Source organism: Streptomyces hirsutus, assembly GCF_001418415.1.
GTDB lineage: Bacteria > Actinomycetota > Actinomycetes > Streptomycetales > Streptomycetaceae > Streptomyces > Streptomyces hirsutus.
Window position 1 is genome coordinate 1 of record NZ_LIQT01000051.1, and the last position, 44582, is coordinate 44582.

At 67.3% G+C, this 44582-nt stretch carries 43 protein-coding genes; 24 read left to right on the forward strand and 19 right to left on the reverse strand.

The features are described from left to right. The 3 genes from AOK11_RS04460 to AOK11_RS04470 form a co-directional block, all read right to left on the reverse strand. The coding region (locus AOK11_RS04460; RefSeq protein WP_055592310.1) for an MFS transporter at positions 1-959 on the reverse strand (959 nt) is incomplete at its 3' end. Positions 960-1056: 97 nt separating this feature from the next. Continuing rightward, positions 1057-2139 carry an inositol-3-phosphate synthase gene (locus AOK11_RS04465; protein ID WP_055592311.1) on the reverse strand — a complete coding sequence of 361 codons (1083 nt, stop codon included), beginning with the start codon at positions 2137-2139 and terminating at the stop codon, positions 1057-1059. Between the two features lie 43 nt (positions 2140-2182). Continuing rightward, positions 2183-2866: a PadR family transcriptional regulator gene (locus tag AOK11_RS04470; protein ID WP_055592312.1), complete on the reverse strand. Its 684-nt coding sequence runs from the start codon at positions 2864-2866 to the stop codon at positions 2183-2185. 397 nt (positions 2867-3263) lie between these two features. On the opposite strand from AOK11_RS04470, the gene AOK11_RS04475 reads away from it, so the two are divergent. Both AOK11_RS04475 and AOK11_RS04480 read left to right on the forward strand, forming a co-directional pair. Then, positions 3264-5957, forward strand: coding sequence for a transglycosylase domain-containing protein (locus tag AOK11_RS04475; RefSeq protein WP_167353760.1), 2694 nt, complete (start codon positions 3264-3266; stop codon positions 5955-5957). A 98-nt stretch (positions 5958-6055) separates the two neighbouring features. Next, entirely contained in the window at positions 6056-7564 is a 1509-nt protein-coding gene (locus tag AOK11_RS04480; RefSeq protein WP_055592313.1) for a glycosyltransferase family 87 protein, read from the forward strand. Positions 7565-7753: 189 nt separating this feature from the next. Here AOK11_RS04480 and AOK11_RS04485 read toward each other — a convergent pair whose 3' ends face one another. The 3 genes from AOK11_RS04485 to AOK11_RS04495 all read right to left on the reverse strand — a co-directional run bounded on the left by AOK11_RS04485 (position 7754) and on the right by AOK11_RS04495 (position 10476). After that, a complete protein-coding gene (locus tag AOK11_RS04485) occupies positions 7754-8785 on the reverse strand; it encodes an alanine racemase (protein ID WP_055592314.1) in 1032 nt (343 codons plus the stop codon). A 91-nt stretch (positions 8786-8876) separates the two neighbouring features. Beyond that, positions 8877-9998 (reverse strand): peptidoglycan bridge formation glycyltransferase FemX, encoded by a 1122-nt coding sequence (femX, locus tag AOK11_RS04490; protein ID WP_055592315.1) that lies wholly within the window; start codon positions 9996-9998, stop codon positions 8877-8879. Between the two features lie 163 nt (positions 9999-10161). Beyond that, positions 10162-10476: a hypothetical protein gene (locus AOK11_RS04495; RefSeq protein WP_055592316.1), complete on the reverse strand. Its 315-nt coding sequence runs from the start codon at positions 10474-10476 to the stop codon at positions 10162-10164. A gap of 317 nt (positions 10477-10793) precedes the next feature. Between AOK11_RS04495 and rpsF the strand changes: the two genes are divergently transcribed. The 4 genes from rpsF (at position 10794) to rplI (ending at position 12499) form a co-directional block, all read left to right on the forward strand. After that, positions 10794-11084, forward strand: a complete 291-nt coding sequence (gene rpsF / locus AOK11_RS04500; RefSeq protein ID WP_055571119.1) for a 30S ribosomal protein S6 — start codon at positions 10794-10796, stop codon at positions 11082-11084. Between the two features lie 77 nt (positions 11085-11161). Continuing rightward, positions 11162-11755, forward strand: a complete 594-nt coding sequence (locus AOK11_RS04505) for a single-stranded DNA-binding protein (protein ID WP_055592317.1) — start codon at positions 11162-11164, stop codon at positions 11753-11755. 42 nt (positions 11756-11797) lie between these two features. After that, on the forward strand, positions 11798-12034 hold the full coding sequence (gene rpsR, locus AOK11_RS04510; protein ID WP_003949403.1) for a 30S ribosomal protein S18: 237 nt from the start codon (positions 11798-11800) through the stop codon (positions 12032-12034). Positions 12035-12052: 18 nt separating this feature from the next. Continuing rightward, a complete protein-coding gene (gene rplI, locus AOK11_RS04515; RefSeq protein WP_055592318.1) occupies positions 12053-12499 on the forward strand; it encodes a 50S ribosomal protein L9 in 447 nt (148 codons plus the stop codon). 93 nt (positions 12500-12592) lie between these two features. Here rplI and AOK11_RS04520 read toward each other — a convergent pair whose 3' ends face one another. Next, on the reverse strand, positions 12593-13930 hold the full coding sequence (locus AOK11_RS04520; RefSeq protein ID WP_055592346.1) for an MATE family efflux transporter: 1338 nt from the start codon (positions 13928-13930) through the stop codon (positions 12593-12595). A 457-nt stretch (positions 13931-14387) separates the two neighbouring features. Between AOK11_RS04520 and dnaB the strand changes: the two genes are divergently transcribed. The 5 genes from dnaB to AOK11_RS04545 all read left to right on the forward strand — a co-directional run bounded on the left by dnaB (position 14388) and on the right by AOK11_RS04545 (position 22687). Then, positions 14388-15866: a replicative DNA helicase gene (dnaB, locus tag AOK11_RS04525; protein WP_055592319.1), complete on the forward strand. Its 1479-nt coding sequence runs from the start codon at positions 14388-14390 to the stop codon at positions 15864-15866. Between the two features lie 311 nt (positions 15867-16177). Continuing rightward, the gene (locus tag AOK11_RS04530) at positions 16178-16807 is read left to right on the forward strand and encodes a TnsA-like heteromeric transposase endonuclease subunit (protein ID WP_055592347.1); all 630 of its coding nucleotides are present in this window, start codon (positions 16178-16180) and stop codon (positions 16805-16807) included. After that, positions 16804-18933, forward strand: coding sequence for a helix-turn-helix domain-containing protein (locus AOK11_RS04535; RefSeq protein ID WP_055592320.1), 2130 nt, complete (start codon positions 16804-16806; stop codon positions 18931-18933). Before AOK11_RS04530 ends, AOK11_RS04535 begins: the two co-directional genes overlap by 4 nt. Beyond that, entirely contained in the window at positions 18930-20048 is a 1119-nt protein-coding gene (locus AOK11_RS04540) for an ATP-binding protein (protein ID WP_055592321.1), read from the forward strand. The genes AOK11_RS04535 and AOK11_RS04540 overlap by 4 nt, the downstream gene beginning before the upstream one ends. Further along, entirely contained in the window at positions 20045-22687 is a 2643-nt protein-coding gene (locus tag AOK11_RS04545; RefSeq protein ID WP_055592322.1) for a TniQ family protein, read from the forward strand. The genes AOK11_RS04540 and AOK11_RS04545 overlap by 4 nt, the downstream gene beginning before the upstream one ends. A 14-nt stretch (positions 22688-22701) precedes the next feature. Here the strand turns inward: AOK11_RS04545 and AOK11_RS04550 are convergent, their stop codons facing one another. Beyond that, the gene (locus tag AOK11_RS04550; RefSeq protein WP_055592323.1) at positions 22702-23175 is read right to left on the reverse strand and encodes a hypothetical protein; all 474 of its coding nucleotides are present in this window, start codon (positions 23173-23175) and stop codon (positions 22702-22704) included. Between the two features lie 144 nt (positions 23176-23319). Here AOK11_RS04550 and AOK11_RS39140 point away from each other — a divergent pair, with 144 nt between their 5' ends. Together AOK11_RS39140 and AOK11_RS04555 are read left to right on the forward strand one after the other, a co-directional pair. Next, the gene (locus tag AOK11_RS39140) at positions 23320-23655 is read left to right on the forward strand and encodes a hypothetical protein (protein ID WP_079034632.1); all 336 of its coding nucleotides are present in this window, start codon (positions 23320-23322) and stop codon (positions 23653-23655) included. Positions 23656-23713: 58 nt separating this feature from the next. Next, a complete protein-coding gene (locus AOK11_RS04555; protein WP_055592348.1) occupies positions 23714-24016 on the forward strand; it encodes a hypothetical protein in 303 nt (100 codons plus the stop codon). A 229-nt stretch (positions 24017-24245) separates the two neighbouring features. On the opposite strand, the gene AOK11_RS04560 is transcribed toward AOK11_RS04555, so the two are convergent. Continuing rightward, on the reverse strand, positions 24246-24644 hold the full coding sequence (locus AOK11_RS04560; protein ID WP_055592324.1) for a hypothetical protein: 399 nt from the start codon (positions 24642-24644) through the stop codon (positions 24246-24248). Positions 24645-24969: 325 nt separating this feature from the next. Continuing rightward, positions 24970-26211, reverse strand: coding sequence for a hypothetical protein (locus AOK11_RS04565; protein ID WP_055592325.1), 1242 nt, complete (start codon positions 26209-26211; stop codon positions 24970-24972). 283 nt (positions 26212-26494) lie between these two features. Here AOK11_RS04565 and AOK11_RS04570 point away from each other — a divergent pair, with 283 nt between their 5' ends. The 3 genes from AOK11_RS04570 to AOK11_RS04580 all read left to right on the forward strand — a co-directional run bounded on the left by AOK11_RS04570 (position 26495) and on the right by AOK11_RS04580 (position 29578). After that, positions 26495-27091, forward strand: coding sequence for a hypothetical protein (locus tag AOK11_RS04570; RefSeq protein WP_055592326.1), 597 nt, complete (start codon positions 26495-26497; stop codon positions 27089-27091). Between the two features lie 248 nt (positions 27092-27339). Continuing rightward, positions 27340-28110 (forward strand): methyltransferase domain-containing protein, encoded by a 771-nt coding sequence (locus AOK11_RS04575; protein WP_055592327.1) that lies wholly within the window; start codon positions 27340-27342, stop codon positions 28108-28110. Positions 28111-28201: 91 nt separating this feature from the next. Next, on the forward strand, positions 28202-29578 hold the full coding sequence (locus tag AOK11_RS04580; RefSeq protein ID WP_055592328.1) for a serine hydrolase domain-containing protein: 1377 nt from the start codon (positions 28202-28204) through the stop codon (positions 29576-29578). Between the two features lie 94 nt (positions 29579-29672). Here AOK11_RS04580 and AOK11_RS04585 read toward each other — a convergent pair whose 3' ends face one another. Together AOK11_RS04585 and AOK11_RS04590 are read right to left on the reverse strand one after the other, a co-directional pair. Then, positions 29673-30125: a GNAT family N-acetyltransferase gene (locus tag AOK11_RS04585; protein ID WP_055592329.1), complete on the reverse strand. Its 453-nt coding sequence runs from the start codon at positions 30123-30125 to the stop codon at positions 29673-29675. A 38-nt stretch (positions 30126-30163) separates the two neighbouring features. Beyond that, entirely contained in the window at positions 30164-30628 is a 465-nt protein-coding gene (locus AOK11_RS04590) for a MarR family winged helix-turn-helix transcriptional regulator (RefSeq protein ID WP_055592330.1), read from the reverse strand. A 143-nt stretch (positions 30629-30771) separates the two neighbouring features. Here AOK11_RS04590 and AOK11_RS04595 point away from each other — a divergent pair, with 143 nt between their 5' ends. Then, on the forward strand, positions 30772-31980 hold the full coding sequence (locus AOK11_RS04595) for an MFS transporter (protein ID WP_055592331.1): 1209 nt from the start codon (positions 30772-30774) through the stop codon (positions 31978-31980). 166 nt (positions 31981-32146) lie between these two features. Next, positions 32147-32587, forward strand: coding sequence for a GlcG/HbpS family heme-binding protein (locus AOK11_RS04600; protein WP_055592332.1), 441 nt, complete (start codon positions 32147-32149; stop codon positions 32585-32587). A gap of 57 nt (positions 32588-32644) precedes the next feature. On the opposite strand, the gene AOK11_RS04605 is transcribed toward AOK11_RS04600, so the two are convergent. The 6 genes from AOK11_RS04605 to AOK11_RS04630 all read right to left on the reverse strand — a co-directional run bounded on the left by AOK11_RS04605 (position 32645) and on the right by AOK11_RS04630 (position 37424). After that, entirely contained in the window at positions 32645-33517 is an 873-nt protein-coding gene (locus tag AOK11_RS04605; protein ID WP_055592333.1) for a GNAT family N-acetyltransferase, read from the reverse strand. Between the two features lie 151 nt (positions 33518-33668). Then, positions 33669-34151 carry an NUDIX domain-containing protein gene (locus tag AOK11_RS04610; RefSeq protein WP_055592334.1) on the reverse strand — a complete coding sequence of 161 codons (483 nt, stop codon included), beginning with the start codon at positions 34149-34151 and terminating at the stop codon, positions 33669-33671. A 101-nt stretch (positions 34152-34252) separates the two neighbouring features. Further along, positions 34253-35155 carry a LysR family transcriptional regulator gene (locus tag AOK11_RS04615; protein ID WP_055592335.1) on the reverse strand — a complete coding sequence of 301 codons (903 nt, stop codon included), beginning with the start codon at positions 35153-35155 and terminating at the stop codon, positions 34253-34255. 225 nt (positions 35156-35380) lie between these two features. Then, a complete protein-coding gene (locus AOK11_RS04620; protein ID WP_055592336.1) occupies positions 35381-36553 on the reverse strand; it encodes a cystathionine gamma-lyase in 1173 nt (390 codons plus the stop codon). After that, a complete protein-coding gene (locus AOK11_RS04625; protein ID WP_055592337.1) occupies positions 36550-37041 on the reverse strand; it encodes a low molecular weight protein-tyrosine-phosphatase in 492 nt (163 codons plus the stop codon). Before AOK11_RS04625 ends, AOK11_RS04620 begins: the two co-directional genes overlap by 4 nt. 5 nt (positions 37042-37046) lie before the next feature. After that, positions 37047-37424 carry a phage holin family protein gene (locus AOK11_RS04630; protein ID WP_055592338.1) on the reverse strand — a complete coding sequence of 126 codons (378 nt, stop codon included), beginning with the start codon at positions 37422-37424 and terminating at the stop codon, positions 37047-37049. A gap of 59 nt (positions 37425-37483) precedes the next feature. Here AOK11_RS04630 and AOK11_RS04635 point away from each other — a divergent pair, with 59 nt between their 5' ends. The 4 genes from AOK11_RS04635 (at position 37484) to AOK11_RS04650 (ending at position 39725) form a co-directional block, all read left to right on the forward strand. After that, complete coding sequence (locus AOK11_RS04635; protein WP_055592339.1) at positions 37484-37801, forward strand: cupin domain-containing protein; 318 nt, start codon at positions 37484-37486, stop codon at positions 37799-37801. 150 nt (positions 37802-37951) lie between these two features. After that, the gene (locus tag AOK11_RS04640; RefSeq protein WP_055592340.1) at positions 37952-38164 is read left to right on the forward strand and encodes a DUF5326 family protein; all 213 of its coding nucleotides are present in this window, start codon (positions 37952-37954) and stop codon (positions 38162-38164) included. A 302-nt stretch (positions 38165-38466) separates the two neighbouring features. After that, positions 38467-39192 (forward strand): helix-turn-helix domain-containing protein, encoded by a 726-nt coding sequence (locus AOK11_RS04645; RefSeq protein ID WP_063793414.1) that lies wholly within the window; start codon positions 38467-38469, stop codon positions 39190-39192. A 98-nt stretch (positions 39193-39290) separates the two neighbouring features. Further along, positions 39291-39725: an SsgA family sporulation/cell division regulator gene (locus tag AOK11_RS04650; protein ID WP_055592341.1), complete on the forward strand. Its 435-nt coding sequence runs from the start codon at positions 39291-39293 to the stop codon at positions 39723-39725. 215 nt (positions 39726-39940) lie between these two features. Here the strand turns inward: AOK11_RS04650 and AOK11_RS04655 are convergent, their stop codons facing one another. Next, positions 39941-41476, reverse strand: a complete 1536-nt coding sequence (locus AOK11_RS04655; protein ID WP_079034633.1) for a YibE/F family protein — start codon at positions 41474-41476, stop codon at positions 39941-39943. A 561-nt stretch (positions 41477-42037) separates the two neighbouring features. Here AOK11_RS04655 and thiC point away from each other — a divergent pair. Together thiC and AOK11_RS04670 are read left to right on the forward strand one after the other, a co-directional pair. After that, the gene (thiC, locus tag AOK11_RS04665) at positions 42038-43852 is read left to right on the forward strand and encodes a phosphomethylpyrimidine synthase ThiC (RefSeq protein ID WP_055592344.1); all 1815 of its coding nucleotides are present in this window, start codon (positions 42038-42040) and stop codon (positions 43850-43852) included. Positions 43853-43941: 89 nt separating this feature from the next. Beyond that, the coding region (locus tag AOK11_RS04670) for a TerD family protein (protein ID WP_240497218.1) at positions 43942-44582 on the forward strand (641 nt) is incomplete at its 3' end.

A 44582-nucleotide genomic window follows, 5' to 3' on the forward strand; every position in this document is an offset into this window, starting at 1 on the left:
AGGACCGCGGCGGCCGCCGCGCACAGCATGATCCAGCGGCCGGGCCCGAAGCGCCCCGCGGCCCAGGGGGTCACGACGGCAGCAACGAAGAAACCGGCGCCGGACACACCCAATGCCAGGCCCAGGAGGGCGAGCCCTTCCTCCGTCGTGTCGGTCAGGGCGTACCGGCACAGCATCAGCAGCATGACGAGCATGGCGCCGTAGCAGAACCTCATCAGGGACATCGCGGCGAGCGCCCATGCGGCTTCCCTGCGCGAGGGCGCTGCCAGGTGGCGCAGGCCTGCCAGCAGGTCGTGAGCGGTGCCGGTGAGCGCCGTGGCCAGCCCCGGCCGCACCAGTGCCCGGTCGGGGCCCAGCAGTTCCTTCGCGATGCGCAGCGATGCCAGAGCCGCGCACAGGTACAGCGCCGCACCCACGAGCACCACGACCGCATCGGAGTCGGAGACGACCAGGCGTACGAGGAAGGCGAGTCCGCCGCCCGCGGTCGCGGCGAGCGTTCCGGCGGTCGGGGAGAGGGAATTGGCGACGACCAGCCGTTCGGAGTCCACCACGCGCGGCAGCGCGGCGGAGAGGCCGGCGAGGACGAAGCGGTTGACGGCGGTCACGCACAGGGCGGAAGCGAAGAGCAGCCAGTCCGGGACCTGGCCGAGGATCAGGACGGCGGTCACCGAGGCCATCAGCGCGCGCAGCAGGTTGCCGTACAGGAAGACCTGGCGGCGGCGCCAGCGGTCGAGCAGGGCCCCGGCGAAGGGGCCGACCAGGGAGTAGGGGAGCAGCAGGACCGCCATCGCGGAGGCGATCGCCGCGGCCGACGTCTGCTTCTCCGGGGAGAAGACCACGTAGGAGGCGAGTGCGACCTGGAAGACGCCGTCGGCGCCCTGGGAGAGCAGCCGGACGGCGAGCAGGCGTCTGAAGCCCTGAAAACGCAGCAGGACGCGCAGGTCACGGACGACGGCCATGGGGCACAGCCTCACACACGGGGAGGGTCCCCGGGACATACGCCCCGGGGACCCTCGATCACCCGCACGTCAGGTCCTCATCCGCAGGAGGCGGGTCCTAGCGCTCGATCTCACCCGCGATGAACTTCTCGACGTTCACCCGGGCCTCGTCGTCGAAGTACTGCACCGGCGGGGACTTCATGAAGTAAGAGGAGGCCGACAGGATGGGGCCGCCGATGCCGCGGTCCATGGCGATCTTCGCGGCACGCAGGGCGTCGATGATGACACCGGCGGAGTTCGGGGAGTCCCAGACCTCGAGCTTGTACTCCAGGCTCAGCGGGACGTCACCGAACGCGCGGCCCTCGAGGCGCACGTAGGCCCACTTGCGGTCGTCCAGCCACGGGACGTAGTCGGACGGGCCGATGTGGACGTTCTTCTCGCCGAGGTCCCGGTCGGGGATCTGGGAGGTGACGGCCTGCGTCTTGGAGATCTTCTTGGACTCCAGGCGCTCCCGCTCGAGCATGTTCTTGAAGTCCATGTTGCCGCCGACGTTCAGCTGCATCGTGCGGTCCAGGACGACACCGCGGTCCTCGAACAGCTTCGCCATGACGCGGTGCGTGATGGTGGCGCCGACCTGGGACTTGATGTCGTCACCGACGATCGGCACACCGGCCTCGGTGAACTTGTCCGCCCACTCCTTGGTGCCGGCGATGAACACCGGGAGGGCGTTGACGAAGGCGACCTTGGCGTCGATGGCGCACTGGGCGTAGAACTTCGCCGCGTCCTCGGAACCGACGGGCAGGTAGCAGACCAGGACGTCGACCTGCTTGTCCTTGAGGACCTGGACGACGTCGACCGGCTCCTCGGCGGACTCCTCGATGGTGGCCCGGTAGTACATGCCGAGACCGTCGAGGGTGTGGCCGCGCTGGACCGTCACACCGGTGCTGGGGACGTCGCAGATCTTGATGGTGTTGTTCTCGGAGGCGCCGATGGCGTCAGCGAGGTCGAGGCCGACCTTCTTGGCGTCCACGTCGAAAGCGGCGACGAACTCGACGTCGCGGACGTGGTAATCGCCGAACTGGACGTGCATCAGGCCCGGCACCTTGGACGCCGCGTCGGCGTCCTTGTAGTACTCGACGCCCTGCACCAGTGACGCGGCGCAGTTGCCCACGCCGACGACGGCTACGCGAACCGAACCCATTCCGGTTGCTCCCTGTGTGTACGAGTGAGGCCCTGAGCGGGACTCACGTGGCGGTGTCGTCGGGCGAACCGGGCCGGGGGTCGTCCCCGGGCCGGGGCAGGTCGCCCGACGTTCCAGATGTGGTGTCCTGTCGAGGGTTCGCCCCGGAGGCGGGACCCTTCAGGTCCCGTCCGGCCCGCTCGCTCTCGATGAGCTCGTTCAGCCAGCGCACTTCCCGCTCCACGGACTCCATCCCGTGGCGCTGGAGCTCGAGCGTGTAGTCGTCGAGACGCTCCCGGGTCCGGGTCAGCGAAGCGCGCATTTTTTCCAGGCGCTCCTCCAGCCGGCTGCGGCGGCCTTCCAGTACACGCATGCGTACGTCGCGTGATGTCTGTCCGAAGAAGGCGAACCGCGCGGCGAAGGTCTCGTCCTCGTACGCGTCGGGGCCCGTCTGGGAGAGCAGCTGTTCGAAGTGCTCCTTGCCGTCGGCCGTCAACCTGTAGACGATCTTGGCGCGGCGGCCCGTGAGCGGAGCGGCGAGGGCGTCCTCGGTGGTGTTTCCCGGTTCCTCGATCAACCAGCCGTTGGCGACCAGCGTCTTGAGGCAGGGGTAGAGCGTTCCGTAGCTGAAGGCACGGAACACACCCAGTGACGTATTGAGTCGTTTGCGCAGCTCATAGCCGTGCATCGGGGACTCGCGGAGCAGGCCGAGGACGGCGAACTCGAGGATCCCGGAACGCCGGCTCATCGTCGCCTCCTCTCTGCCGCGGTCGTGCCGTGACGGTCTCTCGGGTGGCTCAGCGCCATCTTTATGCCGAGCTGATGTATCGACTCGATACATCACGACGATAGAACGGCCTCGCGGCTGGGACAAGAGGGGGTGGGGTGAACGGGGTCACATCATCGATTCAATGCGAGCAAGTTGCCTGATTTGGGCTGAACTTCTGTGCTCGGCAGGTTTTGGTGGTGCGTAGTCTGTGCGCCATGCACAACACCGGGAACCGAGTTACGCGTGGGGGCGTCCTCGTCCCTGGTGCAGTACGGGATGAATGCGGAGACCACCGCATCCGTACTTCGGGGGGACCGGAAACCAGTTGCCGTTTCCAGGCGCGCGAGAATGCGCCTGCCCGAGGAGTAGTCGTTCGATGAGCGAGCACCGTCGCAAACCGCAGCAGCCGCAGGGAGGCGGACGTGCCGCGGCCCGACGCGGCCAGTCCGGCTCGTCCTCCGGCCGCCGCGCGGCACCGCGAGGCGCCACCGGGTCTCCGTCCGATTCCTATGGGTCGGACTCCCGCGACTCGGGTGGTGAGGACCATACCCATGGAAGCCGCGCCGAAGCACGACGCGCGGCACAGAGAGGCGGGGGCCGCCGGGCCGGTTCCACCGGGCCCGGCCGGGGGCGGTCGGCGCCTCCCGGCAAGAAGCGGATCATCGATTATCCGCGCCACGACAAGTACGGCTGGCGTCGTTGGATGCCCTCCTGGAAGTTCGTCACCGGGCTGTGCATCGCGTTCTTCGGCAGCATGGTGGCCGCCGCGGGGATCGGGTACGCGATGGTGAGCGTGCCGAACATCGCCAAGACGGCCGAAGCGCAGAACAATGTCTACTACTGGGCCGACGACACGCAGATGGTCGCGACGGGTGGTGAGCGCAACCGCCAGATCGTCAATCTCGAACAGATCCCCAAGGCGATGCAGAACGCGGTCATCTACCAGGAGAACAAGACCTTCTACGAGGACAACGGCATCGACCCCAGGGGCATCGCCCGCGCCATGCTCAACATGGCCACGGGCGGCGAAACGCAGGGCGGATCCACGATCACCCAGCAGTATGTCAAGAACGCCATGCTGGACGACCAGTCGCAGACGCTCTCCCGCAAGTTCAAGGAGATGTTCGTCTCGATCAAGGTGGGCACCACCGTTGACAAGGACGAGATCCTCAAGGGCTACCTGAACTCCGCGTACTACGGGCGTGGGGCCTACGGGATCCAGGCCGCCGCCCGCGCGTACTTCGACAAGGAGGCAATCAAGCTCAACGAGGGCGAGTGCGCCTTCCTGTCGGCGGTCCTCAAGGGCGCCACCTACTACGACCCTGCCGGTGCGACTTCCATCGACCCGGACGCCACTCCCGAGGCGAACAAGAAACGCGCCCTGACCCAGATGCAGGACACCCTGGACAAGATGGTCGAGTACGACCGTCTGGATCCCGCGGTCAGGGCCAAGTACAACAAACTGCCCAAGGTGCAGAACCCCCGGTCGAACACCGCGCTGAGCGGGCAGATCGGTTACCTCGTGGACCTCGCCAAGGCGTACATCGTCAACAACAGCGACGACACCGGTATCACCGCCAGGCAGCTGGAACAGGGCGGCTACTCGATCTACACGACCTTCGACAAGAAGAAGGTCGAGGAGCTCGAGAAGGCGGTCAAGAAGGTCTACAAGAAGAACATCAAGCCCGAGGAGCGCCCGGATACGGACACCCACGTCCAGTTCGGCGGAGCCTCGGTGGCTCCTGCGACCGGTGCGATCGAGGCCATCTACGGCGGCACCGACGCGACCAAGCACTTCACCAACAACGCCGACGCGACCGGTGCCCAGGTCGGCTCGACGTTCAAGCCGTACGTGCTGGCGGCCGCCATGCAGTGGGGCGTCAGGGACCCCGACGGGGACCGGGTACAGGCCCAGGACGAGCGTACGAAGGTCTCCGAGAAGAGCCTGTACAGCGGTAAGAACAAGCTCAAGATCAAGGAATACGACGGGTCGATCTGGCAGAACGAGAAGGGTGAGCAGTGGGAGCAGGTCAACGACGGCGACGAGACCCTCGGCACCGCGCCCGACTACAAGATCGATCTTCGTGAGGCGATGCGGCTCTCGGTGAACTCCGCCTTCGTCCAGCTCGGCGTGGATGTCGGTCTGGACAAGGTGGAGAGCGCCGCGGTGGAGTCGGGGATCCTGAAGAACAGCCTCGCCGGAGCGAACTACCCGTCGTTCTCCCTCGGTACCTCCAGCCCCAGCGCGATCCGTATGGCGGGCTCGTACGCCACCTTCGCGGCCAGCGGCGACCAGCGCGATCCGTTCTCGGTCAAGAAGGTGACGAGCAAGGACGGCACGGTCTACACCCACAGGACCAAGACCAAGCAGGCGTTCACCGCCAAGGTCGCCGACAACGTCACGGACGTCCTGAAGACCGTCGTCGAGGAAGGAACCGGCACCAACGCCCAGCTCGAGGGCCGCGAGGTGGCCGGCAAGACCGGTACCACGGACGGCAACAAGTCCGCCTGGTTCGTCGGCTACACCCCGCAGCTGTCCACCGCGATCAGCATGTTCCGGTACCCCGACGACGAGACCATCAAGAACCGCCAGTTCCTGGAGATGTACGGAACAGGTGACCAGGAGTCGATCCACGGCGCCTCGTTCCCGTCCGAGATCTGGGCGGACTACATGGAGGAGGCGCTGAAGGGCCAGAAGTCGGTGCCCTTCCCGACGCCGGAGCCCATTGGCGAGATCATCAACGACACTCCGTCGCCGACCGCGACTCCCTCCCCCACCGAGACCGAGGAGGAGACTCCGTCGGCGTCTCCGACCACTTCGGAGCCGGAGCCGGAGCCCAGCCGCCCCACGCCGTCCGAGACCGCCACCTGCAGGGTCTTCGACTTCAACTGTGAGGACGAGGACGACACGGGCGGTACAGGGCCAGGAGGCTCGGACGCCGGTGGCACGGACGGCGGGGTGACCAGTTCGCCGTCGGCTTCGGAGTCGGAAGAGGAAGGCGCCAACCGGGGCAACAGCAACGGCAACGGAGGCGGTAATGGCGGTCTCTTCGGAGGCCCGGCCGGATAACCGCACTTTCGCCCGACTTGGGTGTTTCACGTGAAACATGGGCCGCCGTACCCTCGGGTGCGGCGGCCCTCGCCATAGGCCCCGGCGCGTACGGCAGGATGTGCGGCATGCCCAGTGGAGAATCGACGCGAGCGAGCGTCCACGAGCCGGAGCTGGTGGAGCCGACCCGGGAGGACAAGGTCGCCAAGGCCGGCAGTGAGCTGATCGGCGGTCCGCTCGGGCGGCGTGCCCTGCTGGGGACGTCCTGGTGGACCCCGGTCCGGGTGATCGCGCTCGTGGCGATCGGTATGTTCACCCTGGGCCTGGTCCAGAAGGCTCCCTGTTACAACGGCGCGTGGTTTTTCGGCGCCGGCTCCCAGTACACCCACGCGTGCTACTCGGACATCCCGCACCTCTACCAGGGGCGGGGCTTCGCCGACGGCCTCGTACCGTACTTCGACCAGCTCCCCGGCGACATGCAGTACCTCGAGTACCCGGTGCTGACCGGTGTGTTCATGGAGGTCGCGTCCTGGCTCACCCCCGGCAGCGGGAGCATCCAGGACCAGGAACAGTGGTACTGGATGGTCAATGCCGGGATGCTCATGGTGTGCGCGGCCGTCATCGCCGTCTGCGTGACCCGTACGCACGCCCGGCGGCCCTGGGACGGCCTGCTGGTCGCCCTGGCGCCGGCCTTCGCCCTGACCGCGACCATCAACTGGGACCTGCTGGCGGTCGCGCTGACGGCCGCCGCGATGCTCATGTGGTCGCGCAGCCGGCCTCTGGCCTTCGGAGTCCTCCTGGGGCTGGCCACGGCCGCCAAGCTCTACCCCGTGCTCCTCCTGGGGCCGTTGCTGGTGCTGTGCTGGCGTGCCGGACGGTGGCGGGAGTTCGGGAAGGCCCTGGGCGGTGCCGTCGTCGCCTGGGCCGTGGTGAACGGGCCGGTGATGTTCTTCGCCTTCGACGGCTGGTCGAAGTTCTACACGTTCAGCCAGGAGCGGGGCGTCGACTTCGGGTCCTTCTGGCTGATCATCGCTCAGAACTCGTCCGACCCGCTCAGTACCGAGACCGTCAACACCCTTGCCACGCTGCTGATGCTGCTCTGCTGCGTGGGCGTCGCCGCGCTGGCCCTCACGGCTTCCCGCAGGCCGCGCTTCGCGCAGCTCGCCTTCCTGGTCGTCGCCGCGTTCATCCTCACCAACAAGGTCTACTCGCCCCAGTACGTCCTGTGGCTGGTGCCCCTTGCCGCCCTGGCCCGGCCGAAGTGGCGGGACTTCCTGATCTGGCAGGCCTGCGAGGTGGCCTACTTCCTCGGCATCTGGATGTACCTCGCGTACACGACCAGCGGAGACGCCCACAAGGGACTGCCCGCCGACGGCTACCACTGGGCCATCGCTCTGCACCTGCTCGGGACGCTCTACCTGTGCGTCATGATCGTGTGCGACATCCTGATGCCGGACCGGGACCCGGTGAGGCGGTCCGGTGGCGACGACCCGTCGGGCGGGGTGTTGAACGGAGCGGAGGACGCTTTCGTGTTCGGTCCTGCCGCTCGGCCCGCCCGGGGCGCCGTGCACTTCGACGGACCGCAGGTCGAGTGGGACAAGGCCGACGCCCCGGGCGGTTCGCTCTGAGCGAACGGCTGGTGGCCGGTCCGATGACAGCTCACACCGGATGCTGGTGAAGGCACGAGGGAAGGGCCGCGCACGGGAGTCCCGTGCGCGGCCCTTCCCGTTGCCTGGCGCCTGCTCAGGCGCCGCTTCTGTCCCCTCCGCAGGCTCTGTCTCCCCCGCCTGCTCCGTCCGCTCCGCGCCTCGTGCCGCTCAGCGGTCGAGGATCCGGTCGAACTGCGTGGTGGTGTGCCGCAGGTGGGCCACCAGCTCCTCACCGACCTGCGGTTCCGGCGCGTCCGAGGGCACGAACAGGATCGACACCTGCATGTGCGGCGGTTCGGCGAACCAGCGCTGCTTGCCGGCCCAGACGAACGGAGAGAGGTTCCTGTTCACCGTGGCCAGTCCGGCGCGGGCGACGCCCTTGGCACGCGGCATGACGCCGTGCAGAGCCTTGGGAGCCTCCAGACCCACCCCGTGCGACGTGCCCCCCGCCACGACCACCAGGAAGCCGTCGGACGCGGCCTTCTGCTGTCGGTAGCCGAACCTCTCGCCCTTGGCTATGCGCGTGACGTCCAGGACGGCACCGCGGTATTCGGTGGCCTCGTGGTCCCCCAGCCACAGCCGCGTGCCGATCCGGGCGCGGAACCGCGTCTGCGGGAACTGCTGCTGCAGCCGGGCGAGTTCCTCGGCCTTGAGGTGGCTGACGAACATGGTGTGCAGGGGGAGGCGGGCTGCTCGGAGTCGGTCCATCCAGCCGATGACCTCCTCGACGGCGTCCGAGCCGTCGGTGCGGTCCAGGGGCAGATGGATGGCGAAACCCTCGAGCCGGACGTTCTCTATGGCGGAGTGCAGCTGGGGCAGATCCTGCTCGCTGACCCCGTGCCGCTTCATCGAGGACATCACCTCGATGACCACCCGGGCGCCGACCAGGCCGTACACGCCGTCGACCGACGAAACCGAGCGGATGACCCGGTCGGGCAGCGGGACGGGCTCCTCGCCGCGCCGGTACGGCGTCAGTACGAGCAGATCGCCGCCGAACCAGTCCTTGATCCGGGCAGCCTCGTACGTCGTGCCGACGGCGAGGACGTCCGAGCCCAGCCGGGTGGCCTCCTCGGCCAGCCGCCCGTGTCCGAAGCCGTAGCCGTTGCCCTTGCAGACCGGGACGAGTCCCGGGAACTGCTGCTGCACGTGCTTGTGATGCGCCCGCCAGCGCGCGGTGTCGACGTAAAGCGTGAGCGCCATGGCCGGACCTGGAACCTTTCTCGTGGCTGCGGTGTGGGGAAGGAGTGAGAGCTGTGGGAACCGGTGGAGCGAGCTGTGCGCGGAGCCGGTGTCAGCGGCGCGACATGTACATGTCGAGCGCCTTGTGGAGCAGCTTGTTCAGCGGGAAGTCCCACTCGCCGAGGTACTCGGCTGCCTGGCCGCCCGTGCCCACCTTGAACTGGATCAGGCCGAAGAGGTGGTCGGTCTCGTCCAGCGAGTCCGAGATGCCGCGCAGGTCGTAGACGGTGGCACCGAGTGCGTAGGCGTCGCGCAGCATCCGCCACTGCATCGCGTTCGAGGGCCGGACCTCACGGCCGATGTTGTCGGACGCGCCGTAGGAGTACCAGACGTGACCGCCGACGATCAGCATCGTCGCCGCCGACAGATTGACGCCGTTGTGCCGGGCGAAGTACAGCCGCATGCGGTTGGGGTCCTCGGTGTTGAGGGCGGTCCACATGCGCTGGAAGTACGACAGCGGGCGCGGCCGGAAGTGGTCGCGCGCGGCGGTGATCTCGTACAGCCGCTGCCACTCCTCCAGGTCGTTGTAACCGCCCTGGACGACCTCGACACCGGCCTTCTCGGCCTTCTTGATGTTGCGGCGCCACAGCTGGTTGAAGTTCTTGTGGACCTCTTCCAGGGAGCGGTTCGCCAGCGGCACCTGGTAGACGTAGCGGGGCTGTACGTCGCCGAAACCGGCCCCGCCGTCCTCGCCCTGCTGCCATCCCATACGGCGCAGCTTGTCGGCGACCTCGAAGGCGCGGGGCTCGATGAAGTCGGCCTCCAGGTCGCGCAGACGCTTCACGTCCGGGTCCTGGATGCCCTTCTTGATGGTCGTCGCCTCCCAGCGCCGGATGATCACCGGGGGGCCCATCTTCACCGAGAACGCGCCCTGCTGCTTCAGGTGCGCGAGCATCGGCTCGATCCACTCCTGAAGGTTGGGCGCGAACCAGTTGATGACCGGGCCTTCGGGGAGGTAGGCCAGGTAGCGCTTGATCTTGGGAAGCTGCCGGTAGAGGACGAGGCCGGCGCCGACGATCTCACCGGTCGGGTCGTCGAACCATCCGAGGTTCTCCGCGCGCCATTCCGCTTTGACGTCCGACCAGGCTGGGACCTGCATGTGACTCGCCGACGGCAGGCTCTGGAGGTATGCCAGATGCTGCTCTCGGCTGATGGTCCTCAGGGTCAGGCTCATTCGGGGCGCTCCTCGGGCTGGTGTGTCCCCATGGGTTCAGGGGCTCCGGCTCTCGCGCGAAGCCTACTGCGCCGTGGGTGCGCCTCGGTTGGGCACAGGGGGCCTGCGCCCCGGCCCGTTACGGCCGGGGCGCTCCACGGTATGCGGGAGGAGGGGCCCGGAGTCAGTCGAAGAGCCCGCCGAACAGGCCGCCGTTCGCCATGCCGAGGAAGAAACCGATCGCCGAGGCGCCCAGCCCCAGGATCAGGCCGAAGCGCTCCCGTGTCGTCTCCGAGATCCACTGGCCGTACGCGCCGGTGAGGATGCCCACCAGGCCGGTCCAGGAGCTGAGCAGGTGCAGATGCTGGAACATCGCGGTGACAAGGGACGTGACCCCCAGCACCAGGGTTACCGCGAGCAGGGCGGCCTGGACTGGGTGGGGCTTGCCGTCCGTGGCGAAAAGGCCTCCGGCGGTATTGGGTCGCGTTGCCTGTGCCATGGGCACCTCCTGCGAAAGGCGGCGCATCGTAGCGCCGTACACACCCGATGTGTACAGACTGACGGGCTTCCGGACCGGATTTCAACCGGAAGCCGCTGTGCGGGTACTCTGTACCGTCTGCACCGGTGTCTGTTCGGACAGATCCAGTCACGTTCAGGACAGGGCCATGGGTCCGTCCCGGCCGGCCTGGAGAAACCGTCACCCGACCTCATTGTCAGTGGCGGCTGCTCTACTGACAGGCATCGTTGCGCAACGCATCACGACCCTCCTGCCACGGAACGACCGTGGCCGCTGAGTCCAAAGGAGGTGGGTTCCACATGCGTCACTACGAGGTGATGGTCATCCTCGACCCCGATCTCGAGGAGCGCGCTGTCTCCCCGCTGATCGAGAACTTCCTTTCTGTCGTCCGGGATGGCGGCGGAAAGGTCGAGAAGATCGATACCTGGGGGCGTCGTCGTCTCTCGTACGAGATCAAGAAGAAGCCCGAGGGCATCTACTCGGTCATCGATCTGCAGGCCGAGCCTGCGGTCGTCAAGGAGCTCGACCGCCAGATGAACCTGAACGAGTCGGTCCTCCGGACCAAGGTCCTCCGCCCCGAGAACCACTGAGCCCTTCCGCTCAGCTGGTCCCGGGATCCGAGTAGCAGTACAAGCAGCCAGCAGCAAACCCGCCGAGAGGTTCCCCCATGGCAGGCGAGACCGTCATCACGGTCGTCGGCAACCTTGTCGATGACCCCGAGCTGCGCTTCACCCCGTCCGGTGCGGCCGTCGCGAAGTTCCGTGTCGCGTCGACTCCCCGCACCTTCGACCGCCAGACGAACGAGTGGAAGGACGGCGAGAGCCTGTTCCTGACCTGCTCGGTCTGGCGCCAGGCGGCGGAGAACGTCGCCGAGTCGCTCCAGCGAGGCATGCGCGTCGTCGTGCAGGGCCGGCTGAAGCAGCGGTCCTACGAGGACCGTGAGGGCGTCAAGCGCACGGTCTACGAACTGGACGTCGAAGAAGTCGGCGCCAGTCTGCGCAACGCCACGGCCAAGGTCACCAAGACCACCGGCCGCGGTGGCCAGGGTGGTTACAGCGGTGGCGGCAACCAGGGTGGTGGCAGCTGGGGCGGAGGCTCCGGCGGCGGCCAGCAGGGTGGCGGCGCTCCGGCCGACGACCCCTGGGCATCCGGCGCTCCCGCCGGCGGCCAGCAGGGTGGCGGCGGCCAGAGCGGCGGCGGCTGGGGCGGAGGCTCCGGCAGCGGCGGTGGCGGCGGCTACTCGGACGAGCCCCCCTTCTAGGCGGGGCCGCACCACACTTCTTGATCACACAGGAGATACATCATGGCGAAGCCGCCTGTGCGCAAGCCGAAGAAGAAGGTCTGCGCATTCTGCAAGGACAAGGTCACGTACGTGGACTACAAGGACACGAACATGCTGCGGAAGTTCATTTCCGACCGCGGCAAGATCCGTGCCCGTCGCGTGACCGGTAACTGCACCCAGCACCAGCGCGACGTCGCCACGGCTGTCAAGAACAGCCGTGAGATGGCGCTGCTGCCCTACACCTCCACCGCGCGATAAGGGAAGGGTGACCGAATCATGAAGATCATCCTCACCCACGAGGTCTCCGGCCTCGGTGCCGCGGGCGACGTCGTCGACGTCAAGGACGGTTACGCTCGCAACTACCTGGTTCCGCGGAAGCTCGCGATCCGCTGGACCAAGGGTGGCGAGAAGGACGTCGAGCAGATTCGTCGCGCTCGCAAGATCCACGAGATCCAGACCATCGAGCAGGCCAACCAGGTGAAGGCCCAGCTCGAGGGCGTCAAGGTCCGCCTCGCGGTTCGCTCCGGCAACGCCGGTCGTCTCTTCGGTTCTGTCACGCCGGCCGACATCGCTTCCGCGATCAAGGCCGCCGGCGGTCCCCAGGTCGACAAGCGTCGCATCGAGCTCGGCGCGCCGATCAAGACCCTCGGCGCCCACGAGACGTTCGTGCGTCTGCACCCCGAGGTTGCCGCCAAGGTCGACCTCGAGGTTGTCTCGGAGTAAGTGCTGCTCGTTGTAGCAGTGGGATGGGGCCGCACCTTTCAGGTGCGGCCCCATCCCCGTTTCACGTGAAACGCGTGGCTTCACGCGAAACGGTCAGCGTGCGGCGCCGGTGACGAGCCAGCGGCCCGATCGGGTACGGAACCACAAGGTCAGCAGCCGAACGGTCATCATGAGCGTCATCGTCCCCCACAGCGCGGTGAGCCCACCTCCGAACGCCGGGACCAGCAGGGCGAACGGAGTGAAGACCGCCAGAGTGACCAGCATCGCCCACGCCAGGTACGGCCCGTCGCCCGCACCCATCAGTACCCCGTCCAGCACGAAGACGATGCCGGAGATCGGTTGGGACAGCGCGACGATCATCAGAGCCGGCAGTGCCGTGTCCGTGACCGTGGAATCGCTGGTGAACAGGGGCAGGAAGACCGGCCGGGCGAGCACCACGACCACGCCGAGGACGGCCCCGACCCCGAAACCCCACTCCACCATGCGGCGGCACACCTGGCGGGCCCCCTGGGCGTCTCCGGCTCCCAGGTAGCGGCCGATGATGGCCTGCCCGGCGATCGCGATGGCGTCCAGCGCGAAGGCGAGCAGGCTCCACAGGGAGAGGATGATCTGGTGAGCCGCGATGTCGGAATCGCCGAGTCGGGCGGCGACGGCGGTGGTGATCATCAGAATGGCTCTGAGCGAGAGGGTCCGTACCAGCAAGGGCACACCGGCCTGGGCAGAAGCTCTGATCCCCGCGAGGTCCGGGCGTAGTGAGGCGCCGTGTTTGCGCGCGCCCTTCAGTACCACGACCAGATAGACGGCAGCCATGCCCCACTGGGCGATGACCGTGCCCCAGGCGGAGCCCGCGATACCGAAACCGGCGCCGTAGACCAGCGCGACATTGAGAACGCCGTTGGCGGCGAAGCCGCCGACGGCGACGTAGAGAGGGGTCCTGGTGTCCTGCAGCCCGCGCAGGACACCGGTCGCGGCGAGCACGATCAGCATGGCTGGTATGCCGAGTGAGGAAATACGCAGATAGGTGATCGCGTAGGGGGACGCGGTGTCCGAGGCGCCGAACAGATCCACGAGGGCGGGTGCCGTGGGCAGCACCACGGCGACGACGCCGGCCCCGAGGAGCAGGGCGAGCCAGATTCCGTCCATGCCCTGGCGGATGGCTGAGGGGAGGTCGCCGGCACCGACTCGCCGGGCGACAGCGGCCGTGGTGGCGTAGGCGAGAAAGACGAAGACACTGACGGCGGTCATCAGGAGGGCCGAGGCGATGCCGAGTCCGGCGAGCTGTGCTGTGCCGAGATGACCGACGATGGCGCTGTCTGCCATGACGAAGAGGGGTTCGGCGACGAGGGCGCCGAATGCCGGTACGGCCAGCATGACGATCTCGCGGTCGTGCTGCCGTCGGACGGCTCGAGGGCGCGCGGGGGCCTGTGTCATGTGCACCAATCTAATCGTCCACAGGTAAGAGATGCAATGCTCCATAGACCCTTACGTCATGGCGCAGGGTGTGTGCTTGCATACAGCACTTGAGGGGATCTTGGCCGGAGAGGGAATTTTTTTGTTCTGCACAGGCGGTGGATGATGAAGTACCAGGTCAGGGCCCTTCTTGCGAGTCAACTCGGGTCTTGTTCACAGGCCTGTCCACCGGGTCGTGCACAGGTTTGGCGGACTTCTCCACAGCATTGGGCCGGTCGTCCACATGCCCTGTGGATAACCAGATTGGCTGACGGTGCAGACAGGCCTACGGTGGTCCGGCGCCCGCTCCGTCTGCCGGTTTCCAAAAAGTCATAAAACCGGCGCGCGACAACCGGAGTCGGGCGTCCTATTTGTCAGTGCCGTGCCGTAGAAAGAGGGCACGGCGAGGTCCGCTCGGCGGACGGGAGGAGGTGGCTCGGTGAGCATTTCCGAGCCCTTGGACGACCCGTGGGCCGACAGTGGACCCAGTGATCGTCTGCCAGCCTCCCGACGTCGTGAGGACGGAGGCCGAGGCCGTGACGAGCAGCACGACCGCGGCCGGGACTCCGGCGGATGGGACGGCACGGGCTCCACGTTCGAACGGGTGCCGCCGCAGGACCTCGAGGCCGAGCAGTCCGTTCTGGGCGGCATGCTGCTGTCCAAGGACGCCATCGCCGATGTCGTGGAGATCCTCAAGGGCCACGACTTCTACAAGCCGGCTCACGAAACCGTCTACACAGCCATTCTCGACATCTACGCGAAGGGCGAGCCGGCCGACCCCATCACGATCGCCGCGGAACTGACCAAGCGCGGTGAGATCAACAAGGTCGGCGGTGCCTCGTATCTGCACACCCTCGTCCAGACGGTGCCCACGGCGGCCAACGCGGCGTACTACGCGGAGATCGTGCACGAGCGCGCCGTGCTGCGCCGCCTGGTCGAGGCCGGTACCCGCATCACACAGATGGGGTACGCGGCCGACGACGACGTCGACGAGATCGTCAACCGGGCGCAGGCCGAGATCTACGCCGTCACGGAACAGCGCACCAGTGAGGACTACCTCCCGCTCGGCGACATCATGGAGGGCGCGCTCGACGAGATCGAGGCGATCGGCTCCCGCAGCGGCGAGATGACCGGTGTGCCCACGGGGTTCACGGACTTCGACTCGCTCACCAACGGGCTGCACCCCGGGCAGATGATCGTCATCGCCGCGCGTCCCGCGATGGGCAAGTCCACGCTCGCGCTGGACTTCGCCCGTGCCGCGTCCATCAAGCACAACCTGCCGAGTGTGGTCTTCTCGCTCGAGATGGGGCGCAACGAGATCGCGATGCGCCTGCTGTCCGCCGAGGCCCGGGTCGCCCTCCACCACATGCGGTCCGGCACGATGACCGACGAGGACTGGACCCGCCTGGCGCGCCGGATGCCGGACGTGTCGGCGGCCCCGCTCTACATCGACGACTCCCCGAACCTGTCGATGATGGAAATCCGTGCCAAGTGCCGTCGGCTGAAACAGCGCAACGACCTGCGGCTGGTCGTCATCGACTACCTCCAGTTGATGCAGTCCGGCGGTTCCAAGCGGGCGGAGAGCCGTCAGCAGGAGGTCTCGGACATGTCCCGTAACCTCAAGCTGCTCGCCAAGGAACTGGAGTTGCCGGTCATCGCGCTCTCCCAGCTCAACCGTGGCCCCGAGCAGCGCACCGACAAGAAGCCGATGGTCTCCGACCTGCGTGAGTCGGGTTCCATCGAGCAGGACGCCGACATGGTCATCCTGCTGCACCGTGAGGACGCGTACGAGAAGGAGTCCCCGCGCGCGGGCGAGGCCGACCTGATCGTGGCCAAGCACCGAAACGGCCCGACGGCGACCATCACGGTCGCCTTCCAGGGCCACTACTCCCGTTTCGTGGACATGGCGCAGACCTGACCGGTTCCCTTGTAGGGCCTCATTTTCCGTGTCGGAATCTCACGGTCGATGTCGGATGGATGTCGGATACGACATCGCTGTGAGACCGTCCAGGCTCTTGAGGCTGAATTCGCTCAAACGTGTGGACGTTCCAAGCTCTCTTGGTGAACGTACCGCCGTACGGCCCAGGCTGTCACCGACTGCTTGATCGCATCGAACCTGATGCTGCGGGAGTGGGGGTGCTTGTGCCAGTTGAGTCGGCAATGGTGTGTTTCCGTACATCGGGCCGGGAGTTCGAAGACGAGCCATGGGAGAGCGTCAGCAGCGCGACGTTGGCGACAGCGTCTCCATGGCGGACATTCCGGTGGTACGACGGCCAGAAGCACTACTCGGGCACCTACTGGTCGTCGACCATGTGTGACCACGTGATCTACGAGTCGCGGCTTGAACTTGCTCGACTGTTGTTTGACGACTTCGACCCATCCGTACGCCGCATCCTTGCCCAGCCCTTCCTGCTGAAAGCCGAGGTGGAAGGCAAGGTTCGCAAACACATCCCGGACTACCTGCTGATCAGCGAGGACGGTCCGGTCGTGGTCGACGTCAAGCCGAGGCACCGGGTGGCCAAGCCAGAGGTGGCGTTCACTTTCGACTGGACGCGGCGGTTGGTGGAGACACGCGGATGGCGATACGTCGTGTGGAGCGAACCTGCGCCTGCGGAACTCGAGAACCTTCGGTTCCTCGCCGGGTACCGACGTGACTGGCTTTTCGATGGTCTCCTGCTCGACGAACTTCGAGCGATGGGGCTGGATTGCCGGACACTTGGCGAACTCGATGACGCACTCACCGGACGGGAACCGGAGGAGGTCCGTGCTGGGGTCCTTCACCTTCTCTGGCGTGGTGAGCTGGTCACCGACTTGACTACCCCGCTCAGCGGTCATCACGTTCTGAAGGCTTCGAAGTGAGCTGGGCCGGAGTCCGCGTGGGGGTTGGTACACGGTTCCGCTATGACGGCGAGACCGTTGAGCTCGTCGAGCTGGCGATCACCGCGAACGGCAACGAGGCGGTACTGAAGAACGGCCGCGGGAAGCTGCTGAGACTGGCAGTGAAGGAGCTGCTGCTGTCTGATCGAGTTCGTGTGATCCCGGATGCTCCGGGACCGTCCGGTGACGACGACGAAGACGTCGCTGGCGTCGTGCTGAGCCAGCTGTCGAAAGCCGAGCAAGACGGACTACGAGTGCGGGCAGGCCATGTCCGGGAGGTCCTCACTGGTTACCGTTCGGGTGCTCCCGAGCTGGCAGCGGAAGGCGAGCCGAGGCCGGAATACTCGCCTGACCTCCCGCTCGGCGAGCGCTACGCGAGCAAGGCCGCTGAACTCGGCGTCACCGTTCGTACCGTCGAGCGCTGGGTTCGGGACTTCCGCCGTGGCGGCGAGGCGGGCTTGGCGGCTGCCGGGCGACCCGCACGTGGGCGGGCCACGAAACTGGATGACCGGTGGGTGGAGACAGCCACGGAGGTCATGGTCGAGCATGCCAAGGAGTCCAAGCCGTCCCGCACGCTGGTGATCGAGCGGACCCGAGCACGGGTGGTTGCACGGTTCGGTCCGGATGTCGTCCCGCAACCCAGCCGGGCTACTGCCTTCCGGCTGCTTGAGGAGTTGGAGGACCAGCACCCGCTCTTCCGACTGAGTGCGAAGCGGAACCGGGACATCGCTGGCCGGCCAAGTGAGCCTTATGGCAAGTTGCGGCCGACCAGGCCGGGCGAGTACCTCCTGATGGACTCCACCCGGCTGGACGTTTTCGCCTTCGACCCGTTCACGCTTCGATGGGTTCAGGCTGAGCTCAGCATCGGTATGGACTGGTACACCCGCTGCGTCACCGGCATCCGCCTCACCCCGGTGTCGACGAAGGCGGTGGACGTCAGCGCGGTGCTCTACCAGTCGTTCCGGCCCAGGCCGGCTGGGAAGGACTGGCCGCGCTACGCGGTTTGGCCCGAGCACGGCATCCCACGGACGGTCCTCGTGGATACGGCTGTCGCCGAAGGGGCTGGTGCAGCTGGCCCGATTCTGGTTCCGGAAACCCTGGTCATCGACCACGGAAAGCAGTACGACTCCGAGCATCTGACCAGCGTCTGCCGACGGATGGGTATCTCGATCCAGCCTGCGAGGCTACGGACGGGCCGCGACAAAGGGCCAGTCGAAAGATTCTTCCGCACCCTGCGCGAGGGCCTGCTTCAAGCATTGCCCGGCTATAAGGGGCCGGACGTCCATTCCCGGGGGGAGAACCCGGAGGACGACGCCTTCTTCTTCCTGCATGAGCTGGAGGCGATCATCCGTGAGTGGGTCGCGGCGGTCTACCACCATCGACCGCACACGAGTCTGGTCGACCCGGGTCTGCCAGGGCTGCGGATGTCCCCCGCCGCGATGTTCGAGCACGGCATGGCCCGGGCGGGTTACATCGAGGCCTCCAGAGACCCTGACCTCGCCTACGAATTCCTGAAGACCGAATGGCGCACGATCCAGCACTACGGAGTCGAGATCGGCCGTCGCCGCTACAGCGGCCCCGGCCTCAAAGGCCTCAGCGATGTCCGGAGTCCCTACAAGAGTCCGGTCGAGAACGGATGGCCCTTCCAGGTTGACCCCGACGACATCACCCGCATCTACGTCCGGGACCTGGACCGTCGCTGGCGCACCCTGACCTGGGAACATGCGCCCACGGCCGGTATGCCGCTGAGCGAGGATGCTCTCGCCTTCGCCCGGAAACTGGCTGCTGCGAAGTATCGCTTTCCTGACGACCGTCTTGCGGTCGCCGACCTATTGGAGCGCTGGAACCTCGGCCTGGGCACAACGCTGGCAGAGCGGCGGATGGCCCTGCGGCTATCGCGAGAGCAAGCGGCCATCGAACTGCCCGAGTCCGACGAGTCAGTCGTCTCGCTGCCCTCAGTCCGCAAAGCCCTGGGGGACAAAGAGGGCTCGTCCCACGAGGAGCCGGAGCAGATGGAGCCGGCCGAGACGGGTGATGACGACGAGGCCGACTTCGAAGTCCTCGTCGAAGAGGACGACTTCTACGCCGACGCATTGGAGGACGTGTGACTGACCCGCTCCCGCTGGGCCTGGGGAATCTGGCGTTGTCGCGGAAGGAGGACTTCAAGGAGTTCGCCAACGCTCCGCGTCGCGAACAGCCCAGGCTGCTGACGAGGACAGAGCTGAAAGCTCTGACCGCTGAGGCGAGAGCCGTCTACGACCGACTGCGGCGGGAGTGGCATGCCAACCTCGGGCCGATCAGGACGCAGCAACTGGCTGATCTTCACGAGGATTTGTGGGACATCGTCGACAGCAATCAGCAGGACGGTGACAAGGCCAAGGGCGCCGTGGCTGTCGACGCCTTTCCCGGCCTCGGGAAGACGACCTCGGTGCTGGCGTTCCTCCGTGAGTTCCACCACCGGGAGATCGCCGAGAACGGCGAGTTCACAGCGCAGGGACACGAACGGCTTCCGGTCTGCCGGGTCGGACTGACCGGCAACACCGGCATGAAGGACCTCAACCGTGCCATTCTGGAATTCTTCGGCCATGCTGGACGCAACCGCGGAACGGCCGCCCAGATGGGCCAGCGGGCCCTGGACTGCGTGTTGTCCTGCGAAGTGCGCGTCCTCGCACTCGACGATCTGCACTTCCTGAAGTGGCGCAACACCAGCGGCATCGAGGTCAGCAACCACCTGAAGTGGATCGCCAACGAGTTCCCCGTGACCTTGCTGATGATCGGCGTCGGACTCGCAGAGAAGGGCCTGTTCAGCGAAGGAACTACTTCCGGTGACACAGCCCTGGCCCAGACAGGCCGGCGCACGACTCGACTGGACATGCAGCCCTTCACCATCAAGAACGAGGCGGGCCGCCGAGAATGGAGGAAGATGCTTCTCGCCCTGGAGAAGCGAGTGGTCCTGGCCGACAAGTATCCCGGCATGCTTGCAGACGATCTTTCCGACTACCTCTTTGCCCGAAGCACCGGGCATATCGGCTCGCTGATGACACTGATCAACCGGGGCTGCCAAAGAGCCGTCCGCAGCGGCACCGAACGCCTCGACCGTGACCTGCTCGACCGAGTGAAGAACGACGAGGCATCCGAGAAGGCTCGCAGGGAGCTCGAAGCAGCCCTGGACAAGCGACGACTCACCAGCCGGCCCCGATCCAGCAACCGGAAAGCCGCGTGACGTCCGGCCTGCGGACTCTCCCGATCAGGGTCGCGCCGCTGCCAGGAGAAGCCCTGGACTCCTGGCTGGAGACCCTGGCCCACCGCAGCATGGTCAGCTTCCGCGAGATCCTGATCGCCTTGGGACTGCCCGGTCGGCGCGACGGCAACCTCCCTGACCTCACCCGCTACCTCGAGTCGGACCAGGCCGAGCAGGCCGCGGCCGTGAGCGGAGTCCCCGCTGACCGGTTGCATGCGATGACGTTGCGCCAGTACGACGGCCATGCGCTCGTACTGCACCCTCACCGCCGGACGGTGAACCGCATGCAGCTATGGGGCCGAAACGGCTCCCGTTACTGCCCCCGATGCCTTCACGAACACGACGGCCGCTGGCAGTTACGCTGGCGCCTCCCCTGGAGCTTCGCTTGCACTCGGCACCGGATCCTGCTGCCGCACGCCTGTCCCTCTTGCAACCAGCGCACCCGCCACGGCCGAGTCAGCATCTTCCGTGATCTTCCACCCCATCAGTGTCCTACGACGCTGAAACCGTCAGGGGCTCTCTGCCAGACGGACCTCACCCTGGCCCCCGCTGCCGCCCTTCGCGAAGACAGCCCAGAACTGGCGTCCCAGCGCTTGATCAACGACCTGCTGGACCGAGTCGAACAGGGACAAGCGCAGTCCCTCCCCGCACCCCGAATGATCTTCAACGACCTGCGTGCGCTGGCCTCCTGGGTCTTGCGCATCGCGGAACCCGACGACTTCCCGACACTCGATCCGCATGTCGAGCAGGCATGCCAGGCCTACGCCGGAGACGGTCAGTTTTCGCCTACCTCGGCGGCAGTGACCGCAGGCGGACTCACCCGCGCCGTCCACATCCTTCAACAGGGCTCCGACAAGACAAACATCGCCACGCTGCGGACCCTCCTCGAACGAGACGGCGAGCGACTGGACCTCATGCCGCTCGGTGACATCAACAAACGCTGGAGGGCACACTCCACTGCCCTGCAACAACTGATCTGGCAGGCCATGGACACACGCATGGCGAACGTGGACCGGCTCCGCTTCCGAAGCTGCACCACTCGCCCGCGCCCACCCCACAAGATGAATGAGACCCTGACCACCGCACGGGCCGGCCGAGTCCCACAGTTGCTCTGGCGCGGATGGACTGCCCGCTTCCTGCCCGCCGCCGGCGTCCGGAACATCGGCAACTTCCGCGCGGCCCTGGCCGTCGCACTCCTCCTCCCCGGAGCATCCAAACGTCACTTCGATCCCCTGATCAGCATGCTTGGTCATCAGGCGCAACTCGACGTCCACTACACGCTCGCCGAGCTTGCCCAGCAGGGCCACGACGGAGTCCTCACCGGGCTCTGCGAGATCGCCGACTACCTGGACACCCAGCCCGTCCCCATCGACTACGAACGTCGACGCGGGCTGACAGGTGAGGGCCTCTTGCCCGCTGATGACTGGGTTTCGATTTGCACACAGACCGGTGTCCACCCGGGACAGGAAGCGCGGCTGCTGTCTGTGCGCCGCTACCTCTATCAGCGCATCACCGGAAATGATCTCCGGCAGGCGCCAGCGTCGCTCCGGATCACGACCGCCGAGGAGACGGGAGGCGTCGCGGTAGTTCCCTTCCGGATCACCGCCGCCCTGCTGAGAGCTCTCGACGAGTACGGCGAGAACTACCTACGGGGTTTGGGCATCGACGAACCGCTGACCTGGGAGCCCCCAGCGGATCTTGCCGCAGGACTCTGCCTACCCGGCAGACCAGTGGACGTGACACGAGCACACCGTCTCATCTGCGCTGAGGGCCAAGCGCCCGCCGTCGCAGCGAAGGAGATGGGCGTCGCTCTGGAAAGCATCCGCCATTGCTTCGAGCAGCACCCACCCAGCAGCCCCTGGTCCTCCAAAAGCGGCGGCTCTTGGGTCGACCCCAGCAGGCCCATCGCTCGACGGTCCCGGCTTGCCGCAGCTCAGGCCCGCCAGCAAGCACATACCGTGCTGACCAACGAATTCCTGCGAAGCGAGTACCTCGACGCGCGGAAGACGGTCAGAGAGATCGCCTCAGAGACCCGTCTCCCCAAAAGACTCATCAGCGAGGTGCTGAATCAGTCCGGCCTCATCGCTAGCCGAGAGCCGTCGAGGAAGCCGATCGTCGATGAGCAGTGGCTCCGAGAGCAGTACGTCCGGCAGGCCCGGACCCTGGCCAGCATCGCCACCGAGCTGGACATGAGCCCAACGACCCTGACACGCCACCTCCGGGCCATGGGCATCGCACTCCGTCCACGCGGCGGACGCCGGGCCGTGAGCCGAACGGAACTCGAATCAGTACCGCCGCTGATCAGGCCGGCCCTCACAGATCGGCGCTGTTGGGGCCGCCTTCAGCGGTTTCGAGAAGCCATGGAGCATCGCACCCTCGCCGAGGCATCACGCCAGCTCGGCACCACTCGCTCGGTCCTTTACACCCAGTTTGCTGCCCTGGAAAGGGATTTGGGCGTCCAGCTCTACATCCGCCCCCGCCGGGGCGAATCACTCCGCCCCACCGAGGCCGGACAAGCCGTGATGGACGCGCTCACCGACAGCGAAGGCGCTCGACCAGGCGGCAACACCATCGAGACCGGCATTCCTCCCGCCTCCAGGGCAGAACCCATGACCAGCTGATCGTCGACGGACGGCTATCGAACAGGACCGCACTCATCGACCAGAACGGTCGGCTCTGACAGGAATACGTTCGGGTCGACGGGCCCATAGGCAACGTTGAACGTGTCGAGCCAGTACGACCAGTCCCGTATTCCGGCGGCGCTACTGAACCGATAGTTCAACTGCCAACGGACCCACTGCCCCGGGACCAGACGCACCGCCGGCGGCCGCCACGGGCGCGGCGGCAATCCGAACAACGGCTCCACACGCGCCAGCACGCGAAGCCGATCGCCCTCGTCTCGCAAGGTGAGTCCGACCTGGCGCAAGTCCCTCTCGCTCTCGTGCGGCTCGAAACCGTCACGCTCGGACATCTGGATGACCTGGGCGAAGGAAGACGGCACTGGTGACACCAGGAACCCCATTGGCGCCGAATTCCTGCGGGCAGCAGCGTCACCGCCCCTGGAGTGCTTCGTCCAGGACGTCCTGATCCACTGAACCGTGATCTCCACTGGAACCGCCTTTCGCCCCGGACACTACGGCGACCACAGCCTGCACGGCACTCTGGTTTCGGCGTGCTGCCCGGCGGCCCGGAAGATTCCGGCTGAGACGGACCTATTGCACGGCCCTAGAGTCCAACAGTGGAGGAGGCGAAGATGGCGCTGAACAAGAAGGGTTCCCGGCGCATAACCGTTGACGGGATCGAGTACCGCTGGCGGATCCGCAGGAAGCCCTCCTACATGCAGGGACTCTGCTGGACACCGATGACCTATGCGGTTGAAGCGGCCAGCGGCAGCCAGCCGGGCACGACGTTGATCGTCACCAGCGGTCAGGCCCATCCCAGCAACTGGGTGGGCGTCGAGACGGAGCCCATTCGTCCGGCTCACGTTGCTGCCAGCATTCGAGAGGCACGGGATCAAGGCTGGGATCCAACCCGGGTCGGTTCTCCTTTCCAGCTCGACCGATCCGCAGGATTCATCGCCCAGGCATGAGACAGAGCGGAGTAGGGCGGCGCATCTGGCGCGGCATCATGGCCTGGTGACCACATGGATGCGCTGCTACTGGGACGAGGAAGACACCTGGTTCTACTTCGAGGTCGACGCCGAAGGCTGGGTGATCCGGCAGGTCGAACTCGAAGGGCCAGAGCTGATCCCGATCGCAGCAGCCTCCCTCGCCGAGTGGCAGCGGGCCCGCGACGCGGGCCGCCTCGGTGATTACGACAGCAGATTCGGGATCACTGCCGAGCTGCCCGTCTCGGAATGGGAAGGCCACGACCCCGAACAACTCACCTTCGAGGAGTTCGAGGATGTCTGGGGCTCTGCCCGTCAGCAGATCGCATCCCGGCCCAGCTGACCTCTCGGCGCCGCACTGGTGTGAAGATCGTGGAACTCCAGCGCGACCCGTCGGCAAGATGAACCTCGGCATCGACGTTGCAGACCTCCTCGATCGCCTCGTCCGGTTCCACGAGGAAGAGCACCTGGAAGCCGGCGGCCCGAACCCGGTAATAGGGAGCCTCCCAACCGGCATCAGAAGCCCGACCCTCAGACGCCGGGCCCGCCTGTTGCGGCATCGACGCCGTCAGTCACTGAAGCTCCTCACCCGGCGGTATGAAGGCGTCGGCGCTGTCGGCGTCCTCCACATGCCCCTGAGCATCGACCGTGATGGCAGTCGCCCGGCCCTGCGAAGTGATCAACCAGGCCAGCACCTGCTCCGTGAGAGGTGATCCACCCGGCCCTTCATCCGTCCAGTGTGCCCGCCATCCCCCACCGGGTATCGCGGCAACGACCTGATCGGCCCGCTCCAAGTGGGAGAAGTCCACGTAGTCCGTGACCTGGCGCAGTGCCCCTCGCTGCGGGTCGACCACCAAGGCTGTCCCGGTTGCGGGATCCCATCCCTCCACACGCACCATGCGACCGATCTCCGTCTCAGTGCCATTGAAGATGGCGGTCCATCCGGTCTGATTGAAGTATCGGAGTTGCATGGCGTCATGATCCCGGAGGTCCGGCGACCTGCTCGACCTCCGTGTCGTGGAAGCCGTGGTTATCAAGAAACCGGCAGGCCGGTGATGCTGATGACAAAGACCCGACGGACTGTGGAAGCGGACCCAGACATTCCTGTAGGGCTCACGGAGCTTGTGACCGACCGGCGGGCAGCCGGGCCAGCGTTGCTGCCACAGATCCGTCAGAAGCACCCGCACATCTCCAGTCAGTGGAGCCGCGACTGGCTCCCCAAGCAGGGGAGGCCGCCGAGTAGGCGGGAGAGAGCGCGGTCAGTGGATTGATGCTTTTCTATGCTGGTGCCCACGTTCACTCGTTGGGGGACTCCGTTGCCAGTGGGATACCGCACCGCCAGCAGTCGTTCGCGTGGTCGTCCTGGCAGACGTAGCGGATGGCACCATCCACGCACCATTCGGCGGCCTCCTCGGACAGCAGGTCGGGCCCGGCAAGGAGTAGCCGACGAAATTCCGTGGTGTCCGCAATGTCGGCCGGGCGGTTGGTGAACCACTCGTCGAACCAAGGCTTGTCCCGGTGCATGCGCCAGTGCGCATTCTCCCGGTCGTCGACAGCCGTAAGGAACCGATCGACGATGCGCCCCCAACTCGGAGCTCCGAACCAGCCGTTGTCGGACGCGCAGAAGGATTCGATCAGGGTTCGCAGGCCGAATTCCTTCTCGTGAAGGCAGTACCTTCGCCCCCATGAGATCGCGACCTGTGCCATCTCCGCGAGTTCTTCTCGCGGATCAACCTCGTGCGCCGGGTCGTCAGCGTTGTGGCAGGCCAGCCCGAGCTCGAGCACGGACTGCCCTGTCGGTAGAACCCGAGACGGGTTGACGATCGCGAGACCGACAGCGATCCAGTCGACATGGTCGAACGACAGCATCGAGCGCACGAGTCGGGTGGTTGCCACGTTGATCCGCATCATCGTGCCGTCGTGGAGCGGACTCATACCGGCATGCCAGTTCTCGACGGGTGTGTTGCGCCACACGGCGAGCGTGATGCGGGTGGCAGCCAGCCACAGCAGGGCGTCGTCGTCAAGGTGCCCGAACCGCTTGGCACACTCCTGGGCCCCGTAGGGGATCAACTCTCCCGGTTTCGGCCACCTATGGCTGTCAGGCCCTTCAGGCGCGTACTCGTAGTCGCCGGCGTACTCGTCGAGGATCTCGCTCAACTCGGCTGCGCTGTAAGCCTCGCTGTACTCGGAGCCGTCCGGCCCCTCGACGGTGTACATGTCGTGGTCCCATGACACATACACGTCGTCCCAGAGCACGACGTCGTCGCACTCGATGGCGTTATCCGTCACAACCGGCCTGATGGTGATCGGCGCAGTACGCCCGTCGGTTCGCTCGCCGTCCTTCTTGGCGGCCCATGCGGTGATGATCCCGAGCGGCTTCGGAAGGAGAGGGCCGACCTCGGTGATGCTGAACGGCTCGTCGTCGTCATCGGTGTCGAACCGGCTGTTGACGAACGCGACCGCCTCGGAGGGCGTGCTGACGATGGACTGGGTACCACTCTGGTTGTCAACCACTCGCCACAACGCGCTGTTCTTCATGATGCTCTCCGATCGCGGTGAATGCACCCGGGGCGGGTGCGATGCACCGGGTCGCTCGATACTGACTCCGATTAGGTGCTCAAAGGGGCCGGGCTGACAGGCTGCACTCGTGGCTCTTAACGATGCCTGGACGCCGGTTGGGCCGAACCACCCCCGAGCAGACCAGGGAAGCCGCCGTTTTCCGGTGCTGGCGGTCTCGGGGCCGGCCCCGTCTCGCCGAACTCTAGGCGCAGGGTCTGACATTCGAACCGGGCAGCACGTTCATGTGGTCGACAATGAGCCCATGGACGTTCCTGAGTTGCTCGAAGCAGCTTCTCTGCTGGTTCCGGAAGAGACCGCCACCGAGAACGACATCACGGTGCGAGACATCTGGGACTACCTCGTCCACGACGAGTGGGAGATCGCCCTGGACCTGCTGGAGGAGCTCGGGGACGCCTGCTCGCTTCCTCTGGCCTTCTGGGAACAGCTCGCCGAAGCCGCTGAGCAGCTTCGGCTGGAGCGGAGCGCGAGGTGGTGCCATTGGCGATGCTCCGAACTCCGCAACGGTGCGATCAGGGCGGATCTGACGCTCCGCCCCGCCGCCGAGGCGCGACGCACGGCGCCGATCCCCGGCGCCGGTGTTCTGCGACCCATGTGGGACATCGGACACTTCTCACCCACCGGCGGACGCGCGGTGAGCATCGCTGGGCTCTGGGTTGAGAACACGCCTGTGCTGGAGCCCGGAGGACGAGCCACGGTTCGCCTTGTGCCCCTCATTCCCTCCCACTGGACGCACGTCCAGCCCGGCCAGCAGATCACCATGCACCAAAACAGAGCCGTGGCCGGCACCGCAGTCATCTTGGAGGTCCGGCGCCCTGCCACGACCATGCCCGCGCGATGACATGAGCCGCTGGTGCACGTATCTCCGTACGTAGTGGTGCACCCGGACCGGGTAGTCGGACAGGCGGTGCAGCGTGCTGGACAGCCTGAGGAAAGTGACACCGATCTGAGACAGCCGTCGGCCGACACCGCGTGAGACTGAAGAGGGACATCCAGGTCACAGCGTCGGCACATGACACCGAAAGTGAGAACCTACATCCCTCCCCGCTGAGTAGCCCAGCCATCAGCCGCAGTGCTTGACTCCTCCGCATGTCAACGACTCTTGGCGCGTCACGACCTGACCAGGCCGCCTACATGCTCCGAGCGGCAGCCGGCGTCGGCCGCGGCTACAAGCGGGAGTTGATGAACCTGCTGGACCTCCAGCAGGGGCAGACGGCACTCGACGTGGGATGCGGTCCGGGCGCCGACCTGCCGGAGCTGGCCGAACGCGTCGGCGTCAGGGGCACGGTGATCGGAGTCGACCGTGACCCGGCGATGCTCATCGAGGCCCGTCGGCGCACGACAGACCTGTCGGCAGTGGAGATCCGGGAGGGAGACGCTCATTCCCTGCCCGTCGCGCCGAGGTCAGTGGACCGGGCCAAGATCGACCGGGTTCTCATGCACGTCGTCGAGCCCGCCGATGTCCTGGCACAACTCCACTCGGTCACCCGGCCAGGTGCGCGGATCGGCCTTGCCGAGCCTGATTGGGACACCCTGGCCGTCGACGCGGAGGATCTCGGCACAAGCCGCGCCTTCACGCGCTACACCACCTCGGAAGTGGTCCGGCACGCCACCATCGGCCGCAGCCTCGCCCGCCACGCAGAGCAAGCCGGCTTCACCGTCGAGACGGTGATCGCCACGGCACCGGTCTTCCTCGACTTTCAGGACGCGGATCACACACTGGGACTGGGCCGCAACCTGCAACAGGCCATCCAGGACGGTCACATCGACGAAGAACGTGGCCGTCGCTGGTTCACCTCTCTTTCCGAGGGATCCTTCTTCGCTTCCTTCGTGCTCGTCAGCGTGATCTGCTCCCGCTGACGAGCACGAAGGACGGACGCGGCGCCGGCGGCTCCGGCGTTCCGGCCGCCGACTTCGTACGGGCGGAACCCGCACCTGGTGAACTGAGGGCATGACGACACATCAGGAAGAACTGCTGGCCGGCACGCGTCGGGCATTGCTGCACCGGATCGCCGTTGCCCAGGCGGAGGAGCGTGCTCCGTCGCTCGTCGCGACCGTGGTACGGGGCGGAGAGACCGTATGGACAGGGGCGCGGACGTCGGTGGAGGGACATGCGCCGGACGAGGACGTGCAGTACCGCATCGGCTCCGTCACCAAGACGTTCACCGCCGTACTGGTCCTCCAGTTGCGCGATGAGGGGGTGATCGACCTCGGGGACCCGCTGGAGAAACATCTGCCGGGTACGGGCGTGGGGGAGGCGACCCTCGTCGAACTGCTCGGCGGCCTGGCGGCCGAGACGCCGGGGCCCTGGTGGGAGCGCACCCCCGGCTCACTGCGGCCCGACCTGGCCGATGTCCTGGGCGAGCGGCCTCTGGTGCACCCGGTCGGCCGGCGGTTCCACTACTCGAATCCCGGATACGCGCTGCTCGGCGCGCTTGTGGAGAAGCTGCGCGGTGCCACGTGGGAGGAGGTGCTCCGACGCGATGTGCTCGAGCCCTTGAGCCTGCGCCGGACGGGTGTGCGTCCGAAGGCGCCGCATGCGGGTGGCTGGGCGGTGCATCCGTGGGCCGACGTGATGCTGCGCGAGCCGGCCGAGGATCTCGGGAGGATGGCGCCGGCGGGACAACTCTGGTCCACCGCAGGTGACCTGGCGCGCTTCGCGGCCTTCCTGGCCAACGGGGACGCCCGCGTGCTGAGTATCGAGTCGTTGCGGGAGATGAGGAGACCGGCGGCGCCGGCAGAGGCGACGGACGTGGCGAGCGGCTATGCCTATGGCCTGGGGCTGGAGTTGCGTCACCGGGACGGGCGGGCTCTTGTCGGGCACACAGGATCGCTGCCGGGCTTCCTCGCCTGTCTTGCGATCGGTGTGGAGGACGACGTGGCCGCGGTGGTCCTGGCCAATTGCACTTCGGGGCCCATGCCGTTCCCGGTGGCTGCCGATCTCGTCCGGATCGTCGCCGAGGCGGAACCGCGTATCCCTGCTCCCTGGCGACCGTTGCGGGAGTTCGATTCCACGCTGCTGGAGCTGGTGGGTCAGTGGTATTGGGGGACGCAGGGCTTCGCTCTGCGGTTGTCGGCCGACGGGCTGCTGTCGTTGGAGCCGCTGTCCGGCACGGGCCGTCGCGCCCGCTTCCGCTCGAACGGCGACGGAACCTGGACCGGACTGGAGGGTTACTACGCCGGAGAGCTCCTGAAGCCCGTACGGCGGCCGGACGGATCAGTGAGCCATCTGGACCTCGTGTCCTTCGTGTTCGGCCGTCAGCCGTACGAGGAAGGGGCTTCTGTGCCGGGCGGAGTGGACCCTGAAGGATGGCGGGGGATCGGTTAGGAATCGCACGCCCAGCCTGCCCGGGGTGTGTCGGAGGTCGAAGACCTCCGGGAGTCCGCAGGGCTGTTTCACGTGAAACAGCCCTCCGTCGTCCTTACAGCGCCAGCTTGAAGCCCACGTGGGAAGCCGAGAAGCCGAGCCGTTCGTAGAACTGGTGGGCCTCGGTGCGGGTGTTGTCGGAGGTCAACTGGACCAACTGGCATCCCTGGCGGCGGGATTCGCCGATGGCCCACTCGATGAGCCGGGTCCCCAGACCGCTGCCACGTTCGTCGGCGTGAATGCGGACGCCTTCGATGATCGATCGCGTGGAGCCGCGACGGGACAGCCCGGGAATGATGGTGAGCTGGAGTGTGCCGACGACACGGCCCTTGTGGACCGCGACGACCAGATGCTGGTTCGGGTCGGTGCTGAGCCGCTCCAGCGCGGCCAGGTATGGACCGAGGTCGTCCGGAGACTCGCGCTGCGCCCCCAAGGTGTCGTCCGCGAGCATGCCGACGATCGCGGGGACGTCGGGGGCAGCCGCGGCACGTATCTCAAGATTTTCCATGGCGGCACCTTACGCAGGCCCGCGCCGACGCGGTCGGCTCATGCCGGTACGGATGTCTTCAGTGTCTCCACCGTGCGGACCAGTGGGGCCAGGTCGGGGTTTTTCGCCGCTGCGTCGAGCGCTTCGCGCAGCGCGGAGTCGTTGGTCGGCCGCGCCTTCTCGAGAAGAGCGAGGCCGGCCTGCGTGACGTTGGTGTAGATGCCGCGCCGGTCCGTGGGGCACAGGTAGCGCGCCAGCAGGCCACGGTCCTCGAGCCGGGTGACCAGGCGGGTGGTGGCGCTCTGGCTGAGTACGACCGCGTCTGCCACCTGTTTCATCTGGAGATGCCCCCCTTCGCCGTCGTGCTGTCGGCTCAGCACATCGAGCAGGGAGTACTCCCGCACGCTCAGATCGTGCTGAGCCTGGAGAGCCCGCTCGATGTGGGCCTCGATTCTCCCGTGCAGCAGGGAGAGCGCGCACCAGCCCTGCGCAAGGGCGGTGAGTGCGGGGTCCGTGGCTGTCATGGGCGTTTCCCTCCGTCCAGGAGCTGCTGAAACCAGAGTAGTGCAGGAGCGAGGTAGACCGCGTTTGCATGCATCCCGCGTGTGCAACTATTGTTTGAGCGCACAAAGTGATTCTGCAATTGTTTGGGAAGGGCTGTCTCCTCATGCCTCTCGCGCTTCTGGCCCTCGCGATCGGGGCCTTCGGGATCGGAACGACCGAGTTCGTGATCATGGGTTTGCTGCCCGAGGTCGCCGACGACTTCGGTGTCTCCGTACCCACCGCCGGTCACCTGGTGACCGGCTACGCCCTGGGCGTCATGCTCGGCGCTCCGCTGATGACCGTGCTCGGCACCAAGATCTCCCGCAAGCGGATGCTGATGCTGCTGATGGGCCTGTTCATCGCCGGGAACCTGCTCTCGGCCCTGGCCCCGGTCTTCGGCCTCATGCTGCTCGGGCGGGTGATCGCCTCGCTGGCCCACGGCGCCTTCTTCGGGATCGGCTCGGTGGTCGCGGCCGGTCTGGTCGCCCCGCACAAGAAGGCCGGTGCCATCGCCCTGATGTTCACCGGGCTGACCGTGGCCAACGTCGTCGGTGTCCCTCTGGGCACCCTTGTCGGTCAGTCGGCCGGTTGGCGCATCACGTTCGGGCTCGTCGCCGTGCTCGGTGTCATCGGACTGGCCGGCATCGCCGGGCTCGTTCCCGACCTTCCCGCGCCCGAAGGCGTACGGCTGCGTCATGAACTGGCCGCCTTCAAGAACGTCCAGGTGCTGCTCGCCATGGCGATGACCGTCCTCGGATTCGGCGGTGTCTTCGCGGCCATCACCTATATCGCGCCGATGATGACGCAGGTCGCCGGCTTCGCGGACGGATCCGTCACCTGGCTGCTGGTCCTCTTCGGCCTGGGCATGGTCGGGGGCAACCTCGTCGGAGGCAGGTATGCGGACCGCGCCCTGATGCCCTTGCTGTACGTGTCCCTGGGCGCTCTCGCCGTCGTCCTCGCCCTCTTCACCCTGACCGCGCACCACAAGGTCCTGGCGGCCGTCACGATCATCCTGATCGGCGGCCTGGGCTTCGCCACCGTTCCGCCCCTGCAGAAGCGTGTTCTCGACCAGGCCCACGGGGCCCCCACCCTGGCCTCGGCCGTGAACATCGGCGCCTTCAACCTCGGCAACGCCCTGTCCGCCTGGCTCGGTGGCCTGGTGATCACGGCGGGCCTCGGCTACACCGCGCCCAACTGGGTCGGCGCCGTCCTCGCCGCGAGCGCCCTGGTGCTGGCCTTCGTCGCCGCCGCCCTCGACCGTCGGGACAAGGTCCTCAGCGTCGTGGACGGCGACCAGGTGTCCACCGAGCGGCAGGCCGCGGTCCCCCACTGACCGGGAGGCCTGTGGCCATGAGGGGTGCGAGGGCCGCCCCCGTGCCCTCCGTGTCCACAGATTTCCTCGCCACCACCACCGACATCACCTTCACCACCGACATCACTTCCCTCCCAGATCTCACCTGTTCAAACGACACCCCCTGTACACGAGGAGTACCTGTTTCATGAACACCACCACCGCTGTCGCCCCGCTCACCACCGCCGAGGCCGAAGTCCTGGTCATGGCCGCACACCAGGCCGCCGAGGCCGCCGGGGTCACGGTGAGCGTGACCGTCCTGGACGCGGGCGGACATCTGCTCGCCTTCCGGAGAGACGACCGTGCCGTGCTGATCTCCGGCGAGACCAGCATCCGCAAGGCTTTCACCGCTCTTCAACTGAACACGCCCACCGCGGACCTCGTCGACGCCGTACAGCCCGGAGGGGTCTTCCACACCCTGCCCACCGCACTCGACCGGCCGTTGCTGTTCATTGCGGGGGGTGTCCCCGTCCAGCGTGGCGGCCGTCCGATCGGCGCGATCGGCGTCGGAGGCGGTGCACCGGAGCAGGACCACTCCTTCGCCACGGCTGCCGTGGACGCCCTCGTCCAGGGCTTGCGGCGCCCGTAGCGCGTACGCCGGTTCCCGACCACCTTCGGGAACCGGCGTCGTCGCGTCCGGAAGGCGTCAGCCTGCCGCGACCGTCACAGGGGCGAACCTTCGGGTCCAGTCGCCGGGTGGCTCCGTGATCCCGTACGTCATCACAGCGTTGAAAGCGATGGACTCCAGACCGCGGTTCTTCGCCCAGGCCAGCAACTCTTCGTGCCGCACATCGATGTCGGTGCGCAACGGCCGGTCGGTGTGGGCGGCGAGCGAGGCGAGGAGCGCCGTGGCCGTGGGGGTGTCGCGGGCGATCAGCGGGCCCACGACATGGGTGTCCATATTGGGCCACGCGGCGGCGTAGCCGACGATCCGGCCGTTCTCCTCGGCCACGCGCAACTGGTCGGCGAATGCAGGCAGCCGGGTGACGATGTGTGTGCGATCCGTCCCGAACACTTCCTCGTCGAGCCGGAGGAGGACGGGCAGGTCCTCGGCGGTCGCCGCTCGTGTGGACACCCCCACCGCGGGTCCGCCCGCGTCCGGGAGGAAGTACCCGCGGAGCATCTCAGCCCGGCCGGTGACCTTGAAACCGAGCTCTTCGTAGAGCGGGCGGCCGTGTGGCGTCGCGTACAGCGTCAGTGGCGTGGAGTCCATCGCTGAGACCACGTGGCGCATCAGGCGGCGCCCGATGCCCTGCCGGGCATGCCGTTCCGCGACCAGAACCATGCCGATGGCGCCGAGTGCGGGTTGCTCCTGGGGTCCGTACTCGGTGACGACACAGGCGGAGGTCAGCCCGCCGTCGGGATCATCGATGCCGTAGCCCTTCCCGGCGGAGAGGAGGAGTCCCCACTTGTGTTCTTCGCGCGGCCACCCCCGGTCCTCGGACAAGTCGGCGCAGGCCGAGAGATCGCGGAGTGTCAGACGGCGGATGGGCAGAGAGGCAAGAGCAGGTGTCGGCACGCAGGTCAGGCTGTCCGACGGCGACGGGCGGCGTCCACTTGTTTGCAAAGACCGAGGCGATCTTCCGGTCGCGCGGAGGGCCGGTGCAGGGCGCGGTCGCAGGCACGGGATGTTTCACGTGAAACATATGAAACCGGCGAGTACCGACGGGTCAGGCCAGGTCGGAGGCCTGCAGAGCGCGCACGCCCTCGATGTTGCCGTCCAGATAGTGCCGCAGAGACAGCGGAACGAGGTGGACGGAGGCGATGCCCACGCGGGTGAACGGTACGCGGACGATCTGGTACTCGCCGGCGGGTTCGTCGACCTCTGGGCCGTGCCGCAAGGACGGGTCCATGGATTCGAGGTGGCAGACGAAGAAGTGCTGCACCTTCACGCCGGTGGCGCCGCCGTCCGCACCGATGTGCTCCACCGTGTCGACGAAGCAGGGCACCACATCGGTGATCTTGGCGCCGAGTTCCTCGTACACCTCTCGGTGGAGAGCGTCGACGACGGTCGAGTCCTCCGGCTCGACACCGCCGCCCGGGGTGACCCAGTAGGAATCGACGCCGGGTTTGGTGCGTTTGATCAGGATCAGGTGGTCGCCGTCCAGGAGGACGGCTCGAGCGGTGCGCTTGACCACGGGTCGGACGGTCATGGAGGGAATGTGGCCCAGCTCGTTCCACGTGAAACATCGTGAGACGTCACCGGCCGAATTTCCGGCGTGGGTCGTTCGGCGTGAGCCGCCCGACCGGAGGGTCAGCACCAGTCGGTGGCCGCCTGCTGCAGTGCCTCATGGGCACGTGCGACATGCGGCATGGCCAGGGTGCCGCTCCGGACCACCAGGAAGTATGTACGTAACGGCGGCACCGCGGGCTCGTGCAGGGCGGTAACCTCCCCCCGTTCGAGTGCGGCCGTACACAGATACCGGGGCAGCACAGCCATCCCGGCACCCGCGACGGTGCAGGCCAGCACCGCGCGTAGATCCGGGACGACGACAGCGCCCGCGGTGACAGGCCGGGAGTCGAAGACGGAAGCCCAGTAACGGGAGACGAGGGGGAGTGACTCGTGCACCTCGATCACCGGGATCTGCTCCGGAGCGGACACCCCGGCGGGGCGAACTCCGTCGGCGCCGAACCGCTCGGCCCAGCGGGGCGCGGCGACCAGGACGTGTTCCTCGTCGCAGAGCGGAGTCGCCGAGAGCAGTGCACCGCGGGGCCGGACCGTACTGATGGCCAGATCGTGCCGTCCGGCGGCCAGCCCTTCCAGCGTCTCCTCGGCGGTTCCGAAGGAGGCGCGCAGGGCGAAGTTCTGGCCGTTCGGGGTCAGTGCGGTGAGCGCGGGCACGGCCCGTTCGGACGTGAACTCCAGAGGTCCTGCCAGGTGCAGCGTCCGCGAGGAGGAGTCCTCGTCGAGCCCGGTCTCGGCGATTTCCACCAGGGCGTCGAGGTGGGGTGCGGCTTTGTGGGCGAGTTCGTCCCCGATGGTCGTGGGGGTCACACCGCGGGCCTGCCGCAGGAACAGCGGCCGCCCCAGCTGCCGCTCCAGGGTCCGGATCTGAGAGGTCACGGCCGGCTGGGAGAGGCCGAGCAAGGCAGCGGCACGGGTGAAGGAACCGGCTCGGTGGACGGTCACGAAAGTCCGCAACAAGGCCAGATCCACAGCACACCCTCCCGTTCGTCGACCCCGCTGCCGCTCCGGCACAACTATAAATATGTCGATAGGTCGCTGTCGCTACAGTGATTGGACACTGACACTGAGTCAACTAGCCTTGGTCACGAGGTTCTTCGCGCGCGTAGAACCGGGACGGTCCGAGCCACGAGGGGGGAGGCTCGGACCGTCCGTCGTCGGGAGCCGGGAGCCTGACGACCCGCCCGGACGGACCGGTCAGCCGGCCGACTCGTCCAGTGCGCGCAGCACGTCCGCCACCAGATCGGCAGGGTCCTCGGCCCCGACGGAGAAGCGGACGAAGCCCTCCGGCACCGCGTCCCCACCCCAACGACCCCGTCGCTCGGCCGTGGACCGCACACCGCCGAAGCTCGTCGCATCGTCCACGAGCCGCAGCGCGTCGAGGAAGCGGTCCGCACGTGCCTGTGAGGGCAGAGTGAAGGACACCACGCATCCGTAACGCCGCATCTGCTGCGAGGCGATCTTGTGCGAGGGATCGTCCGGCAGCCCCGGATAGCGCAGCCCCGTCACCTCGGGCCGTTCCCGCAGCGCCTGGGCGAGCGTCAGCGCCGTGGCGTTCTGCCGGTCGACCCGCAACTGGAGCGTGGCGATCGAACGGTGTGCGAGCCAGGCCTCCATGGGGCCGGTAATGGCGCCGGCGATCTTGCGCCAGCGGCGTACGGCGGCCATCGCCTCGGCGTCGCGGCCGGCGACATATCCCAGGAGGACATCGCCGTGTCCGGTGAGCTGCTTGGTACCGCTGGCCACGGTGAAGTCGGCGCCGAGCTCCAGCGGGCGCTGGCCGAGCGGGGTCGCGAGGGTGTTGTCGACGGCGACCAGGGCACCACGCACGTGGGCGGCTTCGGCGAGCCGCCGCACGTCGCACACGTCGAGCCCGGGGTTCGACGGAGTCTCGATCCACAGCAGCCTCGCGCCGTCGAGGAGATCGAGCTGGGCGTCGCCCCCGGTCGGTGCGGTGCGTACCTCGATGCCGTACGCCTCCAGCTGGGCGCGTACCAGGGGCAGTGCCTGATAGCCGTCGTTCGGCAGGACGGCCACGTCCCCGGTGCGGAGCTGAGAGAAGAGCACCGAGGAGATCGCGGCCATGCCCGAGGGGAACACCAGGGTTTCGACGCCGTCCTGCCCCGGTGCCTCCAGCTCTCCGATGGCCCGCTCCAGCAGCGTCCAGGTCGGGTTCTCGTCCCTGCCGTAGGTGTAGGGGCCGGTGGGGTCGCCGGGCAGGTGGAAGTGGGCGGCGAAGACGGGTCCGGGCAGGGTCGGTTCGTGCTTGACCGGCTCGGGCAGCCCGGCCCGCACCGCACGCGTGCCCTCACCGGGAGACGTTCCCCCCGCGCCCGTCTCGTAGCCGCTGGTCATCCTCGAATCGTTCATGCCGCCCGTCCCTCCGCCTGCTCACGTACCGAGGAGAGCAGCCCGACGCTCGCCGCCTCCACCATCTCAAGACATGCGTGGAAGCCGTCCGCCTCCCCGTAGTAAGGGTCCGGTACGTCCAGATCGTCGCCCGCTTCGGGGTCGTACGAGCGCAACAGGCGCACCTTGTCCGCGTCCCGTGGGGTGGGGGCCAGGCGGCGCAGGGTCCTGAGGTGGCCCGTGTCGAGGGCGATGACCAGATCGAGGCGGGCGAACCAGGAGGGGTCGAACCGCCGGGCGGTGTGGTCGGCGGCGTAGCCGTTCTCCTCGAGGACGGCCACCGTGCGTGGATCGGCGCCGTCGCCCTCGTGCCAGCCGTCGGTGCCGGCGCTGCCGGCCTCGACCACGCCGTCGAGGCCGGCCTCCGCGACGCGCGCGCGGAAGACGGACTCGGCCATCGGAGAGCGGCAGATGTTGCCGGTGCAGACGAAACAGACGCGGTAGGCCATGGTGTTCAGTCTCCGTCGGGGAGAACGACGTTGAGGGCCCAGGAGACGACCGAGACGACCAGACCGCCCAGCACGGCAGTCCAGAAGCCCTCTACATGGAAGCTCAGGTCGAACACGTCGGCGAGCCAGGAGGTGAGCAGCAGCATCAGAGCGTTCACCACCAGCGTGAACAGCCCGAGAGTCAGGACGAGCAGCGGGAGGCTGATGAGCTGCACGAGCGGCTTGACCAGGGAGTTCACCACGCCGAAGATCAACGCGACGAGTATGAGGGTACCGATTTCCTTGCCCGTGCTGTCACCGGTCAGGGTGATCTTGTCGATCAGCCACACCGCGACCGCGAGGGCCGCTGCGTTGGCGATCGTCTTGACTACGAAATTCTTCATGTGTCTGATCGTGGCAGACAGGACCGGACATGAGCAGTGAGGCAGGGGCGGACAAGGCTATGAAGGCATTCCGGCTGGACGAACTGGAGACCGAACGCGCCGCCAACGAGGGCGCCTACCTCCAGTTCCTGCGGGAGCGGAACATGTCGGTCGGCCTGTACGCCCTGGACGCGGGCGAGCAGGATCCACAGCAGCCGCACGGCCAGGACGAGGTGTACTTCGTCGTCAGCGGCAGAGCGGCGATCACCGTCGGCATGGAGACCACGCAGGTGGCCCGCGGCAGCATCGTGTACGTGCCGGCCGGAGTCGCGCACAAGTTCCACCACATCAGTGAGGACCTGAGGGTCCTGGTGGTGTTCTCTCCGCCCGAGAGCTGAGCCGCGGTCTCCGGGTTCCCTAGGGGACCGCTCAGGGGAGGACAAGGGATCAGAGGCCCCCGGCAGGGCTCCTGCCGCCCTAGCATCGAGTGCAGGACATCATTCACGCGACCCGGTACGAGACGGGCGGAGCAGGTAAGGACGAAGGCGATGCGAGAGATCTTCATGGGACTGCCGTGGTGGGTGAAGTGGATCGCGGTGCCGGTCATCGCCCTGGTCGTGTTCGGCGGCCTGATAGCCAGCGTGGTCGGGTTCGTGGTCTATCTACTCTTCAAGGTGCTGGTCTTCGTCGCCCTGGTCGGCGGACTCATCTACGTCGTACGGAAGTTCACGTCGAGTTCGACGTCGCGCGGCGACTGGTGAGCCTCACGGGGAGCCGGTGAAGCGGTAACAGCCGGCACCGGTTCCCTCGGGTGGGGGAAGTTTCCCGGACGAACCGTCTGCGTGCGGTGACAGACGGTTAGAGTCCGGAAGGCCATGCGGGGACGATCCCCGCGAGCGGCGTACACCCCCACCCGTGTTCCCCCGCACGGGCTGCCCCCTCGCTCCGGGAGTGACCCTTGGCCACGGCTGCCACCGTCCCCGCACATCTGTCCGTCGTTCCCTGCCAGCCCCATGCGCGCCCAGCGTCCGAGCCGGCGCCCACCACGACCCTCATCGGCTCGGTGCAGCGTGCGATGCGTCTACTGGAGTCCGTCGCGGGACACGAGTCCGGGGCCCCGGCCAAACAGCTGGCCCGCGAGACCGGGCTGGCGCTTCCCACGGCCTACCACCTGTTGCGCACCCTTGTGCACGAGGGCTATCTGCGCCGCGACAAGGGGTTGTTCTTCCTCGGCGACGCGGCCGAGCGGCTGAACAGGAGTGGAGCCCCGCAGAAACGTCGCAGCACGGTCGTCGCCGCACTCACGCACTGGCGTGACGCGATCGGGGCCCCCGTGTACTACGCGGTGTACCGCGAGGGCGAGATCGACCTGGTGTGCGTCTCCGACACCCCGGGCAATCCCGCGGTCCAGGAATGGGCCGACTTCCGGGCGACCGGCCACGCGCACGCCATCGGACAGTGCCTGCTGTCCCAGCTCGACGAGCCCGCCCGCCGTGACCACCTCGACCGCTACCCGGTGCAGCCCGTCACGCCGTACACCGTGCGCGACGGGCACAGTCTGCTCCGGCGCCTGGAGCGGACGCGTCGCATGGAGCCGGTGTTCGCGCGGCAGGAGTACGCGCTGGGGACGGTGTGCGCGGCCGTCCCGATCACGGCCGGTGCCACAGCCGCGACGATCGCCGTCTCTCTTCCGGTCCATCAGGTCCACCGGCTGCACCCTGCCGCCCAGCAGTTGCAGGCGGAAGTGGGCCGTCTGCTGGGGCCGCTGGCACTCTCTATCAGTATCTGAAAACTCACTCCTTGTAATTTGCTGTGTACGTTGAGCAAGATTCACCCAGTGTCAGGGGTCCATTCCCGGCCGGTCCGTAGCGAATGACGGGGTAGGCGATGCGCGAGTCCGTGCAGGCAGAGGTCATGATGAGCTTTCTCGTGTCGGAGGAGCTGTCCTTCCGTATCCCGGTGGAGCTCCGCTACGACACCTGTGATCCCTACGCCGTACGGTTGACCTTCCATCTTCCCGGTGACGCGCCGGTGACCTGGGCGTTCGGCAGGGAGCTGCTGATCGACGGGGTGGGCAGACCGTGCGGCGAGGGTGACGTACGCGTTTCACCGGTCGACCCCGACTCTCTGGGCGAGGTGCTGATCCGGCTTCAGGTCGGATGCGATCACGCGCTGTTCCGTTCTTCGACGGCGCCCCTCGTGGCCTTCCTCGATCGCACCGACAAACTGGTACCGCTGGGCCAGGAGGGGGCGCTCGCCGACTTCGACGCCCATCTCGACGACGCGCTGGACCGCATCCTGGCGGAGCAGAGCGCCGGGTAGAGGCGTTCCGCCTCCGGCCAGCCCGCGGCGGAACCCTTCACCGTGTTCCGCCGGACCGTGCAGGAACGCTTCCGCAGCGGCGGCCGAGCGGCTCCGGTGCCGGATTGAACAGCAGTCGGCAGTCGACGGCTGATGGCCGCCTGCCGGAGGGCGGGTTGCCGGGAGAGCGGCCACGGACGGTCGGAAGTCGGCGGCGCGCGGTCCGGCGGGCGGGGTCAGCGCTTCCGGCGCCTGCCCCGTCCGCCGCGTGCCGGAGCCGACCGGATGCCTTCCTCGGCCGCCGCCTGCGCGGTCGGACGGTCGGCCGAGACCACCAGGGCGGCCAGCACCGTGGTGACCGGCACCGAGGCGACCAGACCGATCGAGCCGATCAGCGTACGCACGATCTCCTCCGCCACCAGCTCGCTGTTGGCGACCGTCCCCACGCTGCTCTGCGCGATGGAGAACAGCAGCAGCAAGGGCAGCGCGGCGCCCGCGTAGGCGAGAACCAGGGTGTTGACGACGGACGCGATGTGGTCGCGGCCGATGCGGATGCCCGCGCGATACAGCCCGCGCCAGCCCATCGACGGGTTGGCCTCGTGCAGTTCCCATACGGCCGAGGTCTGTGTGACCGTCACGTCGTCGAGCACACCGAGCGATCCGATGATGACGCCGGCCAGCAGCAGACCACTCATGTCGATGTCCGGGTAAAGGCCGTGGATCAGCCCGGTGTTGTCGTCGGTGTCACCGGTCAGCACCGCCCAATTGATGAAGACCGTGCCCAGAAAACCGATCAGCAGCAATGAGATCAGGGTCCCGATCACGGCCACGGAGGTACGCGCCGACAGTCCGTGGCAGAGATACAGGGCCTGCAGCATGATGGCGCTCGCCCCCACCACCGCCACGACCAGGGGGTTCGAACCCTGCAGGATCGCGGGCAGGATGAAGAAGTTCAGCACCAGGAAGCTGATCGCCAACGCGACCAGGGCCATCACGCCGCGCAGCCGTCCGACAGCGACGACGGCGACCGCGAAGATGCCGGCGAGCAGGGTCAGCGGTACGCGCCGGTTCACATCCGCCACCGAGTACTGGAGGTCCTTCGGCGCGGAGGGCTCGTAGGCGACGATGACCTCCTGACCCTCGCGCAACTGCCGTGACTGGTCCGGTTGCACGATCTCGGTGAAGGTGCGGCCCACATCGTCGCCGGTGTCGACCCGGATCGTCGCTTTCTTGCACGTGCCGTCCGCCTGCTGCTGCGCGGAGGACCCCTCGGCCGTCGATGTGTCGCCGGTCGGGACGCCCCCGGACGCGTTGACGGACGAACAGCTCAGCTCGACCACCTTGGTGACCGTGGCCTGCTGTGTCTGCCGGTCGAAACCGACGCCGGTCCGCTCGTGGCCGGGTGTGCCACCCGGCCACAGCACCGCGAGGCCGATCAGCACCGCCGCGCCGAACGGGATGAGGACCGCCGCGATGACCTTGCGCAAGTGCTTCGATACGGGAGCGGCCGGGCCGTGGCTGTGACTGTGGCCGTGCGCGTGGCCGTGCCCACCGCTGTCGCCCGGACCATGCCCGTGCCCACCGTCTCCCGGAGGCGGACCGCCGTGCCCACCGCCCGAGTTCGGACCTCCGCCGGAGTTCGGGCCACGCCCGCGGCCGCCGGCACCGGGGTCCGGACTGTGGTCATGACCCGGACCCCGGTCCTGGCCGCGGACTCGACCCTGCCCTTGCCCTCCTTGTCCCTGCCCGTAGCCCTGGCCCGGCCGGCCCACGCCGGGTCCGGGAGCCCGGCCGGGAGGTCCGAAAACCGGGTCTACGGGCCCTGGGCCGACGGGCCCGTCGGGGCCTCTGGGGCCAGGCCCTCCAGGGCCGGGCAGGTGGTTCTGTGTCGCCGGCGCCTCGCCGGGGCCGTGTCCATGCCCGAACCAGTCTTCGGAGCCGGGGCCGTCTCCCTGAACGTTCCCATGGCCCAGGCCGGTGTCGGCTGCGGGGCCTCTGCCACGGCCGCCGCCGCTTCGGGCGCCGGAGCCACGGGGTGGTTCGGGCTGCGGGTAGGGGGGAGGCTGCGTCGAGGTCACCGCCTGATCATCGCAAGAACAACGAAGGCCCTCTGGTCACCGCGCCAGGATTCCCGCTAGCGTGGAGGCACCTTTTTGTACACGCGGGAGCTCGGAGCACCGGGCTGAGAGGGCGCTGACCTCCGTCCCAGCGATGTTTCACATGAAACACCACTTGTTCCGAGTGATGTTTCACACGGAACATCGGCAGACGGAAACCGCTGCGCCGACCGCTGAACCTGTTACCGGGTAATGCCGGCGTAGGGAGTAGGTCTCATGACCAACAAGGACGCACGCACGCCTGCCTCCACCCAGAATCCGACGGAAGCGTCGGCGGGGGAGGAGGCCGGGAAGTCCATCGGCTGGCACAAGGCGTACGTCGAGGGCACACGCCCCGGCCTGCGGGTGCCGGTCCGTCAGGTGCACCTCACCAACGGGCAGTCGGTCACGCTGTACGACACGTCGGGCCCGTACACCGACCCTCTGGTCGACACCGATGTGCGCAGAGGGCTGGCGCCGGTGCGGGAGAACTGGATCATCGCGCGCGGTGACACCGAGGAGTACGCGGGTCGTCCGGTCCGTCCCGAGGACGACGGGATCAGGCACACCTCGCCGCGCGGTGGACTGCGCAATCTCGACGCGGTGTTCCCGGGCCGGCCCCGTCAGCCGCGTCGGGGCCGCGCGGGCGGGGCGGTCACGCAACTGGCGTACGCACGCCGAGGTGAGATCACGCCCGAGATGGAGTACGTGGCCATCCGGGAGAACGTATCGCCGGAGGTCGTGCGTGAGGAGATCGCGGCAGGCCGCGCGGTGCTGCCCGCCAACGTCAATCACCCGGAGACCGAGCCGATGATCATCGGCAAGCGGTTCCTGGTGAAGGTCAACGCCAACATCGGCAACTCCGCGGTGACCTCCTCCATCGAGGAGGAGGTGGAGAAGATGACCTGGGCGACCCGCTGGGGCGCCGACACGGTCATGGATCTGTCCACCGGTCGCAACATCCACACCACCCGGGAGTGGGTGCTGCGCAACTCCCCCGTCCCCATCGGCACCGTGCCGCTCTACCAGGCGCTGGAGAAGGTCGACGGCAGGGCCGAGGAGCTGACCTGGGAGATCTACAAGGACACCGTCGTCGAGCAGGCCGAACAGGGCGTGGACTACATGACGGTCCACGCGGGCGTACGGCTGGCGTACGTGCCGCTCACCGCCCACCGCAAGACGGGCATCGTCTCGCGCGGCGGCTCGATCATGGCGGCGTGGTGCCTGGCGCACCACAAGGAGTCGTTCCTGTACGAGAACTTCGAGGAGCTCTGCGAGATCCTCGCGGCGTACGACGTCACGTACTCGCTCGGTGACGGTCTCCGGCCGGGCTCGATCGCCGACGCCAACGACGAGGCGCAGTTCGCGGAGTTGCGCACGCTCGGGGAGCTCAACCGGATCGCCAGGCGTTTGAATGTGCAGACCATGATCGAGGGTCCGGGGCACGTCCCGATGCACAAGATCAAGGAGAACATCGAGCTTCAGCAGGAGATCTGCGATGAAGCCCCGTTCTACACGCTCGGTCCGCTGACGACGGACGTCGCGCCCGCGTACGACCACATCACCTCCGGTATCGGTGCGGCGATGATCGCCTGGTGGGGTACGGCCATGCTCTGCTACGTCACGCCCAAGGAGCACCTGGGCCTGCCGGACCGCGACGACGTCAAGACGGGCGTCATCACCTACAAGATCGCCGCCCATGCCGCCGACATCGCCAAGGGGCACCCGGGGGCGCAGGAGTGGGACGACGCCCTGTCCGACGCGCGTTTCGAGTTCCGGTGGGAGGACCAGTTCAACCTGGCTCTCGATCCGGACACGGCACGGGAGTTCCACGACGAGACGCTTCCGGCGGAGCCCGCGAAGACGGCGCACTTCTGCTCGATGTGCGGGCCGAAGTTCTGCTCCATGAAGATCAGCCGGAGCATCACGGAGCGGTTCGGCGGGACCTCGGCGGAGGGTGCGTCGGCCGAGGAGATCGCTGAAGGGATGCTGCGGAAGTCGAAGGAGTTCGCCGAGGCGGGAAACCGTGTGTACCTGCCGTTGACGGACTGAACGAACAAGCGGACCGAATGGACAAAGGGGCGGGCCGTTCGGGCCCGCCCTCTCCTCTCCCGGGAGGACGGGTCGGCAGACTGGATGCCATGACAGCGAGATCAATGAGCAAGGGGTCCAACCTTCCCGTCGACGCCCGGGTGGTGCGCGCCGAGCTCGCCTGGGCCGCCGGGGCCGGTGTGCCCGACATCGACGGGTCGGCTCTGCTGCTCACGGAGAGCGGGCGGGTGCGGGACGACGGAGACCTCGTCTTCTACAACCAGCCGCGGCACACCTCCGGCGCTGTGACGCACCTGGGGAAGCGGAGCGCCGCCGGTGCCGCGACCGACACGGTCGAGGTGGATCTGCCTCGGCTGGAACCGGCCGTCGAGCGAGTCGTGCTGTGCGCGTCGTCGGACGGCGGGACGTTCGGTCAGGTGCCGGGACTGGTGCTCAGGCTGCTCGACGCCGGTACGGGGGCCGAGATCGCGCGGTTCGACATGGTGGCCGGAACGGAGACCGCGTTCATCGGCGGCGAGCTGTACCGGCGGCAGGGAAAGTGGAAGTTCCGCGCGGTGGGGCAGGGATACGCCGCGGGGCTCGCGGGGCTGGCAACCGACTTCGGTATCACCGTGGACGACGCTCCCCCGGCGGCAGCGGACTCCACGACGGCTGCCGGCTCCACCACGGCACCCGGTGCGACGACGCCCGCAGCCGCAGTGCCGCCGGTCCCGCCCGCGGTGCCCACCAC

What these genes read in the sequence shown, in the direction of transcription:
- AOK11_RS04485 (WP_055592314.1), bottom strand. Translation starts at nt 8,785, where the DNA reads ATGGCGCTCACGCTTTACGTCGACACCGCGCGCTGGCGGGCGCATCAC.
- femX (WP_055592315.1), bottom strand. Translation starts at nt 9,998, where the DNA reads ATGAGCCTGACCCTGAGGACCATCAGCCGAGAGCAGCATCTGGCATAC.
- rpsR (WP_003949403.1), top strand. Translation starts at nt 11,798, where the DNA reads ATGGCGAAGCCGCCTGTGCGCAAGCCGAAGAAGAAGGTCTGCGCATTC.
- AOK11_RS04475 (WP_167353760.1), top strand. Translation starts at nt 3,264, where the DNA reads ATGAGCGAGCACCGTCGCAAACCGCAGCAGCCGCAGGGAGGCGGACGT.
- AOK11_RS04580 (WP_055592328.1), top strand. Translation starts at nt 28,202, where the DNA reads ATGACGACACATCAGGAAGAACTGCTGGCCGGCACGCGTCGGGCATTG.
- AOK11_RS04520 (WP_055592346.1), bottom strand. Translation starts at nt 13,930, where the DNA reads ATGACACAGGCCCCCGCGCGCCCTCGAGCCGTCCGACGGCAGCACGAC.
- AOK11_RS04595 (WP_055592331.1), top strand. Translation starts at nt 30,772, where the DNA reads ATGCCTCTCGCGCTTCTGGCCCTCGCGATCGGGGCCTTCGGGATCGGA.
- AOK11_RS04650 (WP_055592341.1), top strand. Translation starts at nt 39,291, where the DNA reads ATGCGCGAGTCCGTGCAGGCAGAGGTCATGATGAGCTTTCTCGTGTCG.
- AOK11_RS04570 (WP_055592326.1), top strand. Translation starts at nt 26,495, where the DNA reads ATGGACGTTCCTGAGTTGCTCGAAGCAGCTTCTCTGCTGGTTCCGGAA.
- AOK11_RS04505 (WP_055592317.1), top strand. Translation starts at nt 11,162, where the DNA reads ATGGCAGGCGAGACCGTCATCACGGTCGTCGGCAACCTTGTCGATGAC.
- AOK11_RS04630 (WP_055592338.1), bottom strand. Translation starts at nt 37,424, where the DNA reads ATGAAGAATTTCGTAGTCAAGACGATCGCCAACGCAGCGGCCCTCGCG.
- rpsF (WP_055571119.1), top strand. Translation starts at nt 10,794, where the DNA reads ATGCGTCACTACGAGGTGATGGTCATCCTCGACCCCGATCTCGAGGAG.
- AOK11_RS04470 (WP_055592312.1), bottom strand. Translation starts at nt 2,866, where the DNA reads ATGAGCCGGCGTTCCGGGATCCTCGAGTTCGCCGTCCTCGGCCTGCTC.
- AOK11_RS04465 (WP_055592311.1), bottom strand. Translation starts at nt 2,139, where the DNA reads ATGGGTTCGGTTCGCGTAGCCGTCGTCGGCGTGGGCAACTGCGCCGCG.
- rplI (WP_055592318.1), top strand. Translation starts at nt 12,053, where the DNA reads ATGAAGATCATCCTCACCCACGAGGTCTCCGGCCTCGGTGCCGCGGGC.
- AOK11_RS04480 (WP_055592313.1), top strand. Translation starts at nt 6,056, where the DNA reads ATGTGCGGCATGCCCAGTGGAGAATCGACGCGAGCGAGCGTCCACGAG.
- AOK11_RS04575 (WP_055592327.1), top strand. Translation starts at nt 27,340, where the DNA reads ATGTCAACGACTCTTGGCGCGTCACGACCTGACCAGGCCGCCTACATG.
- AOK11_RS04555 (WP_055592348.1), top strand. Translation starts at nt 23,714, where the DNA reads ATGCGCTGCTACTGGGACGAGGAAGACACCTGGTTCTACTTCGAGGTC.
- AOK11_RS04635 (WP_055592339.1), top strand. Translation starts at nt 37,484, where the DNA reads ATGAAGGCATTCCGGCTGGACGAACTGGAGACCGAACGCGCCGCCAAC.
- AOK11_RS39140 (WP_079034632.1), top strand. Translation starts at nt 23,320, where the DNA reads ATGGCGCTGAACAAGAAGGGTTCCCGGCGCATAACCGTTGACGGGATC.
- AOK11_RS04625 (WP_055592337.1), bottom strand. Translation starts at nt 37,041, where the DNA reads ATGGCCTACCGCGTCTGTTTCGTCTGCACCGGCAACATCTGCCGCTCT.
- AOK11_RS04560 (WP_055592324.1), bottom strand. Translation starts at nt 24,644, where the DNA reads ATGCAACTCCGATACTTCAATCAGACCGGATGGACCGCCATCTTCAAT.
- thiC (WP_055592344.1), top strand. Translation starts at nt 42,038, where the DNA reads ATGACCAACAAGGACGCACGCACGCCTGCCTCCACCCAGAATCCGACG.
- AOK11_RS04620 (WP_055592336.1), bottom strand. Translation starts at nt 36,553, where the DNA reads ATGAACGATTCGAGGATGACCAGCGGCTACGAGACGGGCGCGGGGGGA.
- AOK11_RS04600 (WP_055592332.1), top strand. Translation starts at nt 32,147, where the DNA reads ATGAACACCACCACCGCTGTCGCCCCGCTCACCACCGCCGAGGCCGAA.
- AOK11_RS04565 (WP_055592325.1), bottom strand. Translation starts at nt 26,211, where the DNA reads ATGAAGAACAGCGCGTTGTGGCGAGTGGTTGACAACCAGAGTGGTACC.
- AOK11_RS04585 (WP_055592329.1), bottom strand. Translation starts at nt 30,125, where the DNA reads ATGGAAAATCTTGAGATACGTGCCGCGGCTGCCCCCGACGTCCCCGCG.
- AOK11_RS04610 (WP_055592334.1), bottom strand. Translation starts at nt 34,151, where the DNA reads ATGACCGTCCGACCCGTGGTCAAGCGCACCGCTCGAGCCGTCCTCCTG.
- AOK11_RS04640 (WP_055592340.1), top strand. Translation starts at nt 37,952, where the DNA reads ATGCGAGAGATCTTCATGGGACTGCCGTGGTGGGTGAAGTGGATCGCG.
- AOK11_RS04495 (WP_055592316.1), bottom strand. Translation starts at nt 10,476, where the DNA reads ATGGCACAGGCAACGCGACCCAATACCGCCGGAGGCCTTTTCGCCACG.
- AOK11_RS04590 (WP_055592330.1), bottom strand. Translation starts at nt 30,628, where the DNA reads ATGACAGCCACGGACCCCGCACTCACCGCCCTTGCGCAGGGCTGGTGC.